This window comes from Zoogloea sp. LCSB751, assembly GCF_002028455.1.
Taxonomy (GTDB): domain Bacteria; phylum Pseudomonadota; class Gammaproteobacteria; order Burkholderiales; family Rhodocyclaceae; genus Zoogloea.
Genome location: NZ_MWUM01000002.1, coordinates 173,015 through 229,802, shown reverse-complemented (window position 1 = coordinate 229,802; position 56,788 = coordinate 173,015). Strand labels below are relative to the sequence as shown.

The following is a 56,788-nucleotide window of genomic DNA, read 5'->3' as shown; positions in this document are numbered from 1 at the left end:
AGCAGTTCCAGCCCGGCGCAGGCGGCCATCTCATCCGGCAGGGTACTCAACCGGTTACCCGCCAGCATCAGCTTCTGCAGGCCGGAGCAACGGCCGATCGACGCCGGCAACGCATCGATCGCATTGTCAGTCAGGATCAGCCAGCGCAGCTGTGGCGGCAGCGCGGCGGGTGGCACCGTGTGCAGACGGCTCGATTTGAAGCCGACCATCTCGAGGCGGGGGCACTCACCCAGCACTTCAGGCAGCACGGTGAACGGATTGCCCGAACAGAACAGGATGCGCAGATGGCGCAGGCGCGACAACTCCGGCGGCAGCGATGTCAGCCGGTTGCCGGAAAGGTCGAGCACTTCCAGCGTGTCGGCCAGTTCGAGGATTTCCGACGGAAACTCGGTCAGGCCACATGCCAGCTTGAGCTGACGCGCCCCGGCCAGCCGACCGGCGCGCAGATCGCCGAGGGAGTTCACAGGCATCGTCCAAGGCGCGCGGGGATGCTGATTGCAGCCTGTCGCCCCACGCTATTCCGCTGCCTTGACCAGCTTGCGGGCCACCTGGGCACGAGACTCGCGCGCCTCGTGCTGCGCACGGGCACGCATGCTTTCCTGCACGAAATCCATATGCCGGCGGACTGCCGCCTGGGCCGCCTGGGCGTTGCGGGTGCGCACCGCCTCCCAGATCGCCGCGTGCTGGGCGCGCAGCTCCAGCCAGTCCCCCTCGAGCCGGCGCAGGTGGCGCAGGTTGCGGTCGATGTGGTCGTGGGTCACGCGGAACAGGCTGGCCGTCAGGTGCCCGAACATCACGTTGTGGGCCGCTTCGGCAATGGCCTGGTGGAAAGCCAGGTCGGCCTTCACCTGCTCCTCGAAAACCTCTGCCGACGGCCCCTGGGCGAACAACGCTTCGACCCGCCCGTAGGCCTCGCCGATGCGCTGCAGATCGGCGTCCGTCGCCCGCCGGGCCGCCAAGGACGCGGCTTCCGACTCCAGCATGCCGCGGAACTCGAGCAGATCCTCCTGCACGTTCGGGTGCCGCCCCAGCATCTCCTGCCAGGGATCGGTGAAGCCCGCGTCCAGCCGGTCCGTCACATAGGTTCCGCCGCCCTGGCGACTGTGCAACAAGCCCTTGGAAACCAGCTTCTGCAGTGCCTCCCGCAGGGATGGACGGGACACGCCCAGCTCGGCCGCCAGTTCGCGCTCGGGCTGCAGGCGGTCGCCGGGCTTCAGCGCACCTTCCAGAATGCGCCGTTCCAGTTCCAGGGCGATGGTGTCGGACAGGCGCTGGACGACCAGCTTGCCGCTGCTACTCATGGGGATCTCGTTCAAATGGTCAGACCACAATATTACGACGGCAAGTTCGCACCAACAACTCCTTGCAACAGACAAGCACCCTTCCACGCACTATAAATCGAGAAGTTGTGCGTATCAGGGTTTTGGATAATTGACTCCCTTTTTGCCGGCGCGTAAATTTTCCGCGGACGAGAAAAATTGGTCTTACCATTTTACCCAATAGCAAACATAGATAGCCACAGAGCCGCTGCGCGAGACACCGTTCCGTGCCGGCCGGCGAGACTGGAGGAGACATGAGCAAACCCTTGGTCAGTACCAACGCCGGACACCAGGCGCGGACCTACCCGCCGCGCCCGGAAGCGGTGTACTTCTATGGAACCTGCCTGGTGGACATGTTCGTCCCCGAAGCCGGCATGGATGCCATCGCCCTCCTAGAACGGGAAGGCATCCGCGTGATCTTCCCCGACAACCAGACCTGCTGCGGCCAGCCGGCCTTCACCAGTGGCTTTCCGGAAGAAGCCCTCCAGGTCGTCGCCTCCCAGCTCGACCTGTTCCCCGGCGACTACCCCATCGTCGTCCCGTCCGGCTCCTGCGGCGGCATGATCCGCTGGCACTGGGAAAAGGTCATCGGTGACGACGCCGCCCTCAAGGCCCGCGCCGCTTCGATTGCCGCGCGCACCTACGAATTCGCCGAATTCCTGCTCCACGTGGTCGGCTTCGACCGCAAGGACGAAGGCCCGGCCACCACCGTCACGCTGCACACCTCCTGCTCCGCGCGCCGCGAGATGGGCACCCACCTGGTCGGCCGCGAACTGCTGGCCCGCCTCGGCAACGTGACCCTCGCCCACCACGATCACGAATCCGAGTGCTGCGGCTTCGGCGGTACCTTTTCGCTGAAGCACCCGGACATCTCCACCGCGATGGTCACCGACAAGGTCGCGTCCCTCAAGGCCACCGGCGCCAACCAGCTGGTCACCGCCGACTGCGGCTGCATGCTCAACATCACGAAGCGCGCCGCCAAGGAAGACCTCGACGCCGGCCGTGCCAAGCCTTCCCTCCCCGGCGAACATCTGGCCACCTTCCTGCTCCGCCGCACTGGCGGAAAGCCTGTAGGAGACGCCCAATGAGCGCCCGCGACCGCATCCTGGCCAAGCTGCGCGCGGCCCGGCCGGCCGAGCCCAACGCCCTGCCCGACCTGGACGCCCATTACACGCCGCGCGTCCGCGGCGAAAGCAAAGCCGAACGCCTGGCCCGCTTCCGCACCGGCATCGAGAGCTTCCACGCGGAAGTCCACATCAGCAGCGAAGCCGACTGGCCGGCCCTGCTGGCCCGCCTGTGCGCCGACAAGAAAGTCGCCACGATGCTCTACGGCGCCGACACGCCCGCCGGCCGGCGCCTTGACCAAGCCACCTTCCCGGCCACTACGCTGCGCCCCTGGGCCGGCCAGGTCGAAGACCTCAAGGCCGACCTGTTCCACCGCGTCGACGCCGGCTTCACGCAGACCCGCGGCGCCATCGCCGAGACCGGCACGCTGATGCTGTGGTCCTCCGAGGCGGAGCCGCGCACCCTGTCGCTGGTGCCGCCGATCCACTTCGCGCTGCTCGACGCCGCCACCATCCAGCCCACCTTTTTCGATGTGCTGCGCACCGAGAACTGGGCCGCCGGCCTGCCCACCAACGCGCTGCTGATCTCCGGCCCGTCGAAGACCGCCGACATCCAGCAGACCCTCGCCTACGGCGCCCACGGCCCGAAGGAACTCGTCGTGATCGTCATCAACGCCGAAGGAGACGCCCAGTGAGCCACCAGCCCCAGCAGCAATCTTCCGGCCAGCCGATCGCCTTCGTCTCCGCCCAGGCCCTGCGCGCGCGCATGCACGATGCGGTGAACGATCCGCACCTGCGCCAGAGCTTCCGCGGCGCGATGGACTTCCTGATGGCCAAGCGGGCCGCCCAGTTCCCCGACCAGGACGAACTCGACTCCCTGCGCACCCTGTCGGAAGGCATTCGCCAGTACAGCCTGTCCAAGCTGCCCGAGCTGCTCGAACAACTCGAAGCCAACCTGACCCGCAACGGCGTCAAGGTGCATTGGGCCGAGACGCCCGACGAAGCCAACGCCATCATGCTCGACATCGCGCGCCGTCATTCGGCCAAGCTGATCGTCAAGGGCAAGTCGATGGTCAGCGAGGAGATCGAGTTCAACCACGCGATGGAGGCCGCCGGCGTCGGCGCGCTGGAGTCGGACATGGGGGAATACATCGTCCAGCTCGCCGGCGAAAAGCCGTCCCACATCATCATGCCGGCGATCCACCAGACCAAGCAGCAGATCGCCAACCTGTTCGCCGAGAAGATCCCCGGCGTCGATTACACCGACAACGTGGACGCGCTGATCCGGATCGGCCGCAACGTGCTGCGCGACAAGTTCGAGAGCGCCGACATCGGCCTCTCCGGCGTCAATTTCGCGGTGGCCGAGACCGGCACCCTGTGCCTCGTCGAGAACGAAGGCAACGGCCGCATGTGCACCACGGTGCCCAAGGTGCACATCGCCATCACCGGCATCGAGAAGATCGTCGAGAAGCTGGAGCACGTCGCTCCGCTGTATTCGATCCTCACCCGCTCGGCCACCGGCCAGGCGGTGTCCACCTACTTCAACATGATCTCCGGCCCGCGCAAGGCCGGCGACAAGGACGGCCCCGAGGAAGTCCACCTGGTGCTCCTCGACAATGGCCGCAGCCAGGCCTACGCCGACGAGCAGCTGCGAAAGACCCTGCAGTGCATCCGCTGCGGCGCCTGCATGAACCACTGCCCGGTCTATACCCGCATCGGCGGCCACGCCTACGGCACCACCTACCCGGGCCCGATCGGCAAGATCGTCTCGCCGCACATGATGGGCCTCGAGCAGACCCACCTGCTGCCGACCGCCTCCAGCCTGTGCGGCGCCTGCGGCGAAGTCTGCCCGGTGAAGATCCCGATCCCCGAGCTGCTGATCCGCCTGCGCGGCGAGGCCAATAGCGCGCCCCACGCCAACCCGGCGATGGTCGGCCAGGGCGCTGCCTACGACCCGAAGATCAGCTTCGTCTGGCGGATGTGGGCCCGCCTTTACGGCCGCCCCGCCACCTACCGGGCCTTCAGCTGGCTGGCCACCCGTTTCCGGGCGCTGACACCGCGCAAGCAAAGCGGCTGGACGGTGGCCCGCACGCCCTTGCAACCGGCACCGCGAAGGCTGAGGGACATGCTCAAGGACCGACGCTAAACCTGTCGCTGGGGCACGCCCCCGGCGCCCGAACCCACCCTGAATCGACAACATCCCTGCACCGGGAGGAGCCTCTGTGTCCGCTCTCATCGACGCCCTGCGCCTGCGGCTGCCCGCCGAGCGCGTGATTACCGACGAACTGCGCCGCCTTGCCTACGGCACCGACGGCAGCTTCTACCGCCTGATCCCGGAAGTAGTGGCGGTCGTCAATGACGAGGCCGAGGTGCGCGACGTGGTCGACCTGGCCCGCCATTACGGCCGCCCGGTCACCTTCCGCGCCGCCGGCACCAGCCTGTGCGGCCAGGCCGTCACCGACGGGGTACTGGTGCTGCTCGGCGAAGGGCTGGCCACCTGCCGCATCGGCGCCGACGGTGCCACCGTGCGCGTCGGTCCGGCCATCATCGGCGCCGAGGTGAACCGCCGCCTAGCCCCGCTGGGCCGCAAGATCGGCCCCGACCCCGCCTCGATCAACGCCGCAAAAATCGGCGGCATCGCCGCCAACAACAGCAGCGGCATGTGCTGCGGCACCGCCCAGAACAGCTACAACACCCTCGCCTCGGTGCGCGTGCTGCTCGCCGACGGCACCGTGCTGGACACCGGCGATACCGCCAGCGTCGGCGCCTTCAAGAGCAGCCATGGCTGGCTGCTCGAGCGCCTCGCCGCGCTGTCCGCCGACGTGCGTGCCGACCACGCGCTGGCCGAGCGCATCCATGCCAAGTACAAGATCAAGAACACCACCGGCTACAGCCTCAACGCGCTGGTGGACTTCAGCGACCCGGTGGACATCCTGGCCCACCTTATGATCGGCTCGGAAGGCACGCTGGGCTTCATCTCCCAGGTCACCTACAACACGGTGCCGGAATACGCCCACAAGGCCAGCGCGCTGGCCTTCTTCCACGACATGGAAACCGCCTGCCGCGCCGTGGCCGGCCTCAAGAACCAGCCGGTAGATGCGGTGGAACTGCTCGACCGCGCCTCCCTGCGCTGCGTCGCCCACAAGCCGGGCATGCCAGCCCTGCTGAAGACCCTGGCCGACGGCGCCACCGCGCTGCTCATCGAGACCCGCGCGCCCAATGCCGCAGCCCTCGACGAGCGTATCGCCGCGGTCCTCGCCGAACTGAACCTCTACCCGCTGATCGAGAGCCCGGCCTTCACCACCGACCCGACCGAGATCGAGCGCCTGTGGAACGTCCGCAAGGGCACCTTCCCGGCGGTCGGCGCGGTACGCAAGCCGGGTACCACGGTCATCATCGAAGACGTGGCGGTCGCAGTACCGGACCTCGCGGCCTGCTGCCTGGACTTGCAGCACCTGTTCGCCAAGCACGGCTACCACGAGGCGATCATCTTCGGCCACGCGCTGGAGGGCAACGTGCACTTCGTGTTCACCCAGGACTTCGGCATCGAATCCGAGGTAGCGCGCTACGCCGCCTTCATGGACGAGCTATGCACCGTGCTGGTGAACAAGTATGACGCCTCCCTCAAGGCCGAGCACGGCACCGGCCGCAACATGGCCCCCTTCGTCGAACTGGAATGGGGCGCCAAGGCCTACGGGCTGATGAAGGAGATCAAACAGCTCTTCGACCCGGAAGGCCTGCTCAACCCCGGCGTGATCATCAACGACGACGCCGAGGCCCACCTCAAGCACCTCAAGCCGATGCCCGCCGCCGGCCAGCTCTATGCCCCGGTGGACCGCTGCATCGAGTGCGGCTTCTGCGAGCCCCAGTGTCCGTCCCACGGCCTGACCCTGTCGCCGCGCCAGCGCATCGTCGGCTGGCGTGAGCTGTCCCGCCGCCAGGCCGCCGGCGAAGCCTTCGGCCAACTCGGCGACGACTACCTCTACATGGGCCTCGACACCTGCGCCACCTGCGGCCTGTGCTCCACGGCCTGCCCGGTGGGCATCGAGACCGGCGCCCTGACCCGTGCGGTACGCGGCGACCAGCTGTCCTCCGTGGCCCGCCAGCTCGGCCATGTGGCCGCCAACCATTTCGGCGCCACCCAGGCCCTGGCCCGCACCGCCCTCAAGGCCGGCCACCTGGCCGAGGCGGTGATCGGCACCAAGGCCCTGTCGCGCCTCACCGGCGGCGCCTGGAAGGAAGGCATGCCCAAGCCCCAGCCGGCCGGCCGCGCCAGGCGGACCGATGGCGACAAGGTGGTGTACTTCCCCACCTGCGCCGGCCGCATGTTCGGCGCCGACACGCCGGAACACGCCCTGTCGGCCACCGTCATCCGCGTGCTCGAACGGGCCGGCTACGCGCCCATCGTGCCCGACGACGTCAACAGCCTGTGCTGCGGCCAGTCCTTCGCCAGCAAGGGCCTCGCCGACGACGCCGACCGCAAGTCGGCCCAACTGGAAGCCGCCCTGCTGAAGGCCAGCAACAACGGCGAATACCCGGTCATCCTCGACGCCAGCGCCTGCTCCCTGCGCATGAAGACCTTCCTGGCCGAGCGCCTGAAGGTGTACGACCTGGTCGAATTCGCCCACGACGCGCTGCTGCCGCGCCTGATGCTGCACAAGAAGAGCGACCCGATCCTGGTGCACCTCAACTGCTCGGCCCGCCGCATGGGCTTCGAGGCCAAGCTCAAGCAGCTCGCCGGCGCCTGCTCCGAGCAGGTCGTGCTGCCCGCCGAGGTGAAGTGCTGCGGCTTTGGCGGCGACCGTGGCTTCGTCGTGCCCGAACTCAACGCCCACGCGCTGCGCAAGCTGCACGCCGACGTGCCGGCCGGCTGCTGCGGCGGCTATTCCAGCAACCAGACCTGCGAGATCGGCCTCACCGCCGCCACCGGCCTGCCTTACCGCTCCATCGTCCACCTGCTCGACGAATGCAGCGCCGAGGCGGTCCGCCTGGCGACCTGCTGACGCCGGCCCGCCCCCGTTTTCACCACAGATAGAAACGACCAACGCATTCATCAAAGGAGGAATACCGAATGCAACCCTGGATGCAGATCTATGACCCGCTGGGCAACCTCTGGTTGTCCTCGCTGGTCGCCGCCTTGCCGATCATCTTCTTCTTCGTCGCGCTGGCCATCCTGCGCCTCAAGGGGCATATCGCCGGCACCGTCACCGTGATCATCGCGCTGGCCGTGGCGATCTTCTTCTACAAGATGCCGGTGCAGATGGCCCTGGCCTCGGCCGGCTACGGCTTCCTGTACGGCCTGTGGCCGATCGCGTGGATCATCATCGCGGCGGTATTCCTCTACAAGATCACCGTAAAGACCGGCCAGTTCGACATCATCCGAGCCTCGGTCGTGTCGATCACCGACGACCAGCGCCTGCAGATGCTGCTGGTCGGCTTCTCCTTCGGTGCCTTCCTGGAAGGTGCGGCCGGTTTCGGCGCACCGGTGGCGATCACCGCCGCGCTGCTGGTCGGCCTGGGCTTCAACCCGCTGTACGCCGCCGGCCTGTGCCTGATCGCCAACACCGCCCCGGTGGCCTTCGGCGCGATGGGCATCCCCATCATCGTCAGCGGCCAGGTGACCGGCATCGACCCGTTCAAGATCGGCCAGATGGCCGGCCGCCAGCTCCCGCTGCTGTCGGTGATCGTGCCCTTCTGGCTGGTCGCCATGATGGACGGCTGGCGTGGCATCAAGGAAACCTGGCCGGCGATCATCGTGGCCGGCGGCTCCTTCGCCATCACCCAGTTCTTCACCGCCAACTACATCGGACCCGAGCTGCCGGACATCACCTCCGCGCTGGTCAGCCTGATCTGCCTGACGATCTTCCTGAAGAACTGGAAGCCGAAGAACATCTTCCGTTTCGACAAGCAGCACCACGCCGAACTGGGCGAGGACAAGCACTACAGCTTCGGCGAGATCGCCAAGGCCTGGTCCCCGTTCGTGATCCTGACCATCATGGTCACCATCTGGAGTCTCAAGCCCTTCAAGGCCCTGTTTGCCAAGGACGGCCCGCTGTACGCCCTGGTCTTCCAGTTCCCGGTGCCGATGCTCGACAAGCTGGTCATCAAGATGGAGCCCATCGTCACCAAGGCCACGCCCTACGCCGCGGTGTACAAGCTCGACCTGCTGTCCGCCACCGGCACCGCGATCTTCCTGGCCGCGATCATCTCGATGTTCGTGCTCGGCATGAGGTCCGGCGAAGCCGCCAAGACCCTGAAGGAAACCGTCGTCGAACTGAAGCGCCCGATCTACTCCATCGGCATGGTGCTGGCGTTCGCCTTCATCGCCAACTACTCCGGCCTGTCCGCCACCCTAGCCCTGCTGCTGGCCGGTACCGGCGCGCTGTTCCCGTTCTTCGCCCCGTTCCTCGGCTGGCTGGGCGTGTTCCTGACCGGTTCCGACACCTCGTCCAACGCGCTGTTCTGCTCGCTGCAGGCCACCACCGCACACCAGGTCGGCGTCTCCGACACCCTGCTGGTGGCCGCCAACACCACTGGCGGCGTGACCGGCAAGATGATCTCGCCGCAGTCCATCGCCGTGGCCTGCGCGGCCGTCGGCCTGGTCGGCAAGGAATCGGACCTGTTCCGCTTCACCGTCAAGCACAGCCTGGCCTTCGCCACCATGGTCGGCATCATCACCACGCTGCAGGCCTACGTGTTCACGTGGATGATCCCGTAAGCGGCTGAACTCTCTTCAGAACGGGGAGATGTGTCCCCGGGGAGCCTCGACGGCGGCCGTGCAAACGGTCGCCGTTTTTTTAGGCAGCCCCGGTTCAGCGCGGGGACAGCGTGACGAGGCCGAACCTCGCCGCCAGCTGGATCAACTTGAAATCGTTGTCCACCTCCAGCTTCTGGCGGATCGCCGTCATGTGGTTGGACACCGTCTTCTGGCTCAGATGCAGGGTCTCGGCGACGCTGGCGGTCGGCTCGCCATTGACCACCATGCACAGCACGTCGAACTCCTTGGGGGTCAGACGCGCCATCAACGCGTCTTCTTCCAGCGCCGCACTGGCCAGCGCCTGGGCCACGTCCGTGGACAGGAAGCGCCTACCGGCGGCCACCACGCGGATCGCCTCCAGCATCTCGTCCGGCTCGCTGCACTTGGTCACGTAGCCAAGCGCCCCCAAGCGGATGGCCTGCGTGACGTAGCTCGGGTTGTCGTGCATCGAGATCACCAGCACCTTCAGCCCGCGCTCCCGGGCCAGCATCCGCCGGATCGCGTCGAGCCCGCTGCTGCCGCGCAGATTGAGGTCCACCACCGCCAGATCGATCCCGCCCGCACTCAGGCAGGCGTAAGCCTCGTCGGCGGAGGCGGCCTCCGCCACCACCCGCATGTCTCCTTCGGCGTCGAGCAGACGCCGGTATCCGTTGCGGACCACCGCATGGTCCTCGACCAGCATGATCTGGATCATTTCACCCTCCTGACCCACCCATCATAGAGGGCGCGGCCGGCGTGCGGACCACGGCCCCCTCACGTCGGGAAGAATTCCCGGTGTCGCGGGGAGCGCTTCCCACGACGGCGCACGACATGGAATTCCATACTCCGCTCGGTCTGGCCCCCCGTCGCAGGGAGACGGCCCCAGGCATCGAACGACAACGAAGCGGAGACAAGAACCACCATGAAATCCCGACGCCTCAAACTCAAAGCCGGCCTGCTGGCCGTCGCCCTCTCCAGCGCCTTCGGCAGCACCGCCCACGCGACCGGCACCACGGTGAGCTGGGATGACATCAAGAACGACGACAAGACGCCGGGCGATGTGCTGACCTACGGCCTCGGCCTGAAGGCCCAGCGCCACAGCACACTGAAAACCGTCAATGCGAAGAACGTCGCCGGCCTCGTGCCGGTGTGGAGCTTCTCCTTCGGCGGCGAAAAGCAGCGCGGCCAGGAAGGCCAGGCGCTGGTGCACGACGGCGTGGTGTACGTCACCGCCTCCTACTCGCGGATCTACGCCATCGACGCCCGCAGCGGCAAGCGCCTGTGGGAATACGAGGCCCGACTGCCCGAAGACATCCGCCCGTGCTGCGACGTGGTCAACCGCGGCGCCGCACTCTACGGCGACAAGATCTTCTTCGGCACGCTCGACGCCGGCATCGTCGCCCTCAACAAGGACACCGGCAAGGTGGTGTGGCGCAAGAAGTGGGGCGACCACAAGGTCGGCTACACGATGACCGGCGCCCCCTTCGTCATCAAGGACCAGAAGAGCGGCAAGGTGCTGCTGGTACATGGCTCGTCCGGCGACGAGTTCGGCGTGGTCGGCTGGCTGTTCGCCCGCGACCCGGATACCGGCGAGGAAGTGTGGGCCCGCCCGATGGTCGAAGGCCACATGGGCCGCCTCAACGGCAAGGACAGCACGCCCACCGGCGACGCCAGCGCCCCGACCTGGCCGAAGGACAAGGACGGCAAGCTCACCGAAGCCTGGCACCACGGCGGCGGCGCCCCGTGGCAGACCGCCAGCTTCGACATCGAGAAGAACATGGTCGTCGTCGGTACCGGCAACCCGGCCCCGTGGAACACCTGGAAGCGCACCCAGGAAGGCGACGATCCGCGCAACTGGCCGAGCCTGTTCACGTCCGGCCAGGCCTACGTGGATGCCAGCACCGGCGAGCTGAAGGGCTTCTTCCAGCACACCCCCAACGACGCCTGGGACTTCTCCGGCAACAACTCGGTGGTTCTCTTCGAATACAAGGATCCGAAGACCGGCAAGCTCGTCAAAGCCTCGGCCCACGCCGACCGCAACGGCTTCTTCTTCGTCACAGACCGGGAGAAACTCACCAACGGCGCCGGTTACCCCAACAAGCCCACCTCGCTCATCGGCGCCTGGCCCTTCGTGGACGGCATCACCTGGGCCAAGGGATGGGATCTCACCACCGGCAAGCCGATCGAGACCGGCAACCGACCGCCCGAGCCGAAGGCCGGCGCCGACAAGGGCGACAGCGTCTTCGTCTCGCCGCCCTTCCTGGGCGGCACCAACTGGATGCCCATGTCCTACAGCCCGGACACCGGCCTGTTCTACATCCCGGCCAACCACTGGGCGATGGACTACTGGACCGAGCACCTGACCTACAAGGCCGGCTCCGCCTACCTGGGCCAGGGCTTCCGCATCAAGCGCCTGTTCGACGACCACGTCGGCACCCTGCGCGCCATCGACCCGAAGACCGGCAAGATCGCCTGGGAGCACAAGGAGAAGTTCCCCCTGTGGGCCGGCACGCTCACCACCGCCGGCGGGCTGCTGTTCACCGGCACCTCCGACGGCTTCATCAAGGCCTTCGACGCCAAGACGGGCAAGGAACTGTGGAAGTTCCAGACCGGCTCCGGCATCGTCTCCGTGCCCATCACCTGGGAAATGGACGGCGAGCAATACGTCGGCATTGCCTCCGGCTACGGCGGCGCCGTGCCCCTGTGGGGCGGTGACATGGCCGAGCTGACCAAGCAGGTCACCCAAGGCTCCTCGTTCTGGGCATTCAAGCTGCCCAAGATCGCGCGCTGACCCCGCCAGCGCCTTGCCCCGGGCCGGATCGTCTCCGGCCGGCCCGGGCTTTTTCTTCGCGACCCCACCGTCGGGAGCCCTTCCATGTACTGCCACACCAGCCTTCGCACGGTGCTGTTCGCCGTCGCCGCGGGCCTTCTTGCCGGCACCGCCCAGGCCGACGATCCGCCCGTTTTCAAAACCTGCGGCGCCTGGGCCCATGCCCGCTGCCAGGGCGCCGACCTGCGCCACGTCGATTTATCCGCCCGCGACCTGGCCGGCACCGACTTCACCGGCGCCAACCTGGCCCGCGCCGATCTGCGCGGCGCCAACCTCGCTGGCGCGATCTTCGACGGCGCGGACCTGAGCGGCGCGCGCCTGTCCAAGGCCAACGCCCCCGGCGCCTCTTTCCGCAATGCCAGGATGATCGGTGCCGATCTGGAGTTCGCCCGCATCATGCGCAGCGACTTCAGCGGCGCCGACCTCACCGCCGCCAACCTGGAGGCCGCCCGCGCCGCCTTCGCGTGGTTCGAGGGCGCCCGCCTCACCAACGCCAACCTGCAGGAAACCAAGTTCAGCACCACCAACTTCCGTGGCGCCAACCTGGAAGGCGCACTGCTGCGCTACACCATCTTTCCCGACTCGTCCTTCGAGGGCTGCACCGGCTGCCCGACCGACTGGTGAACACCATGCCCAAGCTCACCCTCAGCGCCCGCCTCGTCGCTCTCGGCCTCCTGCTCGGCGCGAGCATTGCCAGCGCCAGTGAAGTGGCGGACGCCAGCATCGTCGTGGACACCTCGGCGCTACCGGCCATCACCACGGCAGCCGGCGACGCCAACCCCTACCGCGGCAACCCGCGCGCCGCCGACATCGGGCGCCAAACCTTCAACCAGGCCTGTGCCCGCTGCCACGGCCCCGACGGCGACAACAAGGGCCAGGTCGGTCCCGATCTCCTGAAGCTCGACCGCGGCTGCTCGCGCATCGCCGATCGGACCATCCGCGAGATGTGCATCGTCGACAACGACCAGTACTTCCTGAAATCCGTGCAATACGGCAAGACCCGCGTCGGCGTCGTCCACATGCCGGCCTGGCAGGACGTGCTATCCCCCGCCGCGATCTGGACGATCCGGACCTTCCTCGAAAGCCGTTCCCGTCCGGCCGCTCCGGCACAGTCCCGCTGACCGCCTGCGACGCTGGGGCAGGCCATGCCGTCGGGATTGCTATACTGCCCACCCGCCCCATAGCCTCCCCGACCACGATGCACGAATACCTCGCAGCCAGCCGCTACATCGATTTCGACCACCCGCAGGTCAGCGCCAAAGCCGCCGAACTCGCCAACGGCACCAGCAACAAGACCGAGATCGCCCGCCGCTGCTTCGAGTTCGTGCGCGACCACATCCGCCACAGCTGGGACTACCGACAGAATCCGGTCACCTGCCGCGCCTCCGACGTGCTGCAGCACGGCACCGGCTACTGTTACGCCAAGAGTCACCTGCTCGCGGCCCTGCTGCGCGCCAACGACATCCCCGCCGGCCTGTGTTATCAGCGCCTGTCGGTCGGCGACGCAAACAGTGCCCCCTACTGCCTGCACGGCCTCAACGCCGTGTATCTCGACGGCTTCGGCTGGTACCGTGTCGACGCTCGCGGCAACAAGCCCGGTGTCGCTGCCGACTTCTGCCCGCCGACGGAAGTCCTCGCCTTCGCCCTCCGCCCGCCGCACGAATGCGACCTGCCCGGCATCCACGCCAAGCCGCTGCTGGTCGTGACCACCACGCTGGAACGCTGCACCGACGTCGCCGAAGTCATCGCCAACCTGCCCGACATCGCCCCCTGAGCGGCAGCGCCACATACCGCACGTTAACGCTCACACAAACAAACGCGGACAAACGCGGCACCTCCGTGCCGAAAATCGCATTTTTGCTATTTCCAGCTTGCGCGCCGCGGAACACCCCGGCAATCTACGTCCGAGCCGACACAGAATCGGCGCGACCAGCCCCAACGCGAGATGGACACGAATCATCAGGACCGCCTGCTGCACAGCATCGATCTGCTCCTCGACGCAGTCTTTCTCGTCGATGCCAGCGGCCGTATCGTCTATGTGAACGCCGCCAGCGAGCGCATCCTCCAATACTCGCCACGCGAACTCATCGGCCACCCGCTGATCGACTTCGTCGCCCCCGAGGACCGCGACCGGACCTGCGAAGAGGCCGCCCGCGTGATGGCCGGCCATCCCCGCGTCGGCTTTGAGAACCACTATGTGCGCAAAGACGGTAGCCGCGTGCACATCATGTGGTCAGCCTGCTGGTCGGACGCCGACAACATGCGCATCGGCGTCGCTCGCGATGTCACCGAACAAAAGCGCGCCGAAGCCTTCCAGGCGGCCACCTACGCCATTGCGGACGCGGCGCTCAAGGCTGACGACCTGGACAGCCTGTTTCCGCAGATCCATCGGATCATCGCCGAACGCATTCCACTGACCGGCGTCGCCGTTGCCACCAGCGATCGACAGAGCAAGCTGCTGAGCTTCCCTTACCAACAGGACCCGCTCGGCAGCGCCCCCCTCCTTAACGAGCCCGTCGCCCACCGCTACAGCCGCAATGTCATCGCCAGCGGACATCCACTTCTCGTCAGCGACCTGAACCTCCTGCCCCCAGGCGCCCCCGCCAAGGCAAACACCGCGTGGCTCTTCCTGCCTCTCGTCACCCGCCAGGACGCCATCGGCGCCCTGATCCTCCAGGCGAATGCCGGCACCTTCGATTCGCAAAAGGACCGGGAACTGCTCAACTTCGTCGCCACCCAGGTCGCCGTTGCCGTCGAGCGCGGGCAATTGAAAGCCGAACTCATACGCGCCGCCCAGTACGACGAACTAACCGGTCTGCCCAACCGCCGCCTCTTTCATGAACGCCTCGACAGGGCATTGGGGCGCAGCCAGCGCCGCCACGGCCGGATGGCCCTGCTTTACCTAGACATCGACGACTTCAAGAAGGTGAACGACACCCTCGGCCACGCGGCAGGCGACCTGCTGCTGCAGGAGATCGCCCGTCGCCTTGGCAGTTGCGTACGACACGTAGACACCGTAGCCCGCCTCGGCGGCGACGAGTTCGTGGTGATTCTCGAAGATCTCCACAGCCCCGCCGACGCAGCCCAGGTGGCAGACAAGATCCGCCACAGCCTGGCCCGGGAGTTCCCCATAGACGGCCTGGCGCTGCACACGCAAGCCAGCATCGGCGTGGCGATCCACCCCGAAGATGGGCAGGACGCCGACACGCTGCTGAGGCACGCGGATTCCGCCATGTACCTGGGCAAGGCGCTCGGGCGGCCACGCTGACCCGACACGGGGCGCAGGGAGCCGGGGCCATGCGTTCAAGCTACATTACTCAACCGGAAAGCAGACCAACACCAAGGAAGAGGTGGCCAATGCCCCTGCCACAGGCCTCGCGCCTCCTGACCTCCGCCCTGTTTCTTGGCGTCAGCACCTGCCTGACGGCGGCAGCGCCGACCTCTCCGGTGCTGCCGGCAGCGGTGAAATTCGACCCGATCCCGGTCCATGTCATCCAGCGCCCGCTGCCCCCCGGCCTGACCGCCGACGCAGCCCTGCGCAGCGGGCGCGTGAGCACCGGCAACTACGCCATGACCGCCCGCGCCAGTCGGCCGTGGCGCATCGCCTTCCTGTTTCCCCACATCAAGGATCCGTACTGGATCGGTTGCAGCTATGGCGTCATCAGCGAAGCCCGGCGCCTCGGCGTGGCCGTGGACATCCTGCCGGCCGACGGCTACAAGGACCTGATCGGCCAGCTGCGCCAGATGGAAGAAGCCAGCAACGGCCGCTACGACGCCATCGTGCTGTCGCCGATCAGCCTCGACGGCAACAATCCGTCGATCACCCGGGCCCGCGCGAAGGGCATCCCGGTGTTCGAACTGGCCAATGACAGCACCAGCGACGACCTGACGATCAAGATCACCACCTCGCTCCGCAGCATGGGCCTCGATGCCACCCGCTGGGTCATCCGCGATGCGCAGAAGCGTGGCCTCAGCGCGATCAACATCGCGCTCCTGCCCGGCCCGGCCGGTGCCGGCTGGGTCAAGGGCGAAGTGGAGGGCAGCCAGGAGGCCGCTCGCAAGGCGCCGATCCGCGTCAATATCGTGGACATCCGCTACGGCGACAGCGACCGCATCGAGCAATCCCAGCTGGCCGCACAACTCCTGGCAAAACACGGCCACAAGCTCGACTACATCATCGGCTGCACCGGCTGCGCGCCCGCCGCGCGCCTGCCCATCCATGAGGCCGGGCTCGACGACCGGATCCGCATCGTCGCCTACGACCTGACCCGCGAGATCGCCGGCCTCATCCGCCGCCAGGAGATCTTCGCCGCCGCCGACACCAAGGCCTTGAGCCAGGCCCGGGTCACCCTCAACGCCGTCGTCAATCACCTGGAGGGACGGGTCAAGACTCCGCCGCACACCTTGCTCGTCAAGCTGGGCATCGTGGACCAGAACAATCTGGACACCTACCGGCTCGACGAATCCATCGCTCCCGACGGGTATACGCCAATTCTTTCCTATGACCCGAAGCGGGAACACCCCTAAGCTGCCAGCGCCTTGCCCGTACGGGCCACCGCCCCCCCACGAGACTCTTCCGGCATGAGAATCCGCAAGCTCAGCAACCGACTGCTGCTCAGCGCCGTGGTCATCAGCACCGCGACGGCGCTGGCCTACATGTCGGCGGTGTCCCTGGTCATCAGCACCCAATACCGCGAACAGTCCCGCACCCAGCTGAGACAAGCGGCGGCGGTCATTTCCGAAGAACTCACGACCCGCCAGAACGGACTGCTCGACGCCTCCCGCCACCTGGCCGCCCAACACAATCTGGGCACCACGATCTGGTACCTGTCCCAGTATGCGGGTTCCGAGCTCGACCGCGAAACCCTGCAAAGCACCTACCGGCAGCTCGCGCAGGAAGTCCAGGAGGTACGCCACACGGCCCACGCGAGCAGCATCGCCATCTACGATGCAGCAGGCCACCTGATCAGCTTCTCCCGCATCGACGGCCGGCTCGAACGCACCGGTTTTGTCGAAAGAGAGCCTGCCCCGCGCCTCATGATGAAGGAAGGCACACCCGACGGTGACAATCGCGCAGTCATCCTGAAACCGACCCCGATCCCGCCGTCCATCCGTCCTGAGTTTGGCCAGCCCCTGCCCCAGAAGGAGGATGCCCACTACGCGCTGATCGACGACGAACTGTCGATCGAAATCAACGTCCCGATCATGGACCCCGCCCACGATGGCATCACCGGGAAGACGGCCCCCAGACAGGTCGGCCTGATCGCCATGACCCACCGCCTCGACCGGGGCTTCGTCCACGAACTGGCCCGGCGGACCGACACCGACATCAACGTCTTCACCACCGACAGCCTGCGCCACGGTACGCTGACCGCCTACCTCCAGCCGGACTGGAGCGGCCAGGCGCCCCCCGCCCATGGGGCCGCACCGGCCCTGGCGCTCAACGAGATCAGCATCGACGGCACCGGCTACTACCAGGGGCTGATTCCCCTCTACCGCGAAGGGCAGCCCATCGGCAGCATTGCCGCGCTGCGCTCGAAGAGCGTCGTCGAAACGAACACCTGGGAGATGATCCGCATCCTCGGGCTGATCGCCGCCGCCATCATGGCCTTCGTGCTGCCGCTGGCCTGGTACTTCTCCACCTCGATCTCCCGCCCGCTGACCACCCTCAGCCGCATCTTCCGGGGGGTCACCGACAACACCAATGCCATCGTCCAGGACGACGAACTGCTGCTGCTCGACAAGACCACCCTGGATTACGAACTGGCCGACCTGACCCAGAGCTTCATCGCCATGAACGATGCGGTGAGCCAGAAGATCCGCCAGATCAACGACATCAACGCATCCCTCGAAAACACGGTCAACGAGCGCACCGCCGCCCTCATCGCCAAGGAGCAGGAGTCCCGCACCCTCATCGAGAACTCGCCGGACTCCATCGCCCGCTACGACCGCGACTGCCGCCGCATCTTCGCCAACCCTGCCTTTTGCAGCACCGTCGGACTACGCCTCGAGGCCCTGCTCGGCAAGCGGCCATCCGAGGTGCCCGGCGGCAGCAACGCCGAAATCTACGAAGCGAAAATCCACGAGGTGCTCAGCGGCAGCGGAAACACCCAGTTCGAACTGAAGTGGCACAGTCAGGACGGCAGGGAGCACTGCACCCTCATCCACCTGGCCGCCGAGGCCGACGTCAATGGCACCATCACCAGCGTGCTGGCGGTCGGGCGGGACATCTCCGATCGCATCGCCTTCGAGGAGACGATCTGGAAACAGGCCAACTTCGACTCCCTGACCCAGCTGCCCAACCGCCAGCTGTTCCATGACCGCCTCGAGCACGAATCCCGCCTGGCCGACCGCAGCGGCCGTTCGATGGTGCTGATGCTGATCGACCTGGACCACTTCAAGGAGGTCAACGACTCCCTCGGCCACGACAAGGGCGACGTCCTGCTGATCGAGGCCGGGCGGCGTATCGGCGCCTGCGTGCGGGCCTCCGACACGGTGGCCCGCCTGGGAGGCGACGAATTCACGGTGATCCTGTCCTGCGTGGACGACATGGAGAGCGTCGAACGCATCGCTCACGCCCTCATCGACAAGCTCTCCAGCCCCTTCGTGCTCGGCGCCGACAAGGCCTTCGTGTCCGCCAGCCTCGGCATCACTCTCTACCCCAGCGACGCCCGCGAACTGGACATCCTGTTCAAGAACGCCGACCAGGCCATGTACGCGGCCAAGAACGCCGGCCGCAACCGCTTCAGCTACTTCACCCCCGACCTGCACGAGGCCGCCCAGAAACGCCAGCACCTCAGCAGCGATCTGCGCACCGCACTGGCGAACGGCGAGTTCCGGATCTTCTACCAACCCATCGTCGAGCTGACGAGCAGCCGGGTCTGCAAGGCCGAAGCGCTGATCCGTTGGGCCCACCCCCAACGCGGCCTGACCGGTCCGCTGGAGTTCATCCCGGTGGCAGAAGAAACCGGGCTGATCGTGCCCATCGGCGAGTGGGTCTTCAAGCAGGCCGCCCAGCAGGCCCGGAACTGGTGCAATCGCTTCGACAGCGACTTCCAGATCAGCATCAACACCTCGCCGGCCCAGATCCGCCACGACGGCAACGCCCTGGCCCACTGGCCGGAATACCTGGCCGAACAAGGCATTCCGGGGCACAGCGTGGTCATCGAGATCACCGAAAGCCTGCTGCTGCACGCCGAAGCCCGGATCAACAAGAAGCTGCTGGGCTTCCGCGACGCCGGCATCCAGGTCGCCATCGACGACTTCGGCACCGGCTACTCGTCCCTCGCCTACCTGAAGCGTTTCCACATCGATTATCTCAAGATCGACCGCAGCTTCGTACGCAACCTGGGCTGCGACGCCAATGACCGGGCCCTGTGCGAAGCCATCATCGTCATGGCCCATGCGCTGGGCCTGAAGGTCGTCGCCGAAGGCGTCGAAACCACCATCCAGCGGGACCTGCTCGTCGCCGCCGGCTGCGACTACGCTCAGGGTTTCCTGTACTCCCCCGCCCTGACCTCCGCAGAATTCGAACGCTGGGCCTGGTCCGTCAACGACGTCGCCGCCTGATACGGGCACTGCTCAGCTGAAGAACTGGCTCGGCGTCTGCCCGAACTGCCGCTTGAACATCGTGGTGAAGGCACTGGGGCTGTCGTAACCCAGGGCCAACGCGATATCGACAACGCGCTCGCCACCGGCAAGCAGCTCCAGTGCGCGCAGCAGGCGTGCCTGCTGGCGCCATTTACCGAAGGTCATGCCGGTCTCGCGCTGGAACAGGCGCTGGATAGTCTTGACGTCCACGCCCAGGTGCGCAGCCCAGTCGCCCAGCGTGGACACGTCGTCCAGGCGTTGCTGCAGGCGCGTACAGATCTCCAGCAGACGCGGCTCTAGCGGCATTGGCAGGTGCAGCGGCAACACCGGCAGCGTGCGCAGCTCATCGAGCATCAAGCGCATCAAGCGGCCGTCCCGCGAGTTGGACGCATAGGGCGTCTGCACGTCCGCGGCCGCGCGGATCAGCTCGCGCAGCAAGGCCGAGATACCCACCACGCAGGACGCAGCCGGTAGGCTCGCCACAGCCCCGGGAAGGATGAACAGGCTGCGCATATTGACCACGCCGACACACTGGATGGCGTGGGTCATCCCTGCCGGCATCCAGATGCCCCGCGTCGGCGGCACCACCCACTGCCCGGCGTCGGCCTTCACCGCCATCACGCCATGCACCGCGTAGATCAGCTGGTGCTTGCCGTGGGCATGGGGCGCCACCTCCCAGCCAGCGGGATAGTCGGTCGCCCGACAGCTCACCGGCGCGGTGCTGGCGTCGATCTCGGCGAGCGCCTCGGAAAGGGGTTTCACCGTCATGAAGGCCTATATCGAACAATGTCTTTTTCTAGCAACCCAACGGCCGAATGGCGTGAGACAGGCATGCATCGTATTTCTAGAATCGGCTGACGTCGAGACATACCAACACGCAGCCAGCCCCTGATCGACGGAGGGTCGGCACCGCACAGAGAGCCCGCACCATGACGAAACCCACCGCCTTGCCCTTGCAGGCGCGCCACGGCGAAGCCGCCTTCGGCATCCTCGGGGCCATCAGCACCTCGCACTTCATCAACGACATGATGCAGTCGCTGATCCTCGCCATGTACCCGCTGCTGAAAGGCAGCTTCCATCTCAGCTTCGGGCAGATCGGCCTGATCACCCTCACCTACCAGCTGACCGCCTCGCTGCTGCAACCACTGATCGGCCTGTACACCGACAAGAAGCCGCAGCCCTACTCCCTGCCCTTCGGCATGGCAGCCACCCTGTGCGGCCTGCTGCTGCTCGCCTACGCGCCGAGCTACGAGGCCGTGCTGCTCGCCGCCGCGTGCGTCGGCACCGGCTCGGCGATCTTCCACCCGGAATCGTCACGCATCGCCCGGCTCGCCTCGGGCGGGCGGCACGGGCTGGCCCAGTCGGTCTTCCAGGTCGGCGGCAACACCGGCAGCGCCGTCGGCCCGCTGGTGGCGGCCGCCGTCATCGTGCCCTTCGGGCAGCACAGCGTGGCCTGGTTCGGCCTCGCCGCGGTGCTCGGCATCGTGCTGCTGGTGCAGGTCAGCCGCTGGTACGCCACCCACCACATCGCCGGTAGCGGGCGCAGCCGCCCGCCGGTGGAGTCGCCCTACCCGCGCAAGGTCGTGCTGGGCGCCGTGGCGGTCCTGCTCGTACTGATCTTCTCGAAGTATTTCTACATCGCCGGCCTGAGCAGCTTCTACACCTTCTACCTGATCGAAAAGTTCGGCCTGTCGGTGCAGAGCGCCCAGGTGCACCTGTTCGCCTTCCTGTTCGCGTCGGCGGCCGGCACGATCCTCGGCGGCCCGATCGGCGACCGCGTCGGCCGCAAGCCGGTGATCTGGGCGTCCATCCTCGGCGTCGCCCCCTTCGCGCTGCTCCTGCCCCACGCCGACCTGTTCTGGACCACGGTGCTGACCATCGTCATCGGCCTGGTGCTGTCGTCGGCCTTCTCGGCGATCCTGGTCTATGCGCAGGAGCTCATGCCCGGCAAGGTCGGCATGGTCTCAGGCCTTTTCTTCGGCTTTGCCTTCGGCATGGGTGGCCTGGGCGCCGCGGTACTGGGCCTGCTCGCCGACCGGACCAGCATCGACGCCGTCTATCACGCCATCGCCTACCTGCCGCTGCTCGGCAGCGTCGTGGCCCTGCTGCCGAAGAGCCGGCACATCACAACCAAGCCCTAGTGGCTGATGCACAGCGCGTTGATCAGCCCCACGGCGACCGACAGCGTCGCCAGCAGGATCGCCGGCGCGGTGTCGCCGGCTTCGATCTGCGCCGCCTGGCTCCGCATGAGCAGGAACACGGCAAACTGCACCACGCCGGTGATGGCCGCCCACAGGGCCATCTCCGGCAGGCTCTGGGTGTAGTAGATCGACGACAGCAGCGGAAAGGTGAAGCCGAGGATGGCCCCCGACAGGGAGATCGCCGCGGCCTGGTTGTTGCGGCGGATCAGTTCGAACTCCCTGTAGGGCGTGAGGTGTACATAGGCCACCACGAACACCGCCAGCAGAACCAGCGCTGAGGCGAAATAGCTGATGAATGCGAGAAAGGCGCTCACGACTCGTCCTTATTCGAAGTAATGGGGCACGAAGTTGCTCATGTTGGTGGTGATCGGCGAGACATCCTCGCGAATGCACATCCCCGCCGGCTCACCGCCGACGATCCAGGCGCCGAGCACCGGATACTTGCCGTCGAACTCGGGGATGGCCGCCAGCCCCTGGTAGACGAAGCCCTCCGCACCATAGGGCCCGGAATCCTGCGCCAGCAGACGCCCGTCGGCGTAGAGCGCCACATTGGCGCCCTCGCGGGAATACAAGGGCTTGCGGGCGTAGGACTGGAGGCGGCCCGGCTCGAAATAGGCCGGCAGCAGGTTGGGATGGCCCGGATACATCTCCCACAACAGCGGCAGCAACCCCTTGCAGGCCAGCACCGACTTCCAGATCGGCTCGACGAAACGCGTCCCGCTGCCGGCGATGTGGCGGCCGAAGTCCTCGCGCATCAGCCATTCCCACGGATAGAGCTTGAACAGGGTGTCGATGGGCAGGCCATCCAGGTCGACGAAGCGTCGACGCGCAGCATCCCAGCCGATGTCCTCGACATGGATGTGGCGGGCCTCACGCCCGGCCTGCACCACCACATCCTGCATGTAGGTGGTGCACACCCAGTCCTCCTCGTTGCCGCGCAGCGAGGCCAGATGGACCACACCCGCGCCGGGCAGGCGCTTCCACTGATCCACCAGGCGTTCGTGGAGCGAGTTGAACTGGTCGGCGTCCGGCCGGCAGTCCTCCAGCCAGTACCACTGGGCCACCGCCGATTCGAGCAGGGAGGTCGGCGTGTCGGCGTTGTACTCCAGCAGCTTCGGCGGATTCACCCCGTCATAGGCCAGGTCGAAGCGCCCGTAGAGGCTGAACTCGTCCTGGCCGATGGAATCGGCCACCGCGTTCCGGAAGGCTTCGGGAATACCCAGCTGGGCCAGACGCCCGTCGGCCACAGCGCGGCGGGCAGCGGCCACACACATGGCATGCAGCGCCTGTGCGGCGGCCTCGATTTCGTCCACCTGGGCGGCCGTGAAGCGGTAGCAGACGTCCTCCTTCCAGTAGTTGTCCCAGGAATGGAAGGACAGGCCGACCGCTTCAAGCCGCTGGCCGAAATCGGGGCGAGGTGAAATGGGCAGACGCTCCATCGCCGTCAGCCTCCCGCCGAGAAACCGTGGGCGGTACTGCCGAAACCGCCGCGGCTCACCGAGCTGACCACCGTCCCGTGCGCCGTCGACGGCGCGCCGCGGCTGAGGTAGGAATCACTGACCACCCGCGTCTCTCCCGACGAGGAGACTGCGACCGGGTGCCCGGCCGAGCGATCCCAGTAATAACGGGGCCCCGCATAGGTCGAGCCGCTACTGGAGGTACGCCCGCTGCTGCCCCCGCTCCCTGCGCCGCCACCGCTCTCCTCGCGGCAGTTGCGGGGGTCGCTCCCCCAGTCCTTCTCACAGGCCTCCCGGCCGGCGTAGAAATCCTGCTTGAGTTCCTGCATGTCGCTGCTGCCACTGCAACCGGCAAGCAGCCCCGCAGTGCCGATCACCAACAAGGGAATCTTCTTAGACCGCTTCAAGTTCGCGTTTCCTCATGGCCGACGACAGTCGGAAATTATCGAATGACAGCTCACCTGCCGGCCCGGGCTGCCAGTCGGTCAGCACACCGGACACCGTCCCCAGGTACGGGCGGGCCACCGCCAGCACGCGGGCATGATCCATCGCCTCGGCCTCGACCACGCCCGCCCGCGGATGGGCCCGCATCCAGTCCAGCGCACCAAGGATGCCGGCTACCACCGGCAGGGACGTCGCCGTGTTGTGGGGCGCCAGCGCGCGGGCTTCGTGCAGAGTGAGGGTCGAGCCGTACCAGTAGGCGCCGCCATCGAAAACGAACAGCACACCCAACTGGTCGAAACCGTCCAGCAGTGCGTCCCCCAGCACCTGCTTGTGGCGTGGCGACGGGAAGCCAGCGGCAACCCAGGCCTCAAGGGAACGGACCGCCGCGGGACACGGCCGATAGGCGTAATAGACGGTGGGGCGATGGACGAGGCTGCCCGCGCCATCCCTCAGGGTCAGCAGCCCGGCAAGTGACAAGGCTTCGTGGTGGGTGATCAGCCAGGCCTCCTGTTCGCCGCAGGACGGCAGCCAGGACTTCACCCTGACCTCGGCACCGTGGGCATCCAGGTGGATCGCCCCCGACTCATCCGCCCCCAGCCGGTGGGCGTCCAGCGGCAGGCACGGCTCATGGCTGCCCCAGCCGAGTTCGGCGCACTGCCAGGCTTCGGACAGGAAACCGTCCACCGACCAGGTGTTGTCGAAGCACCCGGCAGGCCGCATCATGCCGGCGCGCTGGGTGTCCCGCTCGGCAATCTGGACGACCCGGACACCCAGCGCGCAGGTCATCGCCGCCCACGCAGCACGCGTCTCGACACGGATACCCCGGACGGCCGCCAGCGCCAGCAGCCCTTCCTTGGCCAGATGGCTGACCAGCCCCGGATTGGCCCCGTGGGCTATCACCGCCGTCGGCGCGCCGGGTGCATGCATTGCCAGCGCGGCGTTGCGCAGCGCGTGGTTGGTCGTGCTCGCGTCCGCCGCCGCGTACCCGCCGGCCCACGGCTCGACGCAGGTGTCGAGATAGAGCACCCCGTGCTCGCGGCACCAGCCGATCAAGGCCAGCGACGACACATCGACGGCGACGTTGATCAGCACGTCTCCCGGCCGCAGGCGGCCGTGCAGCAGGTCGCGATAATTGCCCGGCGTGAGCGGCCGGTTTTCAAGCCGGATGCCGAACGCGTCGGCCACCTGCCGCCCGCGCTCGTCGGCGGCAATGGCCTCGATGCTCGCGGGCGACAGCCCGAAGTACCCACGCAACAAGGGCAGCAGCGCCTGCCCGACGCTACCGAAACCGATCAAGAGGATACGCACCGCCGGCCCCCGAAAAATGACGATGCAATCATAACCCGACCGCCATGGCCGCCGGCCTCACCGGCACAACACGGAAGACCGCGCGCATCGCGGCCCCGGCGTCACCACATCAGGTCGTCCGGCACCTTGAAATCGGCATACGGATCGTTCTCGTCCACCTCGGTCGTGGCACGCTTGATCTGCACGACGATGGACGGATCACGCTCGGCGATCTTGTCGGCGATGACCTTGGGCACCAGCTCGGTAACGTCGCCACGACAGATGATCACCAGATGCCCGGCGACGATATGGTCGCGCACCGCGGCCGACACATACACCCGCTTGATCTTGTTGTCGTGGGTGAAGTTGTAGGCAATGTCGCCACCGCCCTTGTGCTGGCGATTCTGCTGCACCATCTGGACGATCTGCGCGGCAATCGCCTTCTGGGTCGCCGCCGCATCGCGCTGGGCGTTGAGCTCGCGGGCCCGCTCGGCGTTCTTGCGCTGGGCCTCCTGGGCCGCCACGCGCGCCTCATCGACGCTCTCAGCTCCAGTCCGCCGCTCGATCTTCTGCTGCCGGGCCTTGTCCTGGTGGACCTGCTTGGCCTTCTTCTTGTCGACCAGACCGGCCTTCAAGAACTGCTCCTGCAAAGACGCCATCTGCTGCGCCACTCCGTAAATATAGTTATGCCGGCGCGGCGGCATTGCCGGCCGGAAAGAGAGCGGCAGCATAACAAAAAGTCGCCGCTGCAACCCACCTGCCGCGCCCCTGTAGTCAGCGCTACGGAATCTCATGCACCATGCGGACATGAGCTACACCGATCTGCCCTCCCTGCTGCTACTGGCAGCCAGCTGGCTGCTCTTCGGCGCGCTGCACAGCCTGCTCGCCGGCCCCACCCTCGAACGCCTGTTCGGGCGCCATGCCCGGCTCGCCTTCAACGTCCTCGCCATCGTGACGGTGGCCGCACCGCTCGCGATCCTGGCCGGCCTGCCCGCCACACCGCTGTTCGACGAACCCGTCTGGCTGCGCTGGCTCCGCCACGGCCTCAGCGCCACCGCGCTGCTGGGCTTCATTCACACGCTGAAGTTCTACTCGATGCCCGCCTTCCTCGGCCTGCGGACGGAGACCTGGCCGCTCACCTTCAGCCCCTGGCACTGCTACGTCCGGCACCCCTGGTATTTCCTGATGCTGGTGTTCATCTGGAGCCAGGAGATGAGCGCCGCCTGGCTCGTCTCCGCGCTATGCATCAGTGCCTATCTCGTGGTCGGCAGCCGCATCGAAGAACAGCGCCTCCTGCGCCGCCACCCCGGCAGCTATGCCGCCTATCGCCGCATCGTGCCAGGCCTCATCCCGTGGCGCGGGCGGGCACTGGATGAAGCCACGCGCCGCCAGCTCGAAGCACGGGCGCAGAAAGAAACCTGATCAATCAGGCCGCCGGTACGCGTCTGGCCCGCAACCAACGCTCGACGGTTTCGAGCAAGTAGGACGGTTCGACCGGCTTGGCAATGAAATCGTCCATTCCCGCAGCCAGACAGCGCGCGCGATCCTCCTCGAAAGCATTGGCCGTTATCGCCACAATCGGCACGTCGCAACCCTGCTCCAGTCTGCGTATTCGCCTCGTTGCCTCGAGTCCGTCCATATCGGGCATCTGCATGTCCATCAGGATCACGTCATATACCTGACCTGCCACGCGGTCCACCGCCTGTTTGCCGTTCTCTGCCGTATCGACGACAAGTCCCACGTCTTCGAGAATCGCCATGGCGACTTCGCGGCTGACCGGTTCGTCCTCGACCAGCAGCAGACGATTCCGCTTTCCCTCAGCCAGCGGCAGCATCTCCCGGCTCGCAACAACCGGTGACGACAGCCCGACACCCGCATACGGCTGCTTGTGGAGACGGGCCGTGAACCAGAAAGTACTGCCCTGCCCGGGACAACTGCTGGCACCGGCGCGCCCCCCCATGAGTTCGGCCAGATGACGGGTGATCGCCAGGCCAAGACCGGTGCCGCCATATTTGCGCGTGGTGGTGTTGTCAGCCTGCTCAAAGGCGGAGAACAACCTGGGCAGCGTTTCCTCATCGATACCGATGCCGCTGTCCTCAACCTCGAAACGCAGCATGGCGTCATCAGCCCCCTCTTCGACAACATGGGCACGCAGGATGACATGCCCGGCCTCGGTAAATTTCAGCGCGTTGGCGGCATAGTTGAGGAGGGCTTGCTGCAAGGCGGTCTGATCGCCGAGCAAATCCGTCGGCAACGCGCCCGCCTGGATCTCAAGTCGCAACCCCTTGGCATCGGCGCGCTCATTCAGCATCGACAGGACATTGCCGAGAACGCTTTCAATCCGGAGCGGCGCTTCGGTCAGCACGACCTTGCCGGCCTCGATCTTGGAAAGTTCGAGCACCGCATTGATGATGCTGAGCAGATGCTCGCCGGCAGCCTCGAGTTTGTCCATCTGGGCGCACTGGCCGTCTTTCAAGCCACCATGGCGAATCAAATAAGCCATGCCGGTGATTGCATTCAGCGGCGTACGGATTTCATGACTGATGTTGGCCAGAAAAGCACTCTTCGCGATATTGGCAGCCTCGGCAGCCTCCTTGGCGGCCAACAGCTCCGCCGTACGTTCTTTGACCAGTTGCTCCAGGTGCTTCTGGTGCTCGGCCAATTCCGCCTCGGCGTGTTTGCGGGACGTGATATCACGGGTAATCGAAAGCAGATAAGGCTCGCCCCCCACCTCCATGCGCGAGACCGAGAAGATGCCCCAGAACTCGCTCCCGTCCTTGCGCCGGAAACGCGTCTCGAAATTCAGCAGACTCTCGCCATCGATGATTTTCTGGCTGAATCGTCGGCGGTCTTCCGGATCAGCCCAAATATTGAGCTGCAGGGACGTATTGCCGATGATCTCCTCGTAGGGATAGCCCGACATGACGACGAACGCCTGGTTTACCTCTACGTAGCGGCCTTCCTTCAGGGACGTGATGGCAATCGCATCAAGGGTTGTCTGGAAGGCCGTGCGGTAACGGATCTCACTTTCGAGCAAGGCGAGCTGGGAATTGACAGTGTCGGTGATATCGCGGAAATACCAGACCCGGCCCAGATACTTCCCATCCTCATTTCGTAGTGCGCGTGAGTACCGCTTCAGCGTCCGGCCATCCTTGAGCGGAATATCGCAGCTATCTTCCAGTTCCGGATTGGCATACAACGCATGGACTCGTTCCAGGAAGGCTGTGGAATCGGCAACCCGCACGATAGCCTGTTCAAGGAGCGAGTCATGGGGCGAATCCAGTATTTCGTCCAGAGCGCCAGTCGGCATGGCCATCTTCCACACGCGAAAGAAACGCTCATTAACCGACGCGACGGAAAGGTTCTCGTCGACCACCAGAATGCCATCCGGCGCTTCATTCAGGATTGCATTCTGCAATGAAGTGCGAAATTCGTCGCCGTGCCCGCTTACCGTGCCCATGAAAGCCCTGGCTCCTCTGCGGCCTACCGTTGTTGTACCCGGGCATTGTATCAATTCGATGCACAAGACGGCCGTACAAGCCCCACTGCCCCACGCCTTTAGGACGGCTTTCTCAGCCACTCCAGCAAAGCGGTGAACAAGGTGTCCGGATCCACCGGTTTGGCGACGAATCCATCCATGCCGGCCTCGGCGCAGCGGACCCGATCCTCTGCAAATGCGTTGGCCGTCAGGGCCAGGATGGGGACGCGCCTCTTCTCGGACAACTGCCGGATACGCCGTGTGGCCTCCAGGCCATCCATGTTCGGCATCTGCATGTCCATCAGGATCAAGGCGTAATCATTGATGCGCGCACGGTCGAGGGCCTCCACGCCATCCTCGGCAACGTCGGCCAGCAATCCGACGTCTTCCAGCATCGACAAGGACACCTCGCGGTTGATCGGATCGTCCTCGGCCAGCAGCACCCGTGTTCCGGCAAATTCCCGCTTCAGAAGCAACGCCGCATCGCTCACCCCAGGGGCTTCGAGCGGATTGCACCCATCGCCGGTCTTGCGCAGACGCACCGTCAGCCAGAAGGTGCTGCCCTTGCCAGGCTCACTCGAAACCCCGGTCTCTCCCCCCATCAACTCGACCACGCGCCGGGTGATCGCAAGGCCGAGCCCCGTCCCGCCGTATTTGCGCGTGATCGAGTTGTCGGCCTGCTCGAATGCAGAGAACAGGCGCGGCAAGGCATCCGGCGCAATACCGGTGCCGGTGTCGCTGACCTCGAAGCGGAGCAGACTGTAATCAGCGGCCTCCTCGATGAGGCGGGCACGCAGGCGGATGCTGCCGGTGTCGGTAAACTTCACGGCATTGCCAAGGTAATTGAGCAAGGCCTGTTGCAGGCGCGTCCGATCGCCGAGCAGCCCATGGGGCATTGGTGGAATATCGGCTTCGAACGCCAGCCCCTTGGCCTTGATCCTGCCGCCGATCATGCTGATGACGTTATCGATCATCTCCTCGACGCAGATCCGCACTTCATCCAGCTGGAACTTCCCGGCCTCGATCTTGGACAGGTCGAGGATGACATTGATGATGTCGAGCAGGTGCGCCCCGGCGGCCTCGATCTTGTCCAGCTTGTTCGTCTGCAGAGGCGTGGCCCCGCTGCGGCGGAGGATGTGCGCCATGCCGATGATGGCATTCAGCGGCGTCCTGATTTCATGGCTCATGTTGGCCAGGAACGCACTCTTGGCAACGTTCGCGGTCTCGGCCAGATTCTTGGCCAACGTCAGCTCCTGGGTGCGCTCCTCGACGAGGCTCTCCAGATGGTTGCGGTGTGCAGCCAGTTCATCCTGGATCGCCTTCGTTTCCGTGATGTCCATGGCAAGCCCCTCAATGAGGGTGTCGCCTTCCTCGACGCGGATTCCGATGGAGCGATCGAAGAACCAGCGCCAACGCCCTTCACTGTCCTGGATGCGATATTCGAGGCGGAACGGAAGCTGGCTGGACAGCAGCCTGGCAACCGCCTCATGAACTTGCGGGCGGTCGTCCGGATGAATCGATTCGGTCCATAAAAAAGGATGCGCCAGCAGATACGCCATCGGGTAGCCCAATACGTCGGCGGCCCGCGGAGAGTAATACACGTGCCCCTGCTGCACGGAGCGGGTGTAGGCAATGTCCGGCAGGCTTTCCACCAGGTGACGATAACGCGCCTCGCTTTCCTTGAGGACGGCTTCCGCCTGCTTGCGTGGGGTAATGTCGGTATGTGTTCCGCACATGCGCAGCGGCGTGCCGTCCGCATCCCGCTGCATCACACGGGCCTGGTCCAGAATCCACTTCAGGCTCCCGTCCTTGTGGAACATCCGGTATTCGATCTTGTGCATGCTGGAGTGCCCCTTGAGCACCGCATCGATGGAGTTCCAGGCGCGCTCGCGATCATCGGGATGAATGAAATCCGTCCACTGCTGGGTCGTATGCCTGATTTCGTCATGGGTATAACCCAGCATCTCGGCCCACCGCTGGTTGCGGTCCACTTCTCCGGTCGCAATATTCCAGTCCCAGAAGCCCAGCTCGGCCCCTTCCAGAACAAAGCGCAATTGCTTCTCGCTGTTTTCCAGAGCGAGTTGAGACAATTTGCGCCGGGTGATGTCGTGCCCGATACCGAGGACGCCGATCAGCTCGCCGTTTTCGCCCCGCATCGGGATCTTGGTGGTTTCGAGGATTTCCCGATGACCATCCGACGCAAAGCTGATTTCCTCTTCGTTGATGCAAGGGGCGCTCTTCTCCATGGCCATCCGGTCATGGTCCCGAAAGAAATCGGCCAGCGCCTTGCTGACGAAATCGTAGTCGGTCTTGCCGATGACCTCCCTCTCGGTCGCCCCGCAGAACTGTTCGAATCGCTGATTGCAGCGGAGATACACACCATCCGCATCCTTCAGCCAGACGAGGTCGGGCAGCGTGTCGATCAGCGTGCGCAGGAAGCTGCGTTCATTGGACAGCTCCCGTTTGGCGATAACCTGGGCCGTAATGTCGCGGGCAATCGTCGACGCGCCAACGACCCTGCCCGCAACGTCACGGATGGGCGAGATCGTGACCGAGGCATGGATCAGCGCCCCATCCTTGCGCACCCGTCGCGCCTCGTGATGAATCACCGTCTCACCAGCGCGGATACGCGACAGGATCGTGTCGGCCTCGCCCAGCAGATCCGGCGGCAACAACATGTGGGCGGGCCGCCCGACGATTTCCCGGGCGGTATAGCCAAAAATTTTGTGCGCCGCCGGATTCCAGCTGGTGACGATGCCGTCCAGCGTCTTGCCGATGATGGCGTCTTCCGACGAATCGATGATGGCAGCGGCGTTCTGCAGTGTCCGGTTGGCCTCATGCATCTGCAGACGGGCCATCCCCATTTCCCCCATGATCTTTGCCAGGTCGGTGAGGAAGGTCATGATCGACCGCACCTTTTCCTGGGAAAAGACCGGGGTTTTATTCAGGGCATCGAGATAGGCCTGCTCGTCGAGTCCGAACTGATTGGCCTGCCGGATAAAGTACTGCAGGTCCGGCTTGGCAAAGAAGAATTGCCCCGTGAATAGATTCGCAACGTGTTCGCCGGCAACGGTAATCGGGACCGCCACATCCACCAGACCGTTCTTGCAGTTGTAGACGTTATAAGCCTCGCCCTCCTTCAGCTTGCCCGCCAGGATGGTGTCGCTCTCGAGGCAGCGCTGCGCGGTCCCTGAATTGCAGCGATGGAACTGGGTGCATACATCCTGCCAACCGGTGGCCACCAGCACTTCGCCGTCGAGCTCGAGAATCGCGGTGACTGCGCCGGTCACCTCCGTGAAGCTTTCGCACAGCGACCTCAACTGCTGGACATCCACGAGCTCGGCAAATTTCATGGCTACTGACCTATACAGAACATGTCTCGCGGGCGCCAGGATGAACTAAGCGCTGGTTTTGGAGCAAGGAAGCCTGCTCCGGATGGACGCTTGCCCATTCCGGGCTCAAGATACAGCCCCGACGACCATTCAGCCAGGATGGCAACGCATCCTGGCTGACGAGAGGGGCATAGGTTCGGTAACAAACAAAAAATCGCCGCTAAACGCCAGGAGGCAGCTTGGCGGCCATCATCGCTCTCCGGTCGATCCTGTGCCCATCGACAATGAAGCTGCCGTCGCCCACCGCATGCACCGTGCGCCGCTCCTCTCGTCCGGTATCGAGGTAGGCGGCCAGCCCCTCCAGCACCACGATACCGTGCCTCTCGACGATATCGACGACCTTGCATTCGATGTTGGCGAGGCACTCCCCGATCAAGGGCGGCCGGACCCGCCTGGCCGGCACAGCGGTGAGCCCGAAGCGGCAGAACTTGTCGGTATCGGCCCCCGAGCAGGTTCCGATGCCGACCACCTTATCCAGCAGATCGACAGTGGGAATTGCAATCACGCACTCCCGATTGCTGCACAACGCGGCAAACGAGTAATTCCATACCCCCGTGGTGATCGCAAATAGCGGCGTGAAATCCATCACCATGGTCCACGAAATGGTCATGATGTTGTCGGCCTTGCCATCATGGGTGGTCACCAGCACCACCGGCCCGGGTTCCAGCAGCGTAAAAGCTTTGCACAGGTCCAGTTCGCGCATGGGCGCACCTCCTTCATTCACGCCAACGGACTGGCTTCGATATTACTCGCCAAAGCCCCATGCGCGGATGCGCTCGGCAGCCTGCTGGACGCACTCAATCAAGCAAGGTGGACGTGCTCTTGTAGTCAGGCGCAGCAGCGCTGCCATGGCCCCATGCCTTGTCGGTATTCGTGCATGCCGACAGCCAGCGCGCGGCCTCCTTCGGATGCCGGAACTCGACCCAGCAGAGATGGGGAAAGGCCCCGCTGTCGCGCAGCGCAGCAAATTCCCTCTGGCGGCGATGATAGGTGGTGATCACCCAAACGAGAATGGACTCCTTCGTAAAAAAGGAGCGCCAGACGGATTCCCGGTTGCCATGCCACAACTCGCGCCGCGTGAGGCAGCGCCCGATGGTGCGCCCAAGCGCCTGCCACAGAACGCGGGCAAATGAGTAATTGAGCCACACGATCGTTTCCGCGCGCGGCCACAACAGGTCACGTACCGCACCATAATTCCCCTCGGCAATCCAGGACTCCGCAGCGGCCGCCTCCGCCACCAATTGGCGAAACGTCTCCTGCGGCTTTGGCTGCCAGTCCGGCCCCCAGTACAACACATCGAGCTCAATGCACGTGCGACCGGACAGAGTCGCCAGCTTGCGGGCGAACGTGCTCTTGCCGGCACAACTGGTGCCGACGACAAGGGTTCGGGAGAAGATCGGCGCGTCACCCAACGGCGGGGCCCCAAACACCTTATTTGCTTCGGTGCCGTTCGATGGCCGCAAGGCAGATCTGCTCACAGAGCGCAGAGAAAGCAATACCACTGGCCGCCGCCGACTGGGGAAGCAAGCTCGTTGCCGTCATGCCCGGCAAGGAATTGACCTCCAGGCACCACAAACGGCCATCACTATCCAAGCGAAAGTCCGCCCGACTATACCCGTCGAGCTTCAGCGCCCGATGTGCGCGCAACGCAGCATCTTGCGCCGCCGCCACCACAGAAGCGGGCAGATCAGCCGGGAATTCTTCGCGAACCGCGCCAGGCTGATACTTCGCCCTGTAATCGAAAACGGCTTCCGGCTCGATCACGATCTCACCGACCGTCAGCGCCCGATCGCCGAGCACGCCCACCGTCAGCTCCCGTCCTGCAATGAACTGCTCGAGCATGACTTCACTATCGAAGCTGGAGGCATGCAGAACTGCAGCCTCAAGCGCATCGGGGCTTCTGACGACCGACAGGCCAACCGTCGACCCTTGCCGATTCGGTTTGACGACCAACGGGTAACCCAACTCCCGTGCAACGTCCTCGTGACGGGCTGGCGCCATGAGCCAGCGTGGCGTTGCAATCCCGGCCGCCACGAACAGACGCTTCGACATGTCTTTGTCCATGGCGATTGCGCTGCCCAGATGGCCGCTCCCCGTATAGGCCATGCCGGCCATGTCCAGCATGGCCTGCACCGTTCCGTCCTCGCCGGTTCCACCGTGAAGGGCAAGGAATACCACGTCCACATCGGCAAGCGTCGCTGAACGGATCAGGTTCGCCTCGCCTGCGCGCAGCACGGCCAGTGCATCGGACGTTGGCGGAATTGCATCGACCTGCGAACTCAAAAGACGGCGTTCGTCTTCTACCGTCAAAAGCCCTCGCGACGTTTCAATGGCAAGGACTTCATGGCCGACGCTGCGCAGCGCCTTCACGACCTGCACACCGCTGGCGATAGAGACTTCGCGCTCTTCGCTGGTCCCGCCCAGAAGGACGGCTATCTTGAGTTTCATATCCGGCTAGCGTTATTAATTCCAATGACTACCTTGCTTACAAGGTAAGCGGCATCCAGTGTTTGCAACGACTGCGTAATCAGGATGCTCTCCTGTCCATGCCTCTTCCATAGACCCGATCAGGACGAGCGCTTGCGGTAGTGCGCCTCGGCCATTCCGACGGCAGCCTCCCACAACGCAGGGGCTCCGCGCTCGATCGGCGGCTGGCAGCGCGACTTGATCTGTTCGAGCGTCACCGCGCACTCCACCCACGTCCCCCCGTCCGTCGCCGCGTTGTGCAGCATCGGCTGGAACCGGTCGAGAGCTTTCGCAAACTTTGCGTCGTCGCTCTCGGCCGCCTCGAACTCGAACCACAGCTCGCGGAACTCGGCCGCTTGCGCGTCGGGCAACAGGCCGAACAGACGCTCGGCGGCAAGCCGCTCGCGCTCGTCCTGCCCGACATGCGTCGCCGGCACGTGGAAAGGAACGTCACCGGCATCGATCTCGACGATGTCGTGGATCAGCAGCATCTTCACGACCCGCTGCACATCGACCGTCCCGGCGGCATGCTCGGCCAGTACCAGTGCATACATCGCCAGGTGCCACGAATGCTCGGCGCTGTTTTCGCGGCGCGAACGGTCGATGAGCGGCGACAAACGCACGACGTTCTTGAGGCGGTCGATTTCCTTGAGGAAAGCCAGTTGGCGTTCCAGGTCGGGCGAGATCACTTTGCCGTGCTTTCTTTGAGACTGGGGGATGGACGAGTCTAGCAGAACGACTGCGGCGCCCCTGGTCAGCGGAGCATGCGGGAAAGCTCTCCTATGAATCGTCTTCTATTTCCCACACCACGCCCTCAGTCGTACACGGCCCTTCACGTAACAGCGACTGGCCAGGTAATCGACTGGAATCTCAATACTGGAGCGATTCCTGTATTCGCAGCGCAAGACGAGTTGCCGATCTGTTGCCTGATACCCACGAATATCCCAGGTCGCGCCATGCTCATTGTCCGGCACCAACTCCACGTTCTCGGCAACGGCCCCATCGAACAAGCGAACATTCGTCAGTACGTTGTTCCTGTCGCCATCGAACCTGGGGCACTCGGAGTGCTGACCGTAAGCCCCGAACGGCAGAACGGCAAGCCACGCAAATGCGAATCCAATTACGTCCCTCACGCTAATCAACAGCACCATCGGACGAGGAGGACAACTGGCAAAGATTGGCAGACCGCCATTCCCCCTCTTGCGCTGCCAATTCAAGCACGCCCAGCGTTATCTTCATCTTCGGCTTGTGCTTCCGGAGGCTGGGGAGAAGCCATAACCCCTCCGCTTCGAAGTAATTCGATAGATCAAAGTCTCCCCGCTCCACACCAAAGAGGGCCGCATAGCGCTCCATGAACTCGAAGGCGTCGTCTCCGGCCAGTCCGAGATCGAGCACCAGATCGGTCTCTCTTGTGACTACTTGCGAGCCCAGGACACGCGAGATGCCTTGGGTCGGAAGCGTTTCCACGAGGGCAATGAGACGCGGCCAGATAGTGTCGTCCCTGCTCACCACAGCGTGTCTTCCTTCATGGCCCGTGAGTTGTATTGAAGCTGTTCAGGTTGAGCGGAAGGGCCCATTCGTCATAGCCCTTCCCATTGCGTTCAAAGAAGCGCGCCCCGGCAGCGCAGCCTCATGCCGTACTGGCCGCCTCCTTACCCGTCCGCGTCGGAGACTTCTTGCGATCCGACTTCTTCTTCAACCCCAGCGCCGCGACCTGATCCGAATCGGGGCCGAACTGGGCCTTGACCTGGCTTTTGACGCCGAGGATGGCGTCGTGGAAGTCGCGTTCGATGGCGCCCGTCGCGTCGCGGGCGGCGGCGAGGGCGTTCTGGGCGTGGATCTCGGTCTCCTGCGCAGCGCGCAGGGCGTCATGCAGGCGGCTGACGGCCTCGAGGGAATAGGACTGATTGACCGGTGTGTAGCCGGGGATGCCCTTGAGGCCCAGGAAGGCGTCGATGTCGGCCTGGAGGGTTTGCTGCGGGATACGGGTGTTCAGCGTGATCGCCATGGAATCTCCTATCGGTGGATGCGAAGAAGCGGAATGCTGCCGCGACATATTACATTCGCATTGCAGCAGCGCAAGCCATGACATGCAGATTTTCTGGAAATTTTCTCCGGGCGCGGCGGCGGGTGATGAAGCCATACGTACGCCATCCATCCGAGCACGTCCCGCTCGGTCAACTTCCAGAACGTCCACCAGACCATTCCGGCCCCCCCATCCAACAAACTTATCTAGACCACCTCAAGAAGAACACACCATCGTCACCGGCCTCTTCCAGCACCCCTCTAACCTCTTTTCCAGAACTGCAGAACAGCCAGTATCGAGACACATCCGCGCCAAAACGAGTCCTTCCGCCTCGAGGTTTATTGATTCCAAATTTCCTTTTTAACTCATCGTATTCTGGGACAAATCGGCATGGATCATTAAATGCCGCTCTAAGCACTTCCATATATTCGTGGCTATTGAGGAAAAACGGGGAAACTCTCACTCTCATGCATCGAGCACTAGTCTGGCAGACCTTGTCGCTTAGAGGAGAGTCCGCAGCAACCGCTCGGCAGCCAAGTCGCAGCCATTCATGCAAGCCATCACTCTGGGAACACAGCTTGTCCGCCCCACTCTCATTGATCGGCTTGGTTGCCTGCTCAAAATACGATTGACCGGCCGCCCACCTCTTCTTGATCTGATAAGAATGAAAATCCTCACCATTTATTTTCAAAGAGAGCGCCTGATCCGCCGCATCAAGAAATGCACCTTGCGTCGTCTGATCCCCACTCAGCCAACCCAACTCTCGATACATCGAAGCGGATAAAGACTCACCCGACGAAACACAGCCACACAGGATAAGAAACAAAGGAGTAAAAAAAAGGGACCTACCTACAAACCGTTTAATCACCTTCAGCACAAGCATAGATCAACCCTCATTAAACATGCGCTCAACTTTTTCATCGTAAAAATAAAAAGCCACGCTTCAGCAATGTACTTGCTGATACGTGGCTGGCTGGAGGCTCAGGCTCTCTGGCTGGCTTACATACTTGAAATTGTCTTTACTACGAAATCTCTAGATCACCCCCCTGAATGCCATAAGCGTGCCCACATCAAGATGTTGCTGCCTACGGAAAACATGCCGAAGAGCATGCTCCCAATACGAGAAAATGACATCAGCCAAAAGATATAGACTTGGTGTTTTTACTCACGCCGACAATGTGATTAGCACCGCCGATGCGCAACACCCACCTTGACGCTCCCGGCATGCCAGCCCGATACTCCGCGCGTCGCTGCAACAACAGCGACCGGGTTTGGAAGCCCGACACCTACAGGCCGATGGCCGCGCAAGCGGTATCTTCAAGTCGGCAGCATGGTCACGCCTGTTCAATGGCGGAACCGTGTGGGGAGCCTTCGGGCTGCCGGTTTCCTGTAGGCCGGTCTTCCAACTCTGCACGGTTCCGCCCCCCGTTTGGAAGCGGGAGCGCGGAGTACAAAACCGCACTACAGGAGTAACAACCATGAACACACCCCTGGCATTCCCCGCGCCAGCCAGTCCCGTCTATCAATTCGCCGACAACGTGGACAACCTGGCCCTCACCGATCAGCTCACCGCCCGCCAGGCACAGCTACAAGCCCTGCTCGCCATGACCCACGGCAACGCCGGCGACACCTTCCGACGCATGAACGTCGACCAGCAGGAACACTACCTGTGGGCCTGCGCGATGATTGCCGACGAAGCGCGGGAACTGACCAATGCCATATGGATGTACCGGCAGGCAGACATGCCGGTGCGCCACGCTCAGGTCGATTGACCGACAGCCTGCGGGAAGCGGCGGCGCATGCCCCCTGCACGCCGCCACCATCGACCCGCTTCCGGGACGTCCCCCGACCATCCCGGAAGCGCCTCCTCCTACGAATCGTAGTGCTTGAGAAACCGGCGCTCGTCGGGAAAGCACTCCTGGGACGCATAAGGCGCACACACGTGCGCCACTCCGCTGCGATACGCACACGCCTCCGATCCCACGGAAACACATCCAGGCGTGCCTTATGAGCCCCCCTCCATCCCGTACCGCCCTAGCGACTATCTTGCATCGTATCTGGACTGCGCCTCTCTGACCTGCTCCCAATTTGTCTTTGCCCAATCGACCAATCCTTGCGTGGGGAGCAACAGGCTCAGTCCCAGATCCGTCAACTCGTATTCAACGCGGGGCGGCACCTCGGGAAAGACCTCTCGCACAACCATACCGTCGCGTTCGAGATTCTTCAGGGTTGAGGACAGCAGCCGCTGCGAAATACCTGGAACCGCACGTTCGAGTTCGGAGAATCGGGCACGACCTCCGAGTAGGTCGAGTGAAAGAACGACAAAGATGGTCCATTTGTCACCAATCTTCGTCAGCAACTCCCGGACGGCCATCGGATCCGAACTTCTGCAGATTGTGGCCGGATCCAGCGGACCGCCCTTGCCAGGTTTATGCATGACTTACCTTGAGGTTAGTTACTGATTTAAAAGTGCCTTCTTCATATCAAGAAGCTTCCTGGATATATTGGTCTCTCACTTTCAAGCAATCGTTCCAAACGCCTGGAGAGTCAAAGATGCCGAATCCGAACTATGCTGCCTACAAGGCAGCCGATCCTTACTTCAAACTGGTACGGGAAGCACTGGGCGATCTCGTTGAAGGAGAACATTTCTTCGACATTGTCGCCGACGACGTTGTCTATGAAGTTCTCTACGACATTCCCGGTTGGCCGCGCGTTATTCCAGGGCGGGCCGATCTGATGGCCCGCTTCAAGGGCTATTGCGAGAGTATCGAGTTGCAGTCCGCCGATCGGCTGATAACTCACACAACAGACAATGGCAGCGTCGTCGTCATCGAATACGAGATCCATGGGACCATCCTTGCAACAAGCGTGAAATACGACAATCGGTTCTGCTCGATCATCAGAATCGAAAACCGGCAAATCGCACACTGGCGAGACTATATGGATTCGCTCGCAGCCTGGAACGTATTGACAGCACACACCCGCTGAATCCCCCTGTCACGGGAAGATGAAGATCAAACAAAGAGGCTGCCATGAAGCAAATCCTTATGATTGAAGTAAGTCCAAGGGGAACAGACTCGGCGAGTCGATCTGTTACCCACACGCTTGCCGCGCGGCTACGCGACCTTCATCCATCGGTAAAGCTTATTTGCCGCGACCTGGCGATCGAGCACCTCCCCCACTTGGACGAGGCCACGCTCAGGGCTATCTCGACCAAAAACGTTGATGAAGCAGAAAATCTGAAACAGAAGGCCCAGCAGTCGGATCAACTGACCGACGAGCTTCTCGGCTCGGATCTTCTAGTAATCGCAACGCCGATGTGGAACTTCGGCATACCCTCCGCACTGAAAGCCTGGATCGATCTGGTTGTGCGGCCGGGCAGAACCTTCCAGTACACCGATGGCGGCGTTCTTGGTCTGGCCCAGGACAAGAAGGCCATCCTGGTGCTTGCTTCAGGCGGCATCTTCACAGAAGGAGCATGGCGCCCCTGGGATTTCGTCGAACCCTACCTGCGCCAAATACTGGGGTTCATCGGCATCGTGGATGTGCAAACCATCCGGATCGAAGGAATGAACATCCCCACCCTGGCTCCCAACGCAGTGCCAAACGCGAATAAAGCGGTTGGGGAGCTTGCGCTGTAAGAGTGGGTTGCATCTCCTCCTCCCACCCCATCCACCGCACAGACGTCGTCCATCTTGACGCCCGCGGCATGCCAGCCCGATACTTCCCCGGTCGCTGCAACAACAGCGACCGGGTTTGACAGCCCGAACACACAGGCGGACACCCCAAGCCCAATAACGGCTTTTTGTTCGTACACCCTTGGTGCGTCGTCGATCAATGGCGGGCCAAGTTGGGAGGCTACGGCCTGCCGGTTCCTGTGTTCCGGTCTGTCAACCCGACTTTGGCCCGCCCCCCCGATTGACAGCGGGGAGCGGATAGGTCCGACAACACAGGAGTATCACATCATGAACACGCCCATGGCATTCCCAGCCCCGACGGGCCCTCTCTATCATCTCGACGGCAACGCGAACCCCCTCGCCCTCACCGATCAGCTCACTGCCAGACAATCTCAACTGCAAGCCCTGCTCGCCATGACTCATGGCAACGCCGGCGATGTCTTTCGTCGTATGGATGCCAGTTACCAGGAAAACTACCTGTGGGCCTGCGCGATGATTGCCGACGAAGCGCGGGAACTGACGCAGGCCATTCAGATGCACCGGCAGGCGAACGTGCCGTCATGCCACGCGCAAGACGACTGACATACAACCTGCAGTCGGCAGCGGCGTATTCACCATGCACGCCGCTGCCATCGGCCAACTTCGGGAACATCCACCACGAATGCTCCCTAAGTGATGAAACAGGTCGAGGGCATGCAGGCTGATAACGTCGAGCACGATGCCGCCACCGCATCTCCACGACAAGTACCATGCAACACGAATCAAGCCTCAATGACGGTTCGTCGGCCGAAGCTGCCGGCCAGTTCATAAAGAATGTAGGACTGCAATGCTGCCCACACCTGCCGCCCAACCCTCACGGGGACTAACCGGTAGGAAAGATTACCTCCTCACAGGCGGCGTCATCTCGACCAAGTGACATCACAAAGCCATAAGGATGCCTATGTCGATTGATTTGCGAGAAGAGCCAGGACAGGGGCCAATGGCCACTAGCGTCGGATGACCGCTCATGGCCGGCTCAACCTGCCGATCTGGATAACAATAGTGTAGGGCGGGTCTGGTCCCAACTCCTAAACCGTCACGGATCATCCGAGGCGTCTGCCTCCACCCCATCCGTTTGCTTTGCTTCAGCAACGATCCAGTCGATCAATGCTTGCGCATCCTTCGACGGCCTAGCATCTCGCTGGAGCAGACAAAAGACTTTGTTCGACTTCGGCCCCGGATGGGGGGTGGGCAGCGCAAACAGACGCCCATCATCAAGCATTGGGCGGATGAACTGACTGCGGCCGAGGGCAATGCCCTGGCCTGCAATGGTGGCGTGGATCATCTGATCGAACAGATTGAAGCGGATCACCCCTTTCGGCTTGATGCCCGACCAGCCCTGTGCGGCAAGCCAGGCATCCCAGTTCCAGCAAGGGGATGCATCGCCTTCGAACTCGAGGAGCACCGAACGCGCAATGATTTCCGGGGCGTCCAGTCTGCAGAGACCCAGGCTGGGGTGCGCCACAGGAAAGATCGTTTCCCCGAATAGCCGCAGCCCTCCGGCGGGCATCTGCTCCTGAGCGCCGTAGCGAATTGCGATATCTAGCCCCTCCTGGCGCAGATCCATGATGCTGTTACTGGCCGCCAGGCGAACTTCGACGTTCGGATGGTGTTGCTGGAACTGTGGCAGGCGCGGCAGCAGCCAGAGCCCCACGAACGAGATGCTGGCAGTCAGCGTGACCGGTTGATGCGCAAGCTGGCTGGCCTGGAGCGCGCCGACCGTATCCTGCAACTGCTGCATCGCGCTGTCGGCACTGACGAACAATTGCTCACCTTCGGCCGTGAAATGGATCGCGCGGTGCATGCGCTTGAACAACTTCATTCCCAAGGCGGTTTCCAGCGCATGAATATGCCTACTGACTGCCGATTGGGTCAAGAACAGATCCTGCGCTGCCAAGGTGATGCTCATGCGGCGGCCTACCGCCACGAAGCTGCGGAGAAGATCTGGTGAAGGGAGCTTGGTGAGCGAGACTGACATTCCTGCATCGCATGCGAGGTATCGAAAAAATCGGTTGTACCGGCTTTGTGCATGAATTGAAATAGGGGCTCGGTAAAAGGAGACCCCAAAGCATGGCAAATGTCATCGACCCCAACTTTGCAGATCGCGTCCACGAGAGCTTCGAACGACAGAACGTGATGCATCTCATCCGGGCCACCCTGCCGGTCGTGGAGCCAGGGCGTACCGAGATCCATCTGCCTCACTGGGTAGGGGTCGAGCAGCAGCACGGTTTCGTCCACGGCGGTGTTGTCGGCACGATTGCCGATTCCGCCGCCGGCTATGCGGCGATGACCGTTGTACCGGCCAATGCATCGGTGCTGACCGTCGAGTACAAGATGAACTTGATGGCGCCGGCCGATGGCGAGAAGCTCATTGCCCGGGGCGAGGTGGTGCGTCCGGGGAGAACGCTGATCGTGACCAAGGCTGAGGTGTTTGCGCTCAAGGATGGACGGGAAACGCTCTGTGCCCTGATGCAGCAAACGATCATGGTCATGCACGGCAAGACGGAAAAGTAAGCGAGGGCGCCGATGATCTACCTCTACAGCTGGCCCGCGCCCAACGGGCACAAAGCCCAGATCCTGATTGAGGAATTGGGCATGCCCTACAAGCTCATTCCCATCGACATCACGAAAGGCGAGCAGCGGGAACCCGGCTATCGGGCCATCAACCCAAACGCCAAGATCCCCGCGCTCATCGATGACGAGCCCGTGGATGGTGGAGAACCGATTACCGTTTTCGAGAGCGGGGCGGTCATGCTTTATCTTGCCGAGAAGGCGCAGCGCTTCATTCCGGTCGAGCCGCGGCTGCGCACCGAGATGCTGCAATGGCTGTTCTGGCAGGTTGGCGGGCTCGGGCCGATGATGGGGCAGGCGCAGCATTTCTTCCGGTATGCGCCAAGTCCCGTCCCCTACGCCATCGAACGCTATCAGCACGAGACCCGACGCCTGCTGAAGGTGCTCGATCAGAGACTTGCCGATAGAGACTACATCTGTAACGACTACTCAATTGCGGACATGGCCTGTTTCCCGTGGGTCCGCATTCACAAATACACCGGTGTCAGCCTCGACGACTTTGCGAATGTACAGGCCTGGTATGGCCGTGTGCGCGCCCGACCTGCCGTAGGCCGGGGGCTCGACCTGCTGCGGGAGCGCTGGATAGATGTATCGACCTCTGACGAGGCCAAGCGAAACCTCTTCAAAGCCGAGGATCGCGCATGAATGTGCATGACAACCGGGTGGTGGACGCCTTCATTGACCTGCGCAGCCCCTATTCCTATCTTTCGCTGGGGCCTGCGCGTCAATTGGCCGAGCGCACCGGCGTACGCTTCGACTGGTGGCCGTACATCACGGATTTTCGTTCTGCTTATGGCGGGGAGGTTGAAGAGCGTTCGCAGCGGCATGCTGCCAAGGTGAAGTATCTCTACATGGACTGCCGCCGTCTGGCCAGGAAGCAGGGCCTTACGATCCGCCCTACGACCAAGCTTTGGGATTCGACGCTAGGCTGTCAGACCATGCTCTTTGCCAAGTCGTGCAATCGGTTGTGGGCGTTTATCGACCCGATGCTTGCCGCATTCTGGCGGCGGGAGTTCGATCTTGAGTCGCACGCGGAGATCGAGGCTGCGCTGCAGGCTGCAGGGCTGGACGTGCTGGCATGGCGGGCTTACCTCGCGACGGACGCCCAGGCGGAACTGGCCGCCGCACACACGAAAGCAGAAGGGCTCGGTGTCTTTGGCGCGCCGACCTTCGTCTATCGCGGTGAACTCTTCTGGGGGAGTGACCGGATAGACCAGCTTGCCGAAACACTGAGGAGTCCATCGTGAACACCACCCAACCCACATCGCAGGCTGTGTTCTACTTCGACGTGATCTCTCCTTGGGCCTGCCTCATGGATCAGGCCTTGCGCCGAGCGCCCCTGTCCATACCGCTCGAACGGCGTCCGGTGCTGTTCGCCGGACTGCTGAGCGCGTTCGGCCACAAAGGGCCGGCCGAGATTGAGCGAAAGCGACGCTTCACTTACGACCTATGCACTTGGACGGCCCAGGAGTTGGGGATTCCATTCGTGATGCCGGCGGTGCATCCGTTCAACCCACTACGTTATCTGCGTCTGATCGTTGCGCTGGGGGCTACGCCCACCGTTGTGTCCGCGGTATTCGACGCGCTCTACACGACTGGCTGCGATCCGGAGAGTCCCGGGGCCTGGCAGAACGTGCTTGAGCGCTTGGGGATTGAAGCGTCGGCGTTGGACCTGGATGCACCCGAAGTAAAGAGCCGCCTCAAGGACAACACGACCCAGGCTGCCAGCGAGGGCGTTTTTGGCGTACCGACCATCGTTGCAGGCGAGCGTCTGTTCTGGGGGCTGGATGCGCTACCCATGTTGCGGGCCTATCTGAATGGCGACGCCCGGTTGGCTTCTCCAGCGATGTTGGCAGCAGGCACGGTTCGTTTCGGGGCTCGTCGCATGTAGTCGTGGCCGTAGCCTAGAAACAATGCTCCGGACCAGGGAAGCTGCCCGCTCGTACCGCCTGAATGTAGGCCTGGATTGCAGCTTCGATGGTGGGCTGTCCTTGCATGAAATTCCGCACGAAGCGCGCTTTGCGGCCTGGAAAAACATCCAGCAGATCGTGCATCACAAGTACCTGACCCGAGCAATCCGGCCCCGCTCCGATGCCGATGGTCGGAATGGAGAGCAGTTCCGTGACTTCCTGGCCCAGCGCTGCAGGGATGGCCTCCAGCAACATCATGGAGGCTCCCGCCTCCTGCAGGGCCACGGCGTCCGTCTTGATCCGCTCCGCACTGTCGTGGGTCTTGCCCTGTACACGAAAACCCCCAAGTTGATGCACGTATTGAGGCGTCAGGCCGATATGTGCGAACACCGGCACACCTCGCTCGCACAGAAAGCGCACGGTATCGGCAAGCCATATGCCGCCTTCGAGCTTGACCATCTGTGCTCCAGCCTGCATCAGGCTCGCAGCGTTTTCGAAGGCCGCCTGCGGGGTTGCATAGGAGCCAAACGGCATGTCCGCCACGAGGAACGCATGCTGCTTTCCACGCACCACGCAGGCCGTGTGATAAGCGATGTGATCGAGCGTGACGGGTAAGGTCGAGGAGTGTCCCTGAATCACGTTGCCGAGCGAATCGCCGACAAGCAATACATCCACTCCGCATCGGTCCATGAGTGCGGCAAAGCTTGCGTCGTACGCAGTGAGAACGGCGATCCTTTCGGCGGCAGCCCGCTTATCGAATAGCGATTGGAGTGTTATGGCCTTGGTGCGTCGGGTGTGATCGTGCGTCTGCAAATATTCCGTCATGGTGGTTCTTCCCTCTTGCGGTCACAACTGATTCGTAAGTAGCCCCACGGCGATGAGGATCATTGTTGCCCCCGAGACCCGCGTGACGACATTGGCTACGGAGGAGCGTGTCCGCAGTACGGCTTGCGCACCAAAACCGACCAGCAGATAAATAACCCCGCAGCTGAAGGCATGGACGAGACCCAGTACGATGATTTGAGCCGGTATGGACCAAGCCGCCTTCGGGTCGGTGAACTGGGGTAGGAGCGCAAGGCAGAGCAGCAATACTTTGGGGTTCAGGCCGCTTACACAGGTGCCCTTGACCGACCAATGCAACCACGATGTCGATGCTTGAGCCGCCGCAGCAGCAGGGTGGAGCCACGCAGCATGTTGACGCCCAGCCAAAGGAGATAGCTGGCACCACCTACCATGAGTGCGGTCAGTGTGGAGGGACTGCTGGCAACGAGTCCGCCCACGCCAGCCGCTACCATGAAGGTTGCCAACAGATGGCCGATCAGCAGCCCTGTTACGGCCGGTACGACAACGCGGCCGTGCAAACCGGCTGAAATCGCGTAAGCCCAATCCACGCCCGGGGTAACTACGAACAGAAACGAGACAGCCCAGAACGTTGCGAGCGCACTGACAGGCATGGTGGTAGAACTCCAGTTTCAGAAGATTACGTGAACGACGCTGGCGACGGCGTCTTCCTGCCGGCTCAGCACGGATGCCTCACCGAATTTTCTGAAGAAGCATATCTGCTGGATGCTAGAATTTTTTCCTATATATTCTTCGTATAGGTAAAGGATTGGAAGGTTTTTCCTGATGGATAGAATAGACAAGAAGATTCTTGCTGAGCTCCAAGTCGATGGCCGCCTGTCGGTCACCGATCTTGCCGAGCGGGTCGGTCTCAGCCTGTCACCATGTCATCGCCGGGTTCGCGCGCTTGAAGAGATGGGCGTGATTCAGGGCTATCGAGCACAACTCAACCCGAGTGCCTTGGGGCTGAATTTTTCGGCCATGGTCTTCGTAACGCTTCGAGAGGGGGATCGCCAGGCGGTTGCCACCTTCGAGGCTGCAGTGGTGGATATTCCGCAGATCATCGAAGCCCAACGCCTGTTCGGTGAGCCTGACTACCTGCTGCATGTCGTTGCACACGATTTGCCGGCATTCCAGCGGCTGTACGACGAGCACTTGGCTACCCTGCCCAATGTTCAACGACTCACGTCTACCCTGGTGATGAAACGGGTCATCCAGGATCGGAACCTGCCTCTATAGCTTCTGCACGTGAGAGCGTACCGCTGGTTGATCAAAAAGCTGCCCTTCAACCTGATCTCCGGCTGAAGGGCAGGTCACCGGCGCATTGCTGACCGATGCTAGTCATTAGGCCAATGGCCGCTCCGGCCGAGAAGCGGCCTCCAACCAAGGCTCCCAGCACAACCTTGAACACAAGACTGCTGACACGCCCAGCCTGAGGCCCATAGAAGAACATTGGGGAGCCGAAGAAGACCTTCGGCGCCCCAATGTTGATGTCACAGCGCAGTGAGTTCTATGTACACGGCGTGTACTTCAATGTGCACCGCCTGTAGCTCAACATTCACGCACCAATGTTGAGCGTGTACGGCCTGTAGTTGATCTCACACCGGTGCACGTTGAGCGTGCACGTGTGCACGCTCAACTCACACGCTTGTTAGAAGGACTTCGCAATGCTGATGAAGAACTTTTTCTTGGCGATGTCGGAGTACGAGGTGGTGTCGCTCAGGCTGAGGAAGTGTTTGTAGGCGTTGGGTTCGCTGGAGGCGGAGTAGAAGGCGCCGGCGCTCCAGCCGTCGGGCAGGCTGCGGGTGATGCCGAGCTTGTAGTAGTTGATGTCGAGGCCGGTGGCGTTGGCGATGACCTGGCGGCCGATCTGGCCGCTGAGGTTCCAGCCTTCGGCCACGTCGCGGGCGGCGTTGAGTTCGTAGAAGTAGGAGCCGCGCGTGCTGCCGGTGACGCCGGCGTTGGCGTCGCCGTAGAAGCCGCCGTTTACCGGGGAGTTGTTGGTGCTCCAGCCGAAGTATTCGGTAAGGGTGCGGCCGGTCTTGAAGCTGAGCCAGTCGTAGCTTACCGACACGTAGGCTTCGGCGGTGTTGAGGCTGTTGGAGCGGTTGTAGCCGTCGAAGGCGGAGTCGTGCCAGTTGGCGCCGGGGTAGGTGTAGTAGATCAGGCCGACGTCGTAGCCGACGGCCTCGGTGAGCTTGCCGCGGAAGCCGCCGTAGAAGTCCATCTCCACCGCAGCGCCGGGCAGCCAGTGGTCGGACACGTTGGAGGCGGCGAAGCCGGCGTAGGCGCCGGAGGCGTGGTCGGCCTCAACGCTGAACTGCAGGGCCGGCTTGCCCCAGCTCTGGGACTGGCCGCGGAAGATGTAGTCGCTGACGAAGCTGACGCTGACCGGCACGGTCCAGGCGGATTCGCCGTCGGCCGCCGCGGCGGGCAGCGCGGTGGCCAGGCAGGCGCCCGCCAGGGCGAAGGGAAGCGCAGTGCGCAGGGCACGGTGGGTTGCTGCGGGCATGACGATCTCCTTGAAGTGAACCAATAAGGGGTAAGACGAAACAGGGTTTGGCGCGGCGCCGGCAGCGGGCCGCGCGGGCGTTCAAGCGGGCGGCGTGGCCTCCAGCGCGGGCAGATCGGCGTCGCCTTCCAGCAGCGCGTGGCTGTCGCTGTCGTCCTTCAGGTCCACGCCGCTGCGGCCGAGGCGGCGCGCGCCGGCGATCAGGAAGGCCAGCTTGCGGGCCGCATCCGCGTAGGGCAGCCCTTCGGGCCGCACGTTGGAGATGCAGTTGCGGTTGGCGTCGGTGAGGCCGGGGCGCGGATGGGCGGTGAGGTAGAGGCCGAGGCTGTCCGGCGACGACAGGCCCGGCCGCTCGCCGATCATCACCACCACCTGCTCGGCGCCAAGGATGTGGCCGACCTCGTCGCCCAGCGCCACGCGGGCCTGGGTCGCCACCACCACCGGCAGGCGGTACAGCTCGGGGAAGTACGGCAGCAGCGCCTCCAGCAAGGGCTGCGCATGGCTGCGGGTGGCCAGCGACGACAGCCCGTCGGCCACCACGATGGCCAGCTTGGGCGCTGCCGGCCACAGGGACGGGGCCTGCTGCGCGAGGGCGTCCGCGCTGTCCGGCGCGAGGCGGCGGCCCCAGTCGGGGCGGCGCAGATACACGCTGCGGTCGGCCGCCTGGCTGTGCACGGCGCAAGTGTTGAAGCCGGCCTCGTGCAGTTCGCTCTGCAAGGCCTGCACGTCCAGCGCCTGGTGCACCGCGTCTCGGGCCTGGGCGTGGGCGGTGCCGAAGCGCAGCACCTCGCGGGTCGGCAGGCTGACGCCGCTGCGCCCGAGGGCGACCCGCGCACGGGTGAGGCTTTGCAGGCGCAGCCAGGGGTCGGGGGTGACGATGGCGGGTTTGCTCATGATGCGCCCTCCTCCTTACAAACGGCCGGCCAGGGCCAGCAGCGGTTGGGTGGCGCCCTGGGGCAGCAGCTCGCCGCGGTAGTCGGCGATGCCCATGCGTTCCAGCCAGTCCTCGAATTCCGGCGCGCGGCGGCGGTCGAGCACGCGGCGCAGGTAGAGGGCGTCGTGGAAGGACGTGCTCTGGTAGTTGAGCATGATGTCGTCGGCCCCCGGCACGCCGATGATGAAGTTGATGCCGGCCACGCCGAGCAGGGTCAGCAGGGTGTCCATGTCGTCCTGGTCGGCCTCGGCATGGTTGGTGTAGCAGATGTCGCAGCCCATCGGCAGGCCGAGCAGCTTGCCGCAGAAGTGGTCCTCCAGCCCGGCGCGGATGATCTGCTTGCCGTCGTAGAGGTATTCCGGGCCGATGAAGCCGACCACCGTGTTCACCAGCAGCGGCTGGTAGCGCCGCGCCAGCCCGTAGGCGCGGGCTTCGAGGGTCTGCTGGTCGGCGCCGTGGTGGGCGTTGGCGGAGAGGGCGCTGCCCTGCCCCGTCTCGAAGTACATCACGTTGTTGCCGACGCTGCCGCGCCCCAGCTGGCGAGCCGCGGTGTTGGCTTCGTCGAGCAGCGCGGCGGTGACGCCGAAGCTGCGGTTCACCGCCTCGGTGCCGCCGATGGACTGAAACACTAGGTCCACCGGGGCGCCCTTGTCGATGGCGCGAATGGTGTTGGTGACGTGGGTCAGCACGCAGCTCTGGGTCGGTACGTCGTACTGCTCGCGGAACTCATCGATCAGGCGCAGCAGCGTGGTGATCGCCGGCAGGCTGTCGGTGGCCGGATTGATGCCGATCACCGCGTCGCCGACGCCGTAGAGCAGGCCGTCGAGCATGGAGGCGGCAATGCCCTTCGGATCGTCGGTCGGGTGGTTGGGCTGCAGGCGCACCGCCAGCCGGCCGGGCAGCCCGAGGGTGTTACGGAAGCGCGTCACCACGCGGCACTTGGCGGCGACCAGGATCAGGTCCTGGTTGCGCATCAGCTTGCTCACCGCGGCGACCATCTCGGGCGTCAGGCCGGGCGCGAGGGCCTGCAGGCTGTCCGCATCGGCGGCATCGGAGAGCAGCCAGTCGCGGAATTCGCCGACGGTGAGGCCGGCTACCGGCGCAAAGGCCAGCGTGTCGTGGCTGTCGAGGATGAGGCGGGTGACCTCATCCTCCTCGTAGGGCACCACGGCTTCCTGCAGGAAGCGCGCGAGGGGCACGTCGGCCAGCGCGATACGGGCCGCCATGCGCTCCTCTTCCGAGGCCGCCGCCACGCCGGCCAGCATGTCGCCGGAGCGCGCCGGGCTGGCCTTGGCGAGCAGGTTCTTCAGGTTGCCGAAGGCGTAGCGGCGCAGGCCGAGGGTGCAGGTGTAGCTCATGGTCTAGAACTCCGGGCGTGCGCCTTACTCGGCCTCGGCGGCCAGCGCCGCGATGGGGGCCGCTTCGCGCTGCTTGTGGGTGAGCTGGAAGTAGCCGTAGCCGAGGGCCAGGATCAGCACGAAGACGCCGGCCAAGAGCGGGTTGAACCAGGCCACCGTGGCCAGGCAGATCAGCGCGCCGGCCAGCGCGATGGCCGGGAACAGCGGGTAGAACGGGGCTTTGTAGGGCCGGGCCAGGCGCGGCTCGGTGGCGCGCAGCTTGAACAGTGCGGCCATGCTGAGGGCGTACATCAGCAGGGCGCCGAAGACCGACATGGTGACGATGTTGGCGGTGAGGCTCTGGCCGCCGAAGGACAGCCATTCGTCGCTGAAGATTGCCGCGATGCCGACCACGCCGCCGGCGAGGATGGCCCGGTGCGGGGTCTTGAAGCGCGGATGGACCTTGCCGAACCAGCCCGGCAGGTAGCCGGAGCGGGCTTGGGCGTAGATCTGGCGGGAGTAGCCGAGGATGATGCCGTGGAAGGAGGCGACCAGCCCGAACAGACCCAGCCACACCAGCATGTGCAGCCAGCCGCTGGATTCGCCGACCATGGTTTTCATGGCCTGGGGCAGCGGGTCGTTGATGTTGGCCAGCTTGGTCCAGTCGCCCACGCCGCCGGCAAACACCATCACGCTGACCGCCAGCACCACCAGGGTCAGGATGCCGCCGGTGTAGGCGATGGGGATGGAGCGCTTGGGGTCCTTGGCTTCTTCGGCAGCCATGGCCACGCCTTCGATGGCGAGGAAGAACCAGATCGCGAAGGGGATCGCCGCGAAGATGCCGGGGATCGCCGCCAGCGAGAAGCTGTCCGCGCCGCTCCAGCCGCCCTTGGCGAAGTTGTCCATCGAAAAGCCCGGCGCCACCACGCCCATGAAGACCAGCAGCTCGAAGATGGCGAGCAGCGTGACGAAGAGCTCGAAGGTGGCGGCGATGGTCACGCCGACGATGTTGAGGCCCATGAAGACAATATAGGCGCCGGTCGCCGCGATCTTCGGGTCGAGGGACGGGAACTGCACGTTGAGGTAGGCGCCGATGGCCAGCGCGATGGCCGGCGGTGCAAACACGAACTCGATCAGCGTGGCCATGCCGGCCAGGTAGCCGCCGGTGGGGCCGAAGGCGTGGTAGCTGTAGGCGAAGGGGCCGCCGGCGTGGGGGATGCTTGCGGTCAGCTCGGTGAAGCTGAAGATGAAGGTGCCGTACATGATGGCCACCATGATGGTGGTGACCAGGAAGCCGAGGGTGCCGGCCGAGGCCCAGCCGAAGCTCCAGCCGAAGTACTCGCCGGAGATGACCAGCCCGACGGCGATGCCCCACAGCTGCCAGGTGCCAAGGGTTGCCGACAGCGCGGGCGAGGACTGCTTTGTTGCGCTCATGATTCACTCCTAAGGGGTCGATGGCTGAATCGTGGATCAGCGGGCGGGGTGGCACGTAGCAAGTTTCAGCACCGCAATAGCAAGATTCGGCACGACTGCAATCCGCCTGCAACACGCCACCCAAAACGCGCACCAGCCCTGTGCCGACCCCTGCTGCAATGCACCAACAGGGGGGCCGGCAGGGACTTTCACACCCCCGCCGACGCCTTGCGCGCGCGGTGGAAAGCGTCGCCCGGCCCGCGCCGGCAAGCCCCTCCGGCAAGGACAGTGCCAGCGGTACGCGGCTTGCTACGCGTTCCCCATGACTCATCCGCAGGACACCCCCATGCCCCCCTTCCCCGCCGCCCCATCCGACCGCGTTCGTCCCCTGCGCCGCGTCACGCGGTCGCGGGATGCGGACGAGCAGGCCCACAACCTGTCCCAGTGGGACCAGCGCTACGACCAGCTGTCGCCGGGCCACTTCGAAGGGAGCGTGACGGAGCTGTGGCTGCCCAAGACCCAGGTCTTCGTGGAGAGCGCCAACCGCCAGCTGCGCCAGACCTGTGCCGCCTGGCCGCGCTCGGTGTGGTTCGGCATTCCGGCGGCGCGGGACGGCATGATGGCGATGGGCGGCAAGGCGCTGGCGTCGCAGGCAGTGTGCGTGCGCGACGGCGGCGCCGAGTTCGACCTGATCACCGCGCCGGACTTCAACCTGTTCGGGATCGTGGTGGACCGCCTGGCCTTTGCGGATTACCTGGAGAACACCGCCCACCAGGATCTGGACCGTCTGCTGCAACAAGGCGACGTGCGCAACCTGGCCCCCGGCCACAAGGAGGCCTTGTGCGCGACGCTGGCCGGCATCCTCGCCGACGCGGAGGGGCCGGCGGCCAGCCAGGGCTATACCGCGGAGGAATTGCAGCTGCGCATCTTCGACGCGCTGGCGGCGATGCTCACCGGCCAGCACAGCCAGCCGGCCGCGGCGAGCCGCACGCGCCTGCAGCACCAGCAGCTGGTGGACAAGCTGCGCCGCTTCGTCCTCGACCACCCGGAGCAGCCACCGGCGATCCCCGAGCTGTGCGCCCACCTGCACGTCAGCCGGCGGGCACTGCAGAACTGCGTCGAGGACATCACCGGCCTGCCGCCGCTGGCCTACATGCGCAGCCTGCGCCTCAACGAGGTGCGCCGCGAACTGCGCTACGGCGAGGGCCGCCGGCCGATATCGAGCGTCGCCTACGACTGGGGCTTCACCCACATGAGCCAGTTCGCGCGGGACTACAAGCGGATGTTCGGCGAGCTGCCGTCGGAGTCGGTCCGCCAGGGCTGACGGCCGTGCATGAAGAAACGGCGCCTTGAGGCGCCGTTCGGACTGCGGGAGGGCCGTAGCGCGTCCTATGGCCGGGACGGGAAGATGCCCTGGGTGGCCATGAAACACTTCACTACAACATAAGGCTGCATGTTGGAGATGGGGTTGCCACCGCCGGTCGAGCTGCTGGTGGTGGTGGCCATCGGCAGCGCCGGGCCGTTGGCGGTGTAGAGCGTGGTGCGTGCCTTGGAGGCGGGCATCGCGCCGGCCGGCGACACGGCCGTGGCGTCGGCACCACTGCCCAGCGGTGCCACCTGGTGGGTGTGCGCAGGCATGTTGGCGATGCCGATGGTCTGGGTTTCGGTGCCGGCGCTCTCCCCCTGGTTCCGGTTGGTGAGGCCAGGCCCCTGGCCAGCGTGCATCAGGACGCGGCCGCGCATGTCGGGCAGACCGAAGGTGGTGCGGCCGTCGCCGCCGTAGGTGGTACCGAGCAGGGAGAACAGCGCGGTATTGGTGGCGATCGGCAACAGCTGGCCGTTGAGTTCGGCCCAGCCGTTCGGTGCGAAGTTGAAGCCGGCGCACATGATCTGACCGATAAAGGGCTCCGCCTGGGCCGAGGCGCAGGTGGCGAAACCGCCCAAACTGGCTACGACTGCGGTGGCGAGGAGGCCGTGGGTCAATTTCTTCATGATCATCTCCTTGGGGTGGATCGTGAATCAACGGCGGGCGCGACGCGCACGCAGTGAGGCGGCACCAATCGCGGTGGCCACAAGCAACAGGGAGCCCGGCTCCGGCACGGTGTTTCCGCCGCCGCGGGTACGGGCCAGCGTGACGTCATCCACCGTTACCGGAATGACGCCCGACCGGTCGCCCACGGTCAGCGTGGCGCTGCTGAAGGTGCTGCCGTCATCGGTGGCGAAACCGAGGAAGAAGGCGTAGTCGCCATTGCCGCTGGTCAGATAGTCGGTGGACGAGATGGCCACGGTGGCGCCATCGACGGTGAGGGTGACCGCGCCAGCCTGGATGTCCAGCAGGTCGTGCCCGCCCACCACGTAGAGGCCAAAGCCCCGCACCGGCGACAGGAAGCTGAAGACCAGCTCGTCACCAGACTCAAAAGCCGTGTCCGGGTTGTCGAGGCCGAGGTAATTGGCGCCGGAGGTGGTCCAGAAGGTATTGCCCACGGTCGGCAGGTTGAAACCGGAGCTGACGCTGCCGGCCGTCAGGCCGACGGTGAAGCCGGAACCGGCCGGTCCGCTGCCCGGCGCGTAGCTGGTGCCGGGCGCGAGGCTGTCGAAGTTCGTCGTGGTGGCGGTGAGGCCGGTGATGGCAGTACTGAAGTTGGCCTGGTTCTGATAGGTGCTCAGCGCGGCAAGGGCCGGCACGCTGATGCCGATCGCCACGGCAAGTGCCGCGCCGCGCAGGAAGCGGGGCAGGCATCGAGATGGAGCATGGGTACGCATATTCCCTCCTCTGCAGGATTCGGCTTGGCAACCGGCAGCGGCAAGCGACCGTCAGCGGCCAAAGTTGCACACGGTGGTCTGGGCTTTGTTGTTCCTTACGCTCTGGTAAATCATTTTCGGCAGGCGCGGCGTGCCCCCCTCCAGCCGCAAGGCCAGGGTTTCGGTGAGCGCCTCGTCGGCGCTGCCCGCTACGTAGCGCACGGCCTGAAAGCCGGGCTGACCGGGCAGGCTGGCGTCCTCCACGTTCATGAGCGGGCGACCATCGGCGCTATAGGCGGTGGTGCCGAGGGGAATGGAGATTTCCCGGTCCTGGATGGTGAGCCGCAGTTCGGCCGGCTCCACATCCACCTTGAGGGAACAGTCGTAGCCGCCGGTGCTGCGGCCGACATAGGTGCCCACCGCACAGGAGATGCCCAGTTGCTCCTGGCCACCGGTGGTATTGAGGTGCTTGCTGATGCGCTGGAGGCAATCGGAAAGGGCTGGCATGTCGGCGACGGCCACTTTGCGCAGGGCTTGCTCGCTATCGCGCTGATCGGGTGACGCGCCGCCACCGCATCCGGGCAGGACGGATATCAGGTACAGCGCGATGAACATCCACCGGAAGCGCACTGCAGTCCCTCTCGCCGGAAAGGCCGGAGTACCGGCCGTCTTCGATATAGAACACGGTTTGCGGGTGAATGAGCAATTAACCTACCAAGTTGGGCATGCCCGCCCAAAATGTTGATTCATAGGCAGTTTCTGTCCGGTCGACGACGCCGGTACGAGGAATGCGGCGAGCGCTGTAAAGATTCCCGACAGTCAGTGCGACTTACGGACATGCCAGGCAAAAAAAACGGCGCCTTGCGGCGCCGTCGAGCGTACGGGAAACGGACTGCTTATTCCGGCACGGCGCGCTGCACGCGGCGCTGGCGCACGGCTTCGGCGAGCACGTCGAGGACGGTGAGGCTGTCTTCCCAGCCGATGCAGGCATCGGTGATGCTCTTGCCGTATTCCAGTTCGACGCCGGGCTTGAGGTCCTGGCGGCCTTCCTTGAGGTGGGATTCGACCATCACGCCGATGATGCGGTCTTCGCCGGCGGCCATCTGGCCAGCCACATCACGGGCCACGTCCACCTGGCGCTGGTGCTGCTTGCTGCTGTTGGCGTGGGAGAAGTCGATCATCAGCTTGCCGGTGACGCCGGAGGCGGCCAGTTCCTTGCAGGCGGCGTCGACGCTGGCGGCGTCGTAGTTGGGGCCCTTGCCGCCGCGCAGGATCAGGTGGCAGTCCTCGTTGCCGGTGGTGCTGACGATGGCGGAATGGCCGGCCTTGGTGACGGACAGGAAATGGTGGGGCGACTGGGCTGCCTTGATGGCGTCAACGGCGATGCGGATGTTGCCGTCGGTGCCGTTCTTGAAGCCCACCGGGCACGACAGGCCGGAGGCCAGCTCGCGGTGCACCTGGCTCTCGGTGGTGCGCGCGCCGATGGCGCCCCAGGCGATGAGGTCGGCCACGTACTGCGGCGTGATCATGTCGAGGAACTCGGTGGCGGCCGGCAGGCCGAGGTCGTTCACATCGGACAGCAGCTTGCGCGCGATGCGCAAGCCTTCGTTGATGCGGAAGCTGCCGTCGAGCTGCGGATCGTTGATGAGGCCCTTCCAGCCGACGGTGGTGCGGGGCTTCTCGAAGTAGACGCGCATCACCACCAGCAGGTCGTTCTTGAGGCGCTCGGCCTCGGCCTGCAGGCGGTGGGCGTATTCCATCGCCGCCGCGGTGTCGTGGATCGAACAGGGGCCGATGACCACCAGCAGGCGGTCGTCGGCACCGAACAGGATGCGGTGGATCGCGCTGCGTGCCTCGAAGGCCGTTTCCGCAGCCTTCGGCGAAGCGGGAAATTCCCGCAGCACATGGGCGGGCGGGGCGAGTTCCTTGATCTCCTTGATCCGGACGTCGTCGATATGGGCTTTCGAGGCGGAATGCATGGTGAATCCTGTCGGCTGCTAGATATGAGCCGACGATTCTAGCCGATGCACCCGCCCGGAAGCCATGGCGGCCTTGCAGAGAGCCCACACGATCGCTTTAACGCGGTCCGCAAGCAGCACGCCCGTGGCTCCCGATGCGAGGGCTCCAATCCCGTTCAGCGATAACAGAAAGCGCAGCCGGCGCACAGATGACTTACTCGCCCAACCCAGCGGAACGACAATTCACACAGGCGCAAGAACCCATTTAAGATATTCCAAACATGTACAACGAAGTACCTGCCGACATCGATCAAAACTCGGTGCAATTCGCCTGCAGCCTTCGGCCGACCTTGCGGGTCACCCGAAAATGCGATCCTGATCCGAGAACCGTCGTAACAGCACTGACAGAACAGCCTGGACACCTGCATGCCGGATGGAATTTTGAAGCTGCCGCGACCCACCGTGTATCTGGGGCTTAGCCAGGCATGCAGTCTGATTGGTGGAAACATGGGCAGCCTGACCATCGCATGGTGGGCAGCCAAGCATGGGGGCATTGCGGATTTGA

At 64.2% G+C, this 56,788-nt stretch carries 55 protein-coding genes and 1 pseudogene (2 of these 56 cut by a window edge); 25 read left to right on the top strand and 31 right to left on the bottom strand.

From position 1 onward, the window contains the following. Together B4920_RS03935 and B4920_RS03930 are read right to left on the bottom strand one after the other, a co-directional pair. Positions 1-470, bottom strand: partial view of a leucine-rich repeat-containing protein kinase family protein gene (locus tag B4920_RS03935; protein ID WP_079433310.1) — the 5' portion only. The gene continues 880 nt to the left of window position 1, outside the view; the window shows 470 of its 1,350 coding nt (coding positions 1-470); its start codon is at positions 468-470; the stop codon falls past the left edge of the window. Between the two features lie 45 nt (positions 471-515). Then, positions 516-1,301 carry a FadR/GntR family transcriptional regulator gene (locus B4920_RS03930; protein ID WP_079433309.1) on the bottom strand — a complete coding sequence of 262 codons (786 nt, stop codon included), beginning with the start codon at positions 1,299-1,301 and terminating at the stop codon, positions 516-518. A gap of 272 nt (positions 1,302-1,573) precedes the next feature. Here B4920_RS03930 and B4920_RS03925 point away from each other — a divergent pair, with 272 nt between their 5' ends. From B4920_RS03925 to lldP, 5 genes are all read left to right on the top strand, one after another. Beyond that, complete coding sequence (locus B4920_RS03925) at positions 1,574-2,407, top strand: (Fe-S)-binding protein (protein ID WP_079433308.1); 834 nt, start codon at positions 1,574-1,576, stop codon at positions 2,405-2,407. Continuing rightward, entirely contained in the window at positions 2,404-3,078 is a 675-nt protein-coding gene (locus B4920_RS03920) for a lactate utilization protein C (protein ID WP_079433307.1), read from the top strand. The genes B4920_RS03925 and B4920_RS03920 overlap by 4 nt, the downstream gene beginning before the upstream one ends. 71 nt (positions 3,079-3,149) lie before the next feature. Further along, complete coding sequence (locus B4920_RS03915; RefSeq protein ID WP_079433429.1) at positions 3,150-4,529, top strand: LutB/LldF family L-lactate oxidation iron-sulfur protein; 1,380 nt, start codon at positions 3,150-3,152, stop codon at positions 4,527-4,529. A 76-nt stretch (positions 4,530-4,605) separates the two neighbouring features. Beyond that, the gene (locus tag B4920_RS03910; RefSeq protein WP_079433306.1) at positions 4,606-7,386 is read left to right on the top strand and encodes an FAD-binding and (Fe-S)-binding domain-containing protein; all 2,781 of its coding nucleotides are present in this window, start codon (positions 4,606-4,608) and stop codon (positions 7,384-7,386) included. Between the two features lie 68 nt (positions 7,387-7,454). Further along, the gene (lldP, locus tag B4920_RS03905; RefSeq protein ID WP_079433305.1) at positions 7,455-9,101 is read left to right on the top strand and encodes an L-lactate permease; all 1,647 of its coding nucleotides are present in this window, start codon (positions 7,455-7,457) and stop codon (positions 9,099-9,101) included. Between the two features lie 94 nt (positions 9,102-9,195). Here the strand turns inward: lldP and B4920_RS03900 are convergent, their stop codons facing one another. Continuing rightward, positions 9,196-9,834, bottom strand: a complete 639-nt coding sequence (locus B4920_RS03900; RefSeq protein WP_173862635.1) for a response regulator transcription factor — start codon at positions 9,832-9,834, stop codon at positions 9,196-9,198. Between the two features lie 207 nt (positions 9,835-10,041). On the opposite strand from B4920_RS03900, the gene B4920_RS03895 reads away from it, so the two are divergent. From B4920_RS03895 to B4920_RS03865, 7 genes are all read left to right on the top strand, one after another. Continuing rightward, on the top strand, positions 10,042-11,910 hold the full coding sequence (locus B4920_RS03895; RefSeq protein WP_079433304.1) for a methanol/ethanol family PQQ-dependent dehydrogenase: 1,869 nt from the start codon (positions 10,042-10,044) through the stop codon (positions 11,908-11,910). Between the two features lie 84 nt (positions 11,911-11,994). After that, positions 11,995-12,573: a pentapeptide repeat-containing protein gene (locus B4920_RS03890; protein ID WP_079433303.1), complete on the top strand. Its 579-nt coding sequence runs from the start codon at positions 11,995-11,997 to the stop codon at positions 12,571-12,573. Positions 12,574-12,578: 5 nt separating this feature from the next. Then, entirely contained in the window at positions 12,579-13,070 is a 492-nt protein-coding gene (locus B4920_RS03885) for a c-type cytochrome (RefSeq protein WP_139379413.1), read from the top strand. Positions 13,071-13,147: 77 nt separating this feature from the next. Beyond that, on the top strand, positions 13,148-13,723 hold the full coding sequence (locus B4920_RS03880) for a transglutaminase family protein (RefSeq protein WP_079433301.1): 576 nt from the start codon (positions 13,148-13,150) through the stop codon (positions 13,721-13,723). 171 nt (positions 13,724-13,894) lie between these two features. Beyond that, the gene (locus tag B4920_RS03875) at positions 13,895-15,217 is read left to right on the top strand and encodes a GGDEF domain-containing protein (protein WP_079433300.1); all 1,323 of its coding nucleotides are present in this window, start codon (positions 13,895-13,897) and stop codon (positions 15,215-15,217) included. Positions 15,218-15,306: 89 nt separating this feature from the next. Beyond that, positions 15,307-16,476: a TMAO reductase system periplasmic protein TorT gene (torT, locus tag B4920_RS03870; protein ID WP_079433299.1), complete on the top strand. Its 1,170-nt coding sequence runs from the start codon at positions 15,307-15,309 to the stop codon at positions 16,474-16,476. 54 nt (positions 16,477-16,530) lie between these two features. Further along, complete coding sequence (locus B4920_RS03865) at positions 16,531-19,518, top strand: bifunctional diguanylate cyclase/phosphodiesterase (RefSeq protein ID WP_216819741.1); 2,988 nt, start codon at positions 16,531-16,533, stop codon at positions 19,516-19,518. A gap of 12 nt (positions 19,519-19,530) precedes the next feature. On the opposite strand, the gene B4920_RS03860 is transcribed toward B4920_RS03865, so the two are convergent. Beyond that, the gene (locus B4920_RS03860; RefSeq protein ID WP_079433298.1) at positions 19,531-20,307 is read right to left on the bottom strand and encodes a helix-turn-helix domain-containing protein; all 777 of its coding nucleotides are present in this window, start codon (positions 20,305-20,307) and stop codon (positions 19,531-19,533) included. A gap of 161 nt (positions 20,308-20,468) precedes the next feature. Here B4920_RS03860 and B4920_RS03855 point away from each other — a divergent pair, with 161 nt between their 5' ends. Further along, the gene (locus B4920_RS03855) at positions 20,469-21,680 is read left to right on the top strand and encodes an MFS transporter (protein ID WP_079433297.1); all 1,212 of its coding nucleotides are present in this window, start codon (positions 20,469-20,471) and stop codon (positions 21,678-21,680) included. Here B4920_RS03855 and B4920_RS03850 read toward each other — a convergent pair. The 5 genes from B4920_RS03850 to B4920_RS03830 form a co-directional block, all read right to left on the bottom strand. Beyond that, positions 21,677-22,054 carry a DUF350 domain-containing protein gene (locus B4920_RS03850; protein ID WP_079433296.1) on the bottom strand — a complete coding sequence of 126 codons (378 nt, stop codon included), beginning with the start codon at positions 22,052-22,054 and terminating at the stop codon, positions 21,677-21,679. The two genes, B4920_RS03855 and B4920_RS03850, sit on opposite strands and share 4 nt — an antisense overlap. Positions 22,055-22,063: 9 nt before the next feature. After that, positions 22,064-23,179 carry a glutathionylspermidine synthase family protein gene (locus B4920_RS03845; RefSeq protein ID WP_079433295.1) on the bottom strand — a complete coding sequence of 372 codons (1,116 nt, stop codon included), beginning with the start codon at positions 23,177-23,179 and terminating at the stop codon, positions 22,064-22,066. A gap of 5 nt (positions 23,180-23,184) precedes the next feature. Then, the gene (locus B4920_RS03840) at positions 23,185-23,604 is read right to left on the bottom strand and encodes a hypothetical protein (protein WP_088179372.1); all 420 of its coding nucleotides are present in this window, start codon (positions 23,602-23,604) and stop codon (positions 23,185-23,187) included. Continuing rightward, on the bottom strand, positions 23,591-24,949 hold the full coding sequence (locus tag B4920_RS03835; RefSeq protein ID WP_079433294.1) for a saccharopine dehydrogenase NADP-binding domain-containing protein: 1,359 nt from the start codon (positions 24,947-24,949) through the stop codon (positions 23,591-23,593). The genes B4920_RS03840 and B4920_RS03835 overlap by 14 nt, the downstream gene beginning before the upstream one ends. Before the next feature lie 101 nt (positions 24,950-25,050). Next, positions 25,051-25,587, bottom strand: coding sequence for a DUF2058 domain-containing protein (locus B4920_RS03830; protein ID WP_079433293.1), 537 nt, complete (start codon positions 25,585-25,587; stop codon positions 25,051-25,053). Positions 25,588-25,735: 148 nt separating this feature from the next. Between B4920_RS03830 and B4920_RS03825 the strand changes: the two genes are divergently transcribed. Further along, positions 25,736-26,350, top strand: a complete 615-nt coding sequence (locus B4920_RS03825) for an isoprenylcysteine carboxylmethyltransferase family protein (protein ID WP_139379412.1) — start codon at positions 25,736-25,738, stop codon at positions 26,348-26,350. Positions 26,351-26,354: 4 nt separating this feature from the next. Here the strand turns inward: B4920_RS03825 and B4920_RS03820 are convergent, their stop codons facing one another. The 10 genes from B4920_RS03820 to B4920_RS28620 form a co-directional block, all read right to left on the bottom strand. Then, positions 26,355-28,388: a PAS domain-containing hybrid sensor histidine kinase/response regulator gene (locus B4920_RS03820; protein ID WP_079433291.1), complete on the bottom strand. Its 2,034-nt coding sequence runs from the start codon at positions 28,386-28,388 to the stop codon at positions 26,355-26,357. 98 nt (positions 28,389-28,486) lie between these two features. Next, positions 28,487-31,759, bottom strand: coding sequence for a PAS domain S-box protein (locus tag B4920_RS03815; RefSeq protein ID WP_079433290.1), 3,273 nt, complete (start codon positions 31,757-31,759; stop codon positions 28,487-28,489). 199 nt (positions 31,760-31,958) lie between these two features. Continuing rightward, complete coding sequence (locus B4920_RS03810; RefSeq protein WP_079433289.1) at positions 31,959-32,501, bottom strand: flavin reductase family protein; 543 nt, start codon at positions 32,499-32,501, stop codon at positions 31,959-31,961. A gap of 94 nt (positions 32,502-32,595) precedes the next feature. After that, positions 32,596-33,261, bottom strand: a complete 666-nt coding sequence (locus tag B4920_RS03805) for a hypothetical protein (RefSeq protein WP_216819740.1) — start codon at positions 33,259-33,261, stop codon at positions 32,596-32,598. Next, positions 33,230-34,246: a D-alanine--D-alanine ligase gene (locus B4920_RS03800; protein ID WP_079433288.1), complete on the bottom strand. Its 1,017-nt coding sequence runs from the start codon at positions 34,244-34,246 to the stop codon at positions 33,230-33,232. The genes B4920_RS03805 and B4920_RS03800 overlap by 32 nt, the downstream gene beginning before the upstream one ends. A 119-nt stretch (positions 34,247-34,365) precedes the next feature. Beyond that, positions 34,366-34,953: an HD family hydrolase gene (locus B4920_RS03795; RefSeq protein WP_088179371.1), complete on the bottom strand. Its 588-nt coding sequence runs from the start codon at positions 34,951-34,953 to the stop codon at positions 34,366-34,368. A 105-nt stretch (positions 34,954-35,058) separates the two neighbouring features. After that, the gene (locus B4920_RS30875; protein WP_368664701.1) at positions 35,059-35,415 is read right to left on the bottom strand and encodes an STY0301 family protein; all 357 of its coding nucleotides are present in this window, start codon (positions 35,413-35,415) and stop codon (positions 35,059-35,061) included. Further along, on the bottom strand, positions 35,399-35,773 hold the full coding sequence (locus tag B4920_RS03790; protein ID WP_216819739.1) for a DUF1493 family protein: 375 nt from the start codon (positions 35,771-35,773) through the stop codon (positions 35,399-35,401). Before B4920_RS03790 ends, B4920_RS30875 begins: the two co-directional genes overlap by 17 nt. A 121-nt stretch (positions 35,774-35,894) precedes the next feature. Continuing rightward, complete coding sequence (locus B4920_RS03785; protein WP_079433286.1) at positions 35,895-36,272, bottom strand: hypothetical protein; 378 nt, start codon at positions 36,270-36,272, stop codon at positions 35,895-35,897. Between the two features lie 220 nt (positions 36,273-36,492). Continuing rightward, positions 36,493-37,173: a hypothetical protein gene (locus tag B4920_RS28620; protein WP_139379411.1), complete on the bottom strand. Its 681-nt coding sequence runs from the start codon at positions 37,171-37,173 to the stop codon at positions 36,493-36,495. A gap of 595 nt (positions 37,174-37,768) precedes the next feature. On the opposite strand from B4920_RS28620, the gene B4920_RS03780 reads away from it, so the two are divergent. Continuing rightward, positions 37,769-38,062 carry a hypothetical protein gene (locus tag B4920_RS03780; RefSeq protein WP_079433285.1) on the top strand — a complete coding sequence of 98 codons (294 nt, stop codon included), beginning with the start codon at positions 37,769-37,771 and terminating at the stop codon, positions 38,060-38,062. Positions 38,063-38,331: 269 nt separating this feature from the next. On the opposite strand, the gene B4920_RS03775 is transcribed toward B4920_RS03780, so the two are convergent. Further along, the gene (locus B4920_RS03775; protein ID WP_079433284.1) at positions 38,332-38,727 is read right to left on the bottom strand and encodes a helix-turn-helix domain-containing protein; all 396 of its coding nucleotides are present in this window, start codon (positions 38,725-38,727) and stop codon (positions 38,332-38,334) included. A gap of 116 nt (positions 38,728-38,843) precedes the next feature. Here B4920_RS03775 and B4920_RS03770 point away from each other — a divergent pair, with 116 nt between their 5' ends. The 3 genes from B4920_RS03770 (at position 38,844) to B4920_RS03760 (ending at position 40,549) form a co-directional block, all read left to right on the top strand. Beyond that, positions 38,844-39,278, top strand: coding sequence for a nuclear transport factor 2 family protein (locus B4920_RS03770; protein ID WP_079433283.1), 435 nt, complete (start codon positions 38,844-38,846; stop codon positions 39,276-39,278). Between the two features lie 44 nt (positions 39,279-39,322). Next, positions 39,323-39,931: an FMN-dependent NADH-azoreductase gene (locus tag B4920_RS03765; protein WP_079433282.1), complete on the top strand. Its 609-nt coding sequence runs from the start codon at positions 39,323-39,325 to the stop codon at positions 39,929-39,931. A 324-nt stretch (positions 39,932-40,255) separates the two neighbouring features. Next, the gene (locus tag B4920_RS03760; protein WP_079433281.1) at positions 40,256-40,549 is read left to right on the top strand and encodes a hypothetical protein; all 294 of its coding nucleotides are present in this window, start codon (positions 40,256-40,258) and stop codon (positions 40,547-40,549) included. Between the two features lie 493 nt (positions 40,550-41,042). On the opposite strand, the gene B4920_RS03755 is transcribed toward B4920_RS03760, so the two are convergent. Then, entirely contained in the window at positions 41,043-41,984 is a 942-nt protein-coding gene (locus tag B4920_RS03755) for a LysR substrate-binding domain-containing protein (RefSeq protein WP_079433280.1), read from the bottom strand. A gap of 92 nt (positions 41,985-42,076) precedes the next feature. Between B4920_RS03755 and B4920_RS03750 the strand changes: the two genes are divergently transcribed. The 4 genes from B4920_RS03750 to B4920_RS03735 are packed head-to-tail and all read left to right on the top strand — an operon-like array spanning position 42,077 to position 44,468. Next, positions 42,077-42,520, top strand: a complete 444-nt coding sequence (locus tag B4920_RS03750) for a PaaI family thioesterase (RefSeq protein WP_079433279.1) — start codon at positions 42,077-42,079, stop codon at positions 42,518-42,520. A gap of 12 nt (positions 42,521-42,532) precedes the next feature. Continuing rightward, entirely contained in the window at positions 42,533-43,222 is a 690-nt protein-coding gene (locus B4920_RS03745; protein ID WP_079433278.1) for a glutathione S-transferase N-terminal domain-containing protein, read from the top strand. Continuing rightward, the gene (locus B4920_RS03740) at positions 43,219-43,824 is read left to right on the top strand and encodes a 2-hydroxychromene-2-carboxylate isomerase (RefSeq protein ID WP_079433277.1); all 606 of its coding nucleotides are present in this window, start codon (positions 43,219-43,221) and stop codon (positions 43,822-43,824) included. The genes B4920_RS03745 and B4920_RS03740 overlap by 4 nt, the downstream gene beginning before the upstream one ends. After that, positions 43,821-44,468, top strand: coding sequence for a 2-hydroxychromene-2-carboxylate isomerase (locus tag B4920_RS03735; RefSeq protein ID WP_079433276.1), 648 nt, complete (start codon positions 43,821-43,823; stop codon positions 44,466-44,468). The genes B4920_RS03740 and B4920_RS03735 overlap by 4 nt, the downstream gene beginning before the upstream one ends. 13 nt (positions 44,469-44,481) lie before the next feature. Here B4920_RS03735 and panB read toward each other — a convergent pair whose 3' ends face one another. Both panB and B4920_RS30870 read right to left on the bottom strand, forming a co-directional pair. Further along, positions 44,482-45,312 carry a 3-methyl-2-oxobutanoate hydroxymethyltransferase gene (panB, locus tag B4920_RS03730; protein WP_079433275.1) on the bottom strand — a complete coding sequence of 277 codons (831 nt, stop codon included), beginning with the start codon at positions 45,310-45,312 and terminating at the stop codon, positions 44,482-44,484. Positions 45,313-45,333: 21 nt separating this feature from the next. Then, positions 45,334-45,941: pseudogene (locus B4920_RS30870) on the bottom strand (LysE family translocator). Positions 45,942-46,113: 172 nt separating this feature from the next. Here B4920_RS30870 and B4920_RS03720 point away from each other — a divergent pair. Then, entirely contained in the window at positions 46,114-46,566 is a 453-nt protein-coding gene (locus B4920_RS03720; protein WP_079433274.1) for an Lrp/AsnC family transcriptional regulator, read from the top strand. A 412-nt stretch (positions 46,567-46,978) separates the two neighbouring features. Here the strand turns inward: B4920_RS03720 and B4920_RS03715 are convergent, their stop codons facing one another. From B4920_RS03715 to eat, 4 genes are all read right to left on the bottom strand, one after another. Beyond that, positions 46,979-47,839: a TorF family putative porin gene (locus B4920_RS03715; RefSeq protein ID WP_079433273.1), complete on the bottom strand. Its 861-nt coding sequence runs from the start codon at positions 47,837-47,839 to the stop codon at positions 46,979-46,981. A gap of 81 nt (positions 47,840-47,920) precedes the next feature. Continuing rightward, the gene (gene eutC / locus B4920_RS03710) at positions 47,921-48,733 is read right to left on the bottom strand and encodes an ethanolamine ammonia-lyase subunit EutC (RefSeq protein ID WP_079433272.1); all 813 of its coding nucleotides are present in this window, start codon (positions 48,731-48,733) and stop codon (positions 47,921-47,923) included. A gap of 15 nt (positions 48,734-48,748) precedes the next feature. Then, positions 48,749-50,131, bottom strand: coding sequence for an ethanolamine ammonia-lyase subunit EutB (locus B4920_RS03705; RefSeq protein ID WP_079433271.1), 1,383 nt, complete (start codon positions 50,129-50,131; stop codon positions 48,749-48,751). A gap of 24 nt (positions 50,132-50,155) precedes the next feature. After that, positions 50,156-51,544 carry an ethanolamine permease gene (gene eat, locus B4920_RS03700; RefSeq protein ID WP_079433270.1) on the bottom strand — a complete coding sequence of 463 codons (1,389 nt, stop codon included), beginning with the start codon at positions 51,542-51,544 and terminating at the stop codon, positions 50,156-50,158. Between the two features lie 325 nt (positions 51,545-51,869). Here eat and B4920_RS03695 point away from each other — a divergent pair, with 325 nt between their 5' ends. Next, entirely contained in the window at positions 51,870-52,847 is a 978-nt protein-coding gene (locus B4920_RS03695) for a helix-turn-helix domain-containing protein (RefSeq protein WP_079433269.1), read from the top strand. 65 nt (positions 52,848-52,912) lie between these two features. On the opposite strand, the gene B4920_RS03690 is transcribed toward B4920_RS03695, so the two are convergent. The 4 genes from B4920_RS03690 to aroG all read right to left on the bottom strand — a co-directional run bounded on the left by B4920_RS03690 (position 52,913) and on the right by aroG (position 56,244). After that, on the bottom strand, positions 52,913-53,515 hold the full coding sequence (locus tag B4920_RS03690) for a phage tail protein (RefSeq protein WP_079433268.1): 603 nt from the start codon (positions 53,513-53,515) through the stop codon (positions 52,913-52,915). Between the two features lie 27 nt (positions 53,516-53,542). Further along, positions 53,543-54,286: a PEP-CTERM sorting domain-containing protein gene (locus B4920_RS03685; RefSeq protein WP_079433267.1), complete on the bottom strand. Its 744-nt coding sequence runs from the start codon at positions 54,284-54,286 to the stop codon at positions 53,543-53,545. Between the two features lie 51 nt (positions 54,287-54,337). Next, positions 54,338-54,880, bottom strand: a complete 543-nt coding sequence (locus B4920_RS03680) for a hypothetical protein (RefSeq protein WP_079433266.1) — start codon at positions 54,878-54,880, stop codon at positions 54,338-54,340. Positions 54,881-55,161: 281 nt separating this feature from the next. Then, positions 55,162-56,244 (bottom strand): 3-deoxy-7-phosphoheptulonate synthase AroG, encoded by a 1,083-nt coding sequence (gene aroG / locus B4920_RS03675; RefSeq protein WP_079433265.1) that lies wholly within the window; start codon positions 56,242-56,244, stop codon positions 55,162-55,164. 405 nt (positions 56,245-56,649) lie between these two features. Between aroG and B4920_RS03670 the strand changes: the two genes are divergently transcribed. After that, positions 56,650-56,788: the 5' end (the start) of an MFS transporter gene (locus B4920_RS03670; RefSeq protein WP_139379410.1), read on the top strand. The gene runs 1,145 nt beyond the window's last position; 139 of the gene's 1,284 nt are visible here — the first part of the coding sequence; it begins with the start codon at positions 56,650-56,652; the stop codon falls past the right edge of the window.

Bases quoted from the DNA above. Each gene is read 5' to 3' on its own strand.
- eat (WP_079433270.1), bottom strand. From the start codon at position 51,544: ATGAGCGCAACAAAGCAGTCCTCGCCCGCGCTGTCGGCAACCCTTGGC.
- B4920_RS03780 (WP_079433285.1), top strand. From the start codon at position 37,769: ATGAACACACCCCTGGCATTCCCCGCGCCAGCCAGTCCCGTCTATCAA.
- lldP (WP_079433305.1), top strand. From the start codon at position 7,455: ATGCAACCCTGGATGCAGATCTATGACCCGCTGGGCAACCTCTGGTTG.
- B4920_RS03820 (WP_079433291.1), bottom strand. From the start codon at position 28,388: ATGGGCACGGTAAGCGGGCACGGCGACGAATTTCGCACTTCATTGCAG.
- B4920_RS03890 (WP_079433303.1), top strand. From the start codon at position 11,995: ATGTACTGCCACACCAGCCTTCGCACGGTGCTGTTCGCCGTCGCCGCG.
- eutC (WP_079433272.1), bottom strand. From the start codon at position 48,733: ATGAGCAAACCCGCCATCGTCACCCCCGACCCCTGGCTGCGCCTGCAA.
- B4920_RS03785 (WP_079433286.1), bottom strand. From the start codon at position 36,272: ATGGCGATCACGCTGAACACCCGTATCCCGCAGCAAACCCTCCAGGCC.
- B4920_RS03860 (WP_079433298.1), bottom strand. From the start codon at position 20,307: ATGACGGTGAAACCCCTTTCCGAGGCGCTCGCCGAGATCGACGCCAGC.
- B4920_RS03775 (WP_079433284.1), bottom strand. From the start codon at position 38,727: ATGCATAAACCTGGCAAGGGCGGTCCGCTGGATCCGGCCACAATCTGC.
- B4920_RS03765 (WP_079433282.1), top strand. From the start codon at position 39,323: ATGAAGCAAATCCTTATGATTGAAGTAAGTCCAAGGGGAACAGACTCG.
- B4920_RS03815 (WP_079433290.1), bottom strand. From the start codon at position 31,759: ATGAAATTTGCCGAGCTCGTGGATGTCCAGCAGTTGAGGTCGCTGTGC.
- B4920_RS03715 (WP_079433273.1), bottom strand. From the start codon at position 47,839: ATGCCCGCAGCAACCCACCGTGCCCTGCGCACTGCGCTTCCCTTCGCC.
- panB (WP_079433275.1), bottom strand. From the start codon at position 45,312: ATGACGGAATATTTGCAGACGCACGATCACACCCGACGCACCAAGGCC.
- B4920_RS30875 (WP_368664701.1), bottom strand. From the start codon at position 35,415: ATGGTGCTGTTGATTAGCGTGAGGGACGTAATTGGATTCGCATTTGCG.
- B4920_RS03895 (WP_079433304.1), top strand. From the start codon at position 10,042: ATGAAATCCCGACGCCTCAAACTCAAAGCCGGCCTGCTGGCCGTCGCC.
- B4920_RS03845 (WP_079433295.1), bottom strand. From the start codon at position 23,179: ATGGAGCGTCTGCCCATTTCACCTCGCCCCGATTTCGGCCAGCGGCTT.
- B4920_RS03705 (WP_079433271.1), bottom strand. From the start codon at position 50,131: ATGAGCTACACCTGCACCCTCGGCCTGCGCCGCTACGCCTTCGGCAAC.
- B4920_RS03875 (WP_079433300.1), top strand. From the start codon at position 13,895: ATGGACACGAATCATCAGGACCGCCTGCTGCACAGCATCGATCTGCTC.
- torT (WP_079433299.1), top strand. From the start codon at position 15,307: ATGCCCCTGCCACAGGCCTCGCGCCTCCTGACCTCCGCCCTGTTTCTT.
- B4920_RS03690 (WP_079433268.1), bottom strand. From the start codon at position 53,515: ATGAAGAAATTGACCCACGGCCTCCTCGCCACCGCAGTCGTAGCCAGT.
- B4920_RS03930 (WP_079433309.1), bottom strand. From the start codon at position 1,301: ATGAGTAGCAGCGGCAAGCTGGTCGTCCAGCGCCTGTCCGACACCATC.
- B4920_RS03745 (WP_079433278.1), top strand. From the start codon at position 42,533: ATGATCTACCTCTACAGCTGGCCCGCGCCCAACGGGCACAAAGCCCAG.
- B4920_RS03865 (WP_216819741.1), top strand. From the start codon at position 16,531: ATGAGAATCCGCAAGCTCAGCAACCGACTGCTGCTCAGCGCCGTGGTC.
- B4920_RS03915 (WP_079433429.1), top strand. From the start codon at position 3,150: ATGCACGATGCGGTGAACGATCCGCACCTGCGCCAGAGCTTCCGCGGC.
- B4920_RS03830 (WP_079433293.1), bottom strand. From the start codon at position 25,587: ATGGCGTCTTTGCAGGAGCAGTTCTTGAAGGCCGGTCTGGTCGACAAG.
- B4920_RS03855 (WP_079433297.1), top strand. From the start codon at position 20,469: ATGACGAAACCCACCGCCTTGCCCTTGCAGGCGCGCCACGGCGAAGCC.
- B4920_RS03740 (WP_079433277.1), top strand. From the start codon at position 43,219: ATGAATGTGCATGACAACCGGGTGGTGGACGCCTTCATTGACCTGCGC.
- B4920_RS03800 (WP_079433288.1), bottom strand. From the start codon at position 34,246: ATGAAACTCAAGATAGCCGTCCTTCTGGGCGGGACCAGCGAAGAGCGC.
- B4920_RS03750 (WP_079433279.1), top strand. From the start codon at position 42,077: ATGGCAAATGTCATCGACCCCAACTTTGCAGATCGCGTCCACGAGAGC.
- B4920_RS03920 (WP_079433307.1), top strand. From the start codon at position 2,404: ATGAGCGCCCGCGACCGCATCCTGGCCAAGCTGCGCGCGGCCCGGCCG.
- B4920_RS03900 (WP_173862635.1), bottom strand. From the start codon at position 9,834: ATGATCCAGATCATGCTGGTCGAGGACCATGCGGTGGTCCGCAACGGA.
- B4920_RS03695 (WP_079433269.1), top strand. From the start codon at position 51,870: ATGCCCCCCTTCCCCGCCGCCCCATCCGACCGCGTTCGTCCCCTGCGC.
- B4920_RS03680 (WP_079433266.1), bottom strand. From the start codon at position 54,880: ATGTTCATCGCGCTGTACCTGATATCCGTCCTGCCCGGATGCGGTGGC.
- B4920_RS28620 (WP_139379411.1), bottom strand. From the start codon at position 37,173: ATGCTTGTGCTGAAGGTGATTAAACGGTTTGTAGGTAGGTCCCTTTTT.
- aroG (WP_079433265.1), bottom strand. From the start codon at position 56,244: ATGCATTCCGCCTCGAAAGCCCATATCGACGACGTCCGGATCAAGGAG.
- B4920_RS03825 (WP_139379412.1), top strand. From the start codon at position 25,736: ATGAGCTACACCGATCTGCCCTCCCTGCTGCTACTGGCAGCCAGCTGG.
- B4920_RS03925 (WP_079433308.1), top strand. From the start codon at position 1,574: ATGAGCAAACCCTTGGTCAGTACCAACGCCGGACACCAGGCGCGGACC.
- B4920_RS03810 (WP_079433289.1), bottom strand. From the start codon at position 32,501: ATGCGCGAACTGGACCTGTGCAAAGCTTTTACGCTGCTGGAACCCGGG.
- B4920_RS03720 (WP_079433274.1), top strand. From the start codon at position 46,114: ATGGATAGAATAGACAAGAAGATTCTTGCTGAGCTCCAAGTCGATGGC.
- B4920_RS03755 (WP_079433280.1), bottom strand. From the start codon at position 41,984: ATGTCAGTCTCGCTCACCAAGCTCCCTTCACCAGATCTTCTCCGCAGC.
- B4920_RS03885 (WP_139379413.1), top strand. From the start codon at position 12,579: ATGCCCAAGCTCACCCTCAGCGCCCGCCTCGTCGCTCTCGGCCTCCTG.
- B4920_RS03880 (WP_079433301.1), top strand. From the start codon at position 13,148: ATGCACGAATACCTCGCAGCCAGCCGCTACATCGATTTCGACCACCCG.
- B4920_RS03760 (WP_079433281.1), top strand. From the start codon at position 40,256: ATGAACACGCCCATGGCATTCCCAGCCCCGACGGGCCCTCTCTATCAT.
- B4920_RS03685 (WP_079433267.1), bottom strand. From the start codon at position 54,286: ATGCGTACCCATGCTCCATCTCGATGCCTGCCCCGCTTCCTGCGCGGC.
- B4920_RS03770 (WP_079433283.1), top strand. From the start codon at position 38,844: ATGCCGAATCCGAACTATGCTGCCTACAAGGCAGCCGATCCTTACTTC.